A 56,818-nucleotide genomic window follows, 5' to 3' on the forward strand; every position below is an offset into this window, starting at 1 on the left:
CTGCTGGAGGGTCTCGAGAAGCGGTTTGTCGACGAACCCAACCCGACGCTGCGCCGTAAGCAGGCCCGGCAGGCGGCCCGGGCGGTGCTGCCGAACGCCACCGAGACCCGGATCGTGGTCACCGGCAACTACCGCGCGTGGCGGCACTTCATTGGGATGCGGGCCACCGAACACGCCGACGTGGAGATCCGCGACCTGGCGGTGGAGTGCCTGCGGCAGTTGCAGCGGGTGGCGCCGAGCGTCTTCGCCGACTTCGAGATCAGCCAGCTTGCCGACGGCAGCGAGGTTGCCGCGAGCCCGTACACCCGGCAGGGGGAGTAGGCCGCCGGCCCGCACCACCAGCGCTGAGAACGCGGTGCGGCCGTCCGATAGGTTGTCCGTATGACGCAGCACCACCTAGCCGGTCCCGGGGCGGGGACACCGACCCCGTTCGGGCGACTCCTGACCGCCATGGTCACCCCGATGAACGACGACGGCTCGCTCGACCTCGACGGCGCCGCCCGGCTGGCCAGCTACCTGGTCGACGAGCAGGCCAACGACGCCCTGGTGATCAGTGGCACCACCGGCGAGTCGCCGACCACCACCGACGCTGAGAAGGAGCAACTGCTCCGGGTCGTCATCGACGCGGTCGGGGACCGGGCCCGGGTGGTCGCCGGTGTCGGCACCAACGACACCCGGCACACGGTCGAGCTGGCGGTCGCCGCCGAGAAGGTCGGCGCGCACGGGCTGCTGGTGGTCGCGCCCTACTACAACAAGCCGCCGCAGGCCGGGGTGGTCCGGCACTTCACCGAGGTCGCCGACGCGACCGGGCTGCCGATGATGGCGTACGACATCCCGCACCGCACCGGTATCGCGATGAGCAGTGAGACCCTGGCGCGGCTCGGCGAGCACGAGCGGATCGTCGCGGTCAAGGACGCCAAGGGTGACCTGGCCGCCACCTCCTGGGTGACCGGCCGCACCGACCTGGCGTTCTACTGCGGCGACGACGCGCTCACCCTGCCGACGCTGGCGATCGGCGGCGTCGGGCTGGTCGGCACCTCGACCCACCTGACCGGTGCGTTGACCAAGCAGATGATCGAGGCGTACGTCGCTGGCGAGCACGCCGCCGCGCTGGACCTGCACCGCCGGTTGCTGCCGCTGTTCACCGGCATCTTCCGCAGTCCCGGCACGATCCTGGTCAAGGCGGCGCTTGGGGTGCTCGACCTGCCCGCCGGTCCGGTGCGCTCACCACTTGTCGAGGCCACCGACGCCGAGCTGGACCAGCTGCGGGCCGACTGCGCCGACGCCGGACTGGAGCTGCCGTGAGCCAGGCACACGTGGAGTTGGACCTGCCGCCGCAGCTGCCACCGGGCGGGCTGCGGGTGATCCCGCTGGGCGGGCTCGGCGCGATCGGTCGCAACATGACGGTCTTCGAGTTCGACGGCAAGCTGCTGGTGGTGGACTGCGGGGTGCTCTTTCCGGATGTGGAGCAGCCCGGCGTCGACCTGATCCTGCCGGACTTCGCCCCGATCCTGGACCGGCTCGCCGACGTCCAGGCGATCGTGCTGACCCACGGCCACGAGGACCACATCGGCGCGGTGCCGTACCTGCTCGCCCACAAACCGGACATTCCGTTGGTGGGCTCCCAGTTCACCCTGGCGCTGGTCGAGGCGAAGCTGGCCGAGCGGCGAATCGAGCCCTACACGTTGACCGTACGCGAGGGTCAGCGGGAACGGATCGGGCCGTTCGAGTGCGAGTTCCTCGCGGTGAACCACTCGATCCCGGACGCACTCGCGGTGGCGATCCGCACCCCGGCCGGGCTGGTGCTGCACACCGGTGACTTCAAGATGGACCAGCTGCCGCTGGACGGGCGGATCACCGACCTGGCCGGCTTCGCCCGGCTCGGTGCCGAAGGCGTAGACCTGCTGCTGTCCGACTCGACCAACGCCGAGACCCCCGGCTTCGTCACCCCGGAACGCGACATCGGGCCGGTGCTCGACTCGATCTTCGGCAAGGCCACCGGCCGGATTATCGTGGCGAGCTTCGCCTCCCATGTGCACCGGGTGCAGCAGGTGATCGACTCGGCGTACGAGTACGACCGCAAGGTCGCGCTGATCGGCCGGTCGATGGTGCGCAACATGGGCATCGCCCGGGACCTCGGTCTGCTGCGGATCCCGGCCGGCCTGGTGGTCGGGCTGGACGAGGCGACGGCCCTGCCGCCGGACCGGATCGTGCTGATGTCCACCGGGTCGCAGGGCGAGCCGATGAGCGCGTTGGGCCGGATGGCAACCGGTGACCACCGGCACATCACCGTCGCGCCCGGCGACACCGTGGTGCTGGCCAGTTCGCTGGTGCCGGGCAACGAGACCTCGGTCTACCGGGTGATCAACCAGCTGGCCCGGGCCGGGGCGACCGTGATCCACAAGGAGACCGCCAAGGTGCACGTCTCCGGTCACGCGCCGGCGGGGGAGTTGCTCTACCTGCTCAACGTGGTGCGGCCGAGCAACCTGCTGCCGGTGCACGGTGAGTGGCGGCACCTGCGGGCGCACGCCCGGCTCGGCATCGAGTCCGGTCTCGACCCGCAGCGGGTGGTGCTCTGCGAGGACGGCGACGTCGTCGATCTGGTGGACGGGCACGCCACCCTGGTCGGGCACGTCAAGAGCCGGTACGTCTACGTTGACGGTCTCGCGGTCGGCGACGTCGGCGAGTCGCTGCTGACCGAGCGGCGGATCCTCGGCGACGGCGGGTTCATCGCGGCGACCGTGGTGGTCGACTCGGTGACCGGCAAGGTGGTCGGTGGGCCGACCGTGTCGGCGAAGGGCTTTTCCGAGGACCCGGAGGCGTTCAACGCGGTCGTCCCGTTGATCACCGAGGCGTTGGGTCGGGCCGCCGCCGACGGCATCACCGATCCACACCAGCTGCAGCAGGTGGTCCGCCGGGTCGTCGGCCGCTGGGTCAACGACGCGTACCGCCGCCGGCCGATGATCGTACCGACCGTGGTGGAGGTTTGAAGACGTCCTGAGGCCCGCCGGGGCTGACCGGGCGGCCGGCTGGCGGGCATACTGGTCGGACAGTTACCCACTGGTCGTGACGAGAAGGCTGGCGTGCCAGGCGATCCCGGCTCCGGCGAGTCCCCTGCGGCGGCGCGGCGCAGGCTCCGACTCGCACTGCGCCGCGCCCGGGAGTCGGCCGGGCTGACCCAGGGCAAGGTGGCGGAAGCCCTCGACTGGTCGGTCTCCAAGGTCAACCGAATCGAGAAGGGCAGCGTCTCGGTCTCGACCACCGATCTGCGGGCGTTGTTGGAGCTGTACGGCGTGGTGGACGCCGACCGGGCCGAGCGGCTGCTGCGCGACGCCCGTACCTCCCGGTTGCGGGGCTGGTGGGACGAGCCGCGCTACCGGGAGCACCTGACTCCGGCGATGCTGCAGCTGCTGCAGTTGGAGGGCGAGGCCAGCGCCATCCGGGTGTTCCAGCCGACGTTGATCCCGGGGCTGCTGCAGACCCGCGAGTACGGCGAGTTCGTGTTGAACTTCTGGCGTAGCGAGCTGCCGGAGGCCGACCGGGCACTGCGGCTCGAGGCCCGGCTGCGGCGCCGTGACCAGGTGCTGGACCGACCCGATCCGCCGGAGTTCCACCTGGTGCTGGACGAGTCGGTGCTGTGGCGCACGATCGGCGGGCCGCGGGTGATGGCTGGGCAGTTCGCCGCCCTGCTGCGGGTGGCGCGGCGACCGAACGTGCGGGTGCGGATCGTGCCGTTCGCCGACGCGGCGATCATGGCGATGCTGGCGCCGTTCACGCTGCTCGATTTCGGCGACGAGGAGAACGCGCTGCTCTACCGCGAGGGCATCCTGCTGGACGAGATCGTCCACGCTGCGCAGCGGATCGGCCGGCACCGCGACTACTTCGCGCACATCTGGGACTCGGCCCACGACGAGGCGACCTCAGCCCGGTTGATCACCGAGCGGACGGCGGCGTTGACCGCCGATCTGCCGGTCGCGGAGGCCCCGTCCGTCGGTGGGTGAGTTCCGGTCGCGTATCGGCCGGGTTAGCTGCAGCGTTACAACAGGCAAATGCCCAATAATCGGCATGAAGCCTGAATCGGAGAAAAAGCTATGATGCAGACATATCGCGGCTGGTGGCGGAGTAGCCGGTGCGACACCAACGCGTGCCTGGAAGCCACCGTGACCGCCTCCGGCGACGTGGCGCTGCGCGACTCGGCCGAGCCGGACGGGCCCTGGCTGGACGTCGACCGGCAGCAGTGGCGACGGTTCCTGCGCGGGGTCACCCGAGGTGACTTCGCCGGCCGGTAGGAGGCGGGTGGAGGCCGCCTCCCACCGACTCGGCCAAGGGTTCGTACGTGGCGCGGCCCCGGGCGGTTCACCAACCCGGCTGTGACATTCGGCATCCGTACGGGTCGATCCGGCGACCGACGTCCTCCGTACCACCTGCCGGCGGCTGTTCGACGCCAGCCGCAGAGGAGGTACGGATGCGACGCCGACGGATTGTCACCGCCGGACTCACCGCCGCCGCGGTCGGGGTGCTCGCCGCGGTGACCCTGCCGGCCGTTGCCGGCGACGACCCGACCGATGGCGCTAGCCGTGACGCCACCAGCCAGCCGGCCGCCGCGCACGACGACCTCGTCGACGCGCTGCGTCGCGACCTCGGCGGCAGCGCGGCGGACGCCCGGACCCGGCTGGCCACCGAACGCTGGGCCACCCGTACCGTCGACGTCCTGCGCGACGACCTCGACGCTGCTTACGCGGGCGCGTGGATCAGCCAGGACGGCGCCGACCTCGTCGTCGCGGTGACCGACCCCGCACAGCTGGACCGGGTCCGCGCCGCCGGTGCCGAGGCTCGCCTGGTGGCCCGCAGCCAGCAGCAGTTGACCGGCGTGAAGGAGAGCCTGGACCGGGTGGGCGATGCCGCCAGCCCCGACCTGGCCGGCTGGTACGTCGACCTGGCGGACAACACCGTGGTGCTGCTCGCCCGGCCCGGCGCGCAGTCTGCCGCCCGGGACTTCGCCGCCACCGCCGGGGTGCCGGCCGACGCGGTCCGGGTGGACGCCTCCGATGAGGCGCCGGTGCCGCTGTTTGACGTACGCGGCGGCGACCCGTACTTCATCGGTGCCGGTGGACGGTGCTCGGTCGGCTTCTCCGTGGTCGGCGGCTTCGTCACCGCCGGGCACTGCGGCCGGCCCGGCGACACCACCGCCGGGTTCAACCAGCAGGCGCAGGGCGTGTTCCAGACGTCGTCGTTCCCCGGCGACGACTGGGCGTTCGTCGCGGTCGGCGACGACTGGACGCCGCAGCCGGTGGTCAACGACTTCAACGGCAACAACCTGCCGGTCGCCGGTAGCGTGGAAGCGCCGGTAGGTGCCAGCATCTGCCGCTCCGGGTCCACCACTGGAACCCGGTGCGGTGTGATCCGGGCCAAGGACGTCACAGTCAACTATCCGGAGGGTGCGGTCAGCGGGCTGACCCGTACCGACGTCTGCGCCGAACCCGGCGACTCCGGCGGTGCCTGGCTCTCCGGTGACCAGGCGCAGGGCGTCACCTCGGGCGGCTCCGGCAACTGCCGCACCGGGGGCGTCACCTTCTTCCAGCCGCTGGCCGAGATCCTGCAGGTCAACAACCTGACCCTGGTCACCACCGAGGACGGTGCGGCCCCGCCGACCGGCGTACCGACGGTCGCGCCGACCCAGCCGGCGGACCCGCCGCAGAGCCCGTGCGCCGACCACACGGTGCTGCGTGACGGCGAACTGACCCGGGCCGGTGGCCGGCAGATTCAGCCGGACGGACGGTTCTTCCGGGCCGGTGCCGGACGGCACAGCGCCTGCCTGCAGACGCCGGCCGGTGCGGCCTTCCGGCTTACGCTGCAACGCTTCACCGCCGACGGCTGGCGCACGGTCGCCCAAGGCGACCGCGCCGGCACCGCGGTGACCCGGTTGAACTTTTCCGGCCCCGCCGGTGCCTACCGATACCGGGTTGAGGCCGGTCAGGGCGTGGGTGGCTACTTCCTCGGGTTCTCGGTGAACTGACCCGCCACCTGCCGCGCCGTCCCCGGGGACCGCCCTCCCCGGGGACGGCGCACTCCCCGTCGCACCCGCTGAGTACGCCTACCCTGTCGACCGCTACCCGGCGCTCGTAGCCTGACCTACGGGGAGGTCACCATGGGCTACGAGCTGCTGACCGCCGTCATCCTGACGGCACACTTCGGGTTCCTCGCCTACCTGGCGGTCGGCGGGTTCCTGGCCTGGCGGTGGCCGCGGACGGTCTGGCTGCACGTGACCGCGGCGGGCTGGGGAGTGCTGGTGGTGGCGGCCAACCTGAGCTGCCCGCTCACCGTGGCCGAACACTGGTCCCGCCGCCGGGCCGGCCAGGTCGGCTTCGACGAGGGGTTCGTCGAGCGCTACCTGACCGGGGTGATCTACCCCGACCAGTACGCCTGGGCGGCCCGGCTGGTGCTGGCCACGGTCGTCGTGGCCAGCTGGGCCGGGGTGCTCAGGGCAGTTCGGCGACGGCGTCGGCGAACTGCGCCCCGGTGATCACCGCCGCGTTCACCAGCGCGGCGAGCTGCGCCCCGCTGACCCCGTAGGCCAGGTCGGTGCTGACGTCGCCGGCCAGAATCAGCTCGCCGGACCCGGTGTCGTGCACGTAGACCTTCGGCAGCAGCCGGTCGTGGTTCCACGAGTTGCAGAACCGGTACGCCTCGGCCAGTCGGTCTGCCGGCAGCCGCCGGTCGGCCAACACCCGGCTGTGCAGCACCCGCTGCTGCTCGCCGAGCCGCTCAAAGTGGATCACCGCGTGGCCCCACTTGCCGCCGACCACCCCGTTGTCGTCGACGAAGTACCGGTCGCCGCGTTCGTTGAGCGCCGCCGTGATGCCTTCCAGGGTCAACGGCGAAACCACGTCCTGGGTGCCGCCCGCCGGCGGTACCCCGATCTCGCCGCCGGTGGTCGGCTGATCGGCCGGCAGCTCGACGGCGTCGGTCAGCGGCTCGGCGGCCAGCCAGCCGGCGATCCGGCGCGACTGGTGGTCGGTGCCGTTGCGGGTGTCGAACCGGCCCGCCAGCTCGGTGGCGGCGGCGGCCAGCTGCGAACCGAGCGTGGCCACCGGCAGGTCGGCGGCCGGCCGGTCGCCGTACTCCGGCCGGTGGATCGTCTCGTCGCCGTGGCCGGCGGCGGCCGCGAGCCGGCAGACCAGGGCACCGGCGGCGGCGAACTCCATCGCCGAGGCGTCGTCGTACGGCCGGTCGAACCATTCCAGATGCTCGGTGAGGATCGCCAGGCCACGCTGGTGCTGACCGACCGACGCGCAGAACCGCAGGTGTTCGGCCAGGTACGGGAAGGCGTCGCGTTCGTGCCGGTGCCGCCGGTACGCCCGCACGTGCGCCTGCGCCGCGTCGGCGTACCGGCCCAGCCGCAGGTACGGCATGATCACCGTGACCAGTGCCTTCTCCGGCTGCTCGGTGCAGCCGACCGCACCGCTGAGCACCGGTTCGACGATCGCCAGCGCCGCCTCCCACTCACCCCAGCCGGCGAGCAGCTCGGCTTGGCGGGACGGGTCGCAGCCGGCGCAGTCGCTGTTCTCGTCTCGTGGGGCCGTGCGCCACCGGTCCAGCCACTGCCGGGCCTGAGCCTCGTCGCCGACGTGGTCGGCGATCTTGCAGCGCAGGTTGTACACCGCCTGCAGGCTCTGCCCGCTGGCGGTGAACCGGCGTTCCATGTCGTCCAGCGCGGCCCGGGTCTGCGCCAGACCCACCCGGGGCGTGCCGCGCAGCGTGGCGACCGCCCACTTGTGGTACCAGCGCAGCAGTTCGGCGTCCCACGGCTCGAACAGTTCCGGATAACGGTCGAAAGTGCTCAGGCACCAGCCGAACGCCGGCAGCATCCGCCAGCGTTCGGTGTGGTGGTTGTACGTCTCGATCAGCGCCATCCGCGCGTCGAAGCCGATCCGTGCCTGCCCGGCCGCGTCGGCGTGCGCGGCGATCCGTTCCAGCTCGGCGATCTTGCCGTCGCCGTCGGGCAGGTCGGTGGCCTCGTCCAGCGCCTGGACCAGCTCCTTGGCGGTCACGGTGTCTCCTCGGTGGGGGTGCCCGGCCCGGCGGCCGGGTCGGTGAAGGCTTGGTCCAGCAGGGCCAGGAAGGACCGGTTGAGCGCGGCGCTGTCCACCGCCCGCAACGGATGGTGACCGGCGAGCAGCGCCTGACCGTACAGCGCCTCGACGGCGTTGCGTAGCGCCGCTCCCGCCGGTTGCCCGGCGAGCCGGCGGATCAGCGGGTGCCGCCAGTTGAAGACCAGCTCCGGGCGGTGGTCGACGTCGACTTCGGCGAACGCGGACAGCACCTCCGACCACAGTTCGTCGGAGCCGGCCACCGCACGGCGCACACTGTCCTGCTCGCGGGCGGCCTGGCCAAGGACGTACAGGGCCGGCACCGTGACCGGGTCGAACTGCCGCAACTGCGGTACGCAGTCCAGTTCGGCCAGCACCGTGCGGGCGGTGGCCAGGAAGGTCTCCGCCACCGCCAACTGCCCCGGCGAGAGGGTCTCCAACCGGGCGGCCAGCTCACCGGGGTCCAGCCGGCGGGTGCGGATCGCCGGGTCCAGCCGGGGCAGGCGCTGCAGGATCTCCGCGTCGTAGGCGTAGCCGGCGTTGACGATCGGCGTACCGGCGGCGGACGCGATCGCGGCCAGTGACCGGAACTCGTCGACCGTCTCCACGTACCGGACCATCGCCAGATGCTGGCGGAACAGCCGCAGCGGCATCATCCCCCGGCTGGTCTCGAACGGCAGCCACGAGTCGACCAGCCGCAGCATCTCGTCGTCGCGGACGGCGAGCGCCTTGACCCCGAGGTGGTGCACCCGCAGGAACGCGGCGAGCCGTTCCGGCTGGCTGACCGACAGCTCCAGCAGCCAGCTGCGGATCTGCTCGCCGAGCCCGTCGCGGACTGCGCCGAGCAGGTCGTCCTCGTAGAGCGCCTCGCGGCTGGCGGTGGGGCGCAGCACGGAGGTGTCGACCACGCACCGGACGAAGAACGCCCACTCGGGCAGCAGCTTGCTGGCGTCGTCGCTGAGCAGCATCCGTTTCAGGTAGACCCGGTGCCCGCCCTGGCCGACCGTTGACGCCGACGGCAGCACGAAGCCGACACCGACCAGCCCGGCTTCCGGTACCCGCAGGTCGATCACGTCCATCGGTCGGGCACCGAGCAGCGTCGCACCGTAGTCCAGCAGCGCCTCCCGGCGGGCCGCCGGGTCGGTGTGGACCACTTCCCACGGGGCCTGCGGCTCGGTCAGCCGGACCGGCTCGCCTCCGGGCGGGCAGAACAGCACCGGGACGTCCAGCAGCCGGGCGTAGTCGCGGACCAGGTCACGGACCTGGTCGGCGGCCAGCCAGTGCCCGGCGTCGGCGCGGGGACGCAGCGTGACGGTGGTGCCGGCCGGTTCGCATGCGGCGTCGTCGACCTCGGTGGTGTAGCGCCCGTCGGCGTACCCAATCCAGCGCACCGCCGGTCCGCCCCGGGCCGACCGGGTCACCACCTCGACGGTGTCGGCGACCATGAAGCACGACAGCAGGCCGATGCCGAACTGGCCGAGGAAGTCCTGCCGGGCGAAGCCCAGGTCGTCTCGTTTGGAGGTACGCCCGACGCTGGCCAGAAAGGTGTGCACCTGCGGTTCGGTCAGGCCGATGCCATCGTCGTGCACCCGCAGGCCACCGTCGGCGGTGGGCTCGATCCGGACGGTACCGCCGGCCCAGCCGGGCTCGGCCTCGCGCCGGGCGGTGATCGCGTCGGTGGCGTTCTGCACCAGCTCCCGGGCGAACACCCGAGGGCTGGCGTACAGGTGGTGGCTGAGCAGGTCGACGATGCCGCGCAGGTCGACCTGGAAACGGTGTTCCATCCGGATCAGTCCGCCAATTCGGTGACGGCGTCGCTGACCTGGCAACCGGTGGCGATCCCGCAGTCGAGCAGGTGATCGAGCTGCGGGGCGCTGACGCCACGTTCCAACGCGGTGATCAGCTCACCGCAGACCCGGGCGGTGCCGTCGTCGTCGACGTGGACGAAGGTCTTGGGCCACAGCCGGTCGTGGTTCCACTCGTTGCAGAAGGCGTACAGCGCGGGCACGTCGTCCACGGTGAACAGGGTCGACGCGATGGTCCGTACCCGCAGCACCTCGCCGTTGGGCCCGAGCGGAGAGAACACGATCAGGTTGTCGTTCCACCGGCCGACCAGGTCGCCGTCGGAGTCGGCCTGAAAGTGGTAACCACGGGCGGTGAGAGTCTCGGCGATCATCGCGGTGGTCAGCGGCCGCAGCACCTGCATCGCACCACCGCCGGAGGGCGCGTCGGGCAGGTGGTCTGGGTCCGGCGGGGGCATGCGGTGGTCCTTTCGGTACGGCACGTCGGACGGCGGGCCTCGCGCTCCGGTCGGGAGCCGGCGCGCGGACGGCCGGCGATGTCCGGACGGGGGTCCGGCGACGGACGGCGTCGTCGTGGCCCGGGGGACAATAGGGGCCGTTCGGAATGGTGGCACAGCCGCGCCGCCCTGCGCGGTTCGGACACGACCCGGAAAAGCGAGGGTTTGTATGCCGGCGGGGTTACCGTGGGACTCTATGGCCGGCCGAACCTCCCAGGCGAATCGGCGGCGTGGCGGGTCGACCAGCCGCGGCGCCGCGACCGGTCGTGCCCGGACCCCGGCCCGCAAGCGCCCGACGGCCCGGCGGCGCCCGGCCCGCAACTCGCCGGCGGTCCTGGTCGGTCGCGCGGTCGGCGCCACCTGGATGGGGCTGGCACACGGCGTCGGCTGGGCGGTGCGTACCGCCGGCCGTCAGGCGGCCACTGCGCGCGAGTTGAGCCCGGAGCACCGGCGTGACGGTGCCGGGCTGTTCGTACTCGGCCTGGCCATCCTCACCTCGATGGCGATCTGGTTCGGCGCGGCCGGTCCGTTCGGGGTCCGCGTCGCGGACATGATGCGGCTGTTCGTCGGCGCGATCGCGGTCGCCGTGCCGTTGCTGCTGCTGATCGGCGCGGTCCGGCTGATGCGTGACCCACCGGAGGAGCCGGAACCCCGGGGCCGCGGGCTGGTCGGCTGGTCGGCGATGCTGGTCGCCACGGCGGGGCTGCTGCACATCGGCCAACGCCCCGACGACGACCTGCAGCGTGACTACGCCGGCGGGCTGATCGGGCTCGGCGTCGGCACAGTACTGGAGCGCACGGTCAGCTACTGGGTCGGCGTACCGCTGCTGATCCTGCTGCTGATCTTCGGTCTGCTGGTCGTCACCGCCACTCCGATCAACCGGATCCCGGAGCGGCTCGGGCTGCTCGCCGGGGTGGTGACCGGGCGGGGGCCGGAGTCTGGTTCGACCTCGGCCGACGCCGGTGACGACGACACCGCTGGCGGCGACACCGCTGGCGACGAGCGGACCCGCCGCCGACCGCCGCGCCGCCGGCAGGCCAGCCGGACGGCCGACGCCCTGCCGGCACCGTCGGCCGGTGACGACGGTGCCCCGGCAGAGCCGTTCGATCTGCAGGAGACGATGGAGCTGCCGCGCCGGCCGGCGGCGAAGGTGCCGACCACCCGCACCCCGCCGGAGCCGCCGGAGCATTCCCTGACCCCGACCCGCGCCGAGCAGCTGGCAATCACCGGGCTGTCCGGGGATTATCGCCTGCCGCCGGCCAAACTGCTGCGGACCGGGCCACCGGCGAAGACCCGCAGCAAGGCCAACGACGAGGTGATCGCCGCGCTGCAGGGGGTGTTCGAGCAGTTCGACGTCGACGCGGCGGTCACCGGGTTCACCCGTGGCCCGACGGTGACCCGCTACGAGGTGGAGCTCGGCCACGGGGTCAAGGTGGAGCGGATCACCCAGCTCTCCCGCAACATCGCGTACGCGGTGAAGTCACCGGACGTGCGGATCCTCAGCCCGATCCCGGGCAAGAGCGCGGTCGGCGTGGAGATCCCGAACACCGACCGGGAGGACGTGTCGCTCGGTGACGTGCTGCGCTCCCGGGCCGCCAGCGCCGACCACCACCCGATGTTGGTGGCGCTCGGCAAGGACATCGAGGGCGGCTTCGTGGTGGCCAACCTGGCGAAGATGCCGCATATCCTGATCGCCGGGGCGACCGGCGCCGGCAAGTCGTCCTGCCTGAACTCGCTGCTCATCTCGATCCTCAGCCGGGCCACCCCGGACGAGGTACGGCTGCTGCTGATCGACCCCAAACGGGTCGAGATGACCGGGTACGAAGGCATCCCGCACCTGGTCACTCCGATCGTGACCAACCCCAAGAAGGCGGCCGAGTCGCTGGAGTGGGTGGTACGCGAGATGGACATGCGCTACGACGACCTGGCCGCGAACGGCGTCCGGCACATCGACGACTACAACCGCAAGGTACGGGCCGGGGAGATCACCGCTCCCCCCGGCAGCGAGCGGGAGATCCGGCCGTACCCGTACCTGCTGGTGATCGTCGACGAGCTGGCCGACCTGATGATGGTCGCCCCCCGGGACGTGGAGGACTCGGTCGTCCGGATCACCCAGCTCGCCCGGGCCGCCGGCATCCACCTGGTGCTGGCCACCCAGCGGCCGTCGGTGGACGTGGTGACCGGCCTCATCAAGGCGAACGTGCCGTCCCGGCTGGCCTTCGCCACGTCGTCGCTGTCCGACTCGCGGGTCATCCTGGACCAGCCGGGCGCCGAGAAGCTGATTGGCCGGGGCGACGGCCTGTTCCTGCCGATGGGGGCGTCGAAACCGCTGCGCATCCAGGGTGCCTGGGTCAGTGAGAAGGAGATCGACGAGATCGTCGCCTTCTGCAAGAAGCAGCGCGAGCCGGAGTTCCGCCCCGACGTGCTCACCACCGCCCAGGAGAACAAGAAGAAAATTGACGAGGACGTCGGCGACGACCTCGACCTGCTGGTCCAGGCGATCGAGCTGGTGGTGACCTCGCAGTTCGGGTCGACCTCGATGCTGCAGCGCAAACTGCGGGTCGGGTTCGCCAAAGCGGGCCGGTTGATGGATCTGATGGAGACCCGGGGCATCGTCGGGCCGTCCGAGGGTTCCAAGGCCCGCGACGTCCTGGTCAAGCCGGACGAGCTGGAGGACGCGCTGGCGAGTCTGCGGGCCGTCGAGGCGAGCTGACCGCACTGGTACGGTCGGCTGACCGATCTGATCGTCCGGCACCGCGCCGCCCGGCCGCCGTACGTTAATGGCCCGGTACCCTCGTCAGGTGTCTGCTTTTCCCCCGCCTCCCGCCCAACCGCCCGGCCGGCGCGTCGCCCTGCTCACCCTGGGGTGTGCCCGCAACGAGGTCGACTCGGAGGAGTTGGCCGCCCGGCTGGACGCCGACGGCTGGCAGGTGACCACCGACGCCGACGGTGCCGACGTGGTGCTCGTCAACACCTGCGGCTTCGTCGAGAAGGCCAAGCAGGACTCGGTGCAGACGCTGCTCGACGCCGCGGACGGTGGGGCCAAGGTGGTGGCTGCCGGCTGCATGGCCGAACGGTACGGCCGGGAACTCGCCGAGCACCTGCCGGAGGCGCAGGCCGTCCTCGGCTTCGACGACTACCCGGATATCGCCGGCCGGCTGCGGGCGGTGCTGGCCGGCGAGCAGCTGCCCGCACACGCGCCCCGGGACCGCCGCACGATGCTGCCGTTGACCCCGGTTTCCCGGCAACGCTCCGGTGTCGTCGTGCCCGGTCACGCGACGGTCGACGAGCACACCCCCGCGCACCTTCGCGCGGTCCTGCGGCGTCGGCTGGCCAGCGGCCCGGTGGCGTCGCTGAAACTGGCCAGCGGCTGTGACCGCCGGTGCGCCTTCTGCGCCATCCCAGCGTTCCGGGGGGCGTTCGTCTCCCGCATTCCCGAGGAGCTGCTGGCCGAGGCCGAGTGGCTGGCCGGCACCGGCGTTCGGGAACTCGTGCTGGTGAGCGAGAACTCGACCTCGTACGGCAAGGATCTGGGCGATCCGCGGCTGTTGGAGAAGCTGCTGCCACAGCTGGCCGCCGTCGACGGCATCGTCCGGGTGCGGGTCAGCTACCTGCAGCCGGCAGAGACCCGTCCGGGCCTGATCGAGACGATCGCCACCACGGCCGGCGTGGCACCGTACTTCGACCTGTCCTTCCAACACGCCAGTGAGCCGGTACTGCGCCGGATGCGGCGCTTCGGCTCCACCGGGCGGTTCCTCGACCTGCTGGCCTCGGCCCGGTCACTGGCGCCGCAGGCCGGCGCGCGAAGCAACTTCATCGTCGGGTTCCCCGGCGAGACCCGATCGGACGTCGACGAACTGGTCCGGTTCCTGTCGGCGGCCCAGTTGGACGCAATCGGGGTGTTCGACTACAGCGACGAGGACGGCACCGAGGCCGCTGGACTACCCGACAAGGTACGGGCCGCCACGGTGAAGCGGCGCTACGACCGGATCTGTGCGCTGGCCGACGAGTTGTGCGCGCAGCGGGCCGAGGAACGGGTCGGCACGTCGGTGGAGGTGCTGGTCGACAGCGTCGACGACGGGCTGGTGGAGGGTCGGGCCGCGCACCAGGCGCCGGAAGTGGACGGGTCGACGACGCTGGTGGCCGGCGCTGCCGCCGCCACCGGAGCCGGGGTCGACCTCGCCATGCTGCGCCCCGGCGACCTGGTCCGGGCGACGGTGACCGGGACCGAAGGGGTCGACCTGGTGGCAGTGCCGAGTGACGTGCTCTCGTCCGGTACGGCCGACCGGCCGCTCTCCACCGCGGTCAGGTGAGCTGATGACCGAGCCGGGCGCCTCCGCCGGTCCGCGTACCGCCGTCGCCGCAGTGCCGGTGGTCAACGCGGCCAACGCGCTCACCGGGCTACGCATGGTGCTGGTGCCGGTCTTCGTGGTCTTCGTGGTTCTCTCCGGGATGACCCATCCGGGCTGGCGGATCGCCGCCTGCCTGACGTTCGTCGTCGCGTCGGCGACCGACCTGATCGACGGCTGGATCGCCCGCCGGTACGCCTTGGTGACGTCGTTCGGCAAGGTCGCGGACCCGATCGCCGACAAGGCGCTGACCGGCACCGCGCTGGTACTGCTGTCCTGGTACGACCTGGTGCCCTGGTGGGTGACCGGGCTGATCCTGGTGCGTGAGTGGGGGGTCACGCTGATCCGGTTCTGGGTGCTGCGGCACGGGGTGATCGCGGCGAGCCGGGGCGGCAAGGCGAAGACGGCGCTGCAGATCACGGCGATCGTCTGGTACCTGCTACCGCTGCCATCGGTGCTTGCCGCGGTCGCTCCGTGGATCATGGCGGCTGCGCTGCTGGTCACCGTGGCGACCGGGCTGGACTACCTGGTCCGCGCGTTGCGGCTGCGCCGTACCGGGCCGGGCCGGTGACTTCGGCCGAGTCGGACCGGATGCCTCCGGCCGGCGCACCAGCGGGCGGGCGGCCGGCGCCGGACGGCGGCGATCTCGGCCTCGGGCGGTCGGCCAGCGGTAGCCCGGCGGCGGCGGTCGTGCACGCCCTGGCCGAGCGGGGCGAGACGCTGGCGGTCGTCGAGTCGCTCACTGGTGGCTTGCTGGCGTCCGCCCTGGTCGAGGTTGCCGGGGCGAGCCTGGTCTTCCGCGGCGGGCTGGTCGTGTACGCCACCGACCTGAAGCGCACCCTGGCCGGCGTGCCGGAGCGGTTGCTCGCCGACCGCGGACCGGTCGACCCGGACGTCGCGGTCGCCATGGCCCGGGGTGCCCGCATCCGGTGCGCCGCCGAGTGGGCGCTGGCGACCACCGGGGTGGCCGGCCCACAGCCGCAGGGCGGCAAGCCGGTCGGGCGGGTCTACGTCGCCCTGGCCGGTCCGGCTGGCGTGCACCAGGTCCGGCGGTTGGACCTCGGTGGTGGTCGAGATGCGGTACGCAGGTCGAGCGTGACCGCTGCCCTGCGGCTGCTGACGACGCAACTGCACGCCACGCGGCCCTGAGCGGGGGACACCCGGGACGCCGAGCGGATATAACTGACATCTGACTCTGATCGCCCTGTCGGTCCCGATTCGTGCTCTCGGGTGGGGTGTCGATCGGGTGACGAACGGATAAGGTTGCGGGAAGCCTCCGGCACTCGCCGGCCGGTCCCGGACAGGGGGAGGTGCGATGGTCCTGCTACGCCGCGTTATCGGTGACGCGCTGCGTGCCCGCCGGCAGGGTCAGCGCCGGACTCTGCGCGAGGTCTCCACCGCCGCGAACGTCAGCCTCGGCTACCTCTCCGAGGTCGAGCGCGGCCAGAAGGAAGCCTCGAGTGAGCTGCTCGCTGCGATCTGCGACGCGTTGGGTGCTCAGCTGTCCGAGCTGCTGCGTGACGTGAGCCACACCGTCGCCGTCGCCGAGCAGCGGCAGGGCCTGCTGGTTCCGTTTCCCGAGCAGTCCCCGACGTCGCCCGTCGCGTCGCCCGAGCGGGCCCTGGAGGAGCGGCCGAGCCACAGCGAGGTTCTGCGCTCCGCCTCGGACGGCGCTGTCGGGACGGCCGAGCGAGGCGACGCTTCGGTGCACCAGGTCGCCACCGAGGACGGGGTGACCGTCTCGGTCCGCAGCGACTCGCCGCTCAAGACGACGCTGCGGGCCTCCCGGCGGGTGTCGAACACCGGCGGTCGGGACCGTGACGTCGTCTGCGCCGCCTGAGCCGCGGCCGATCGAGCGGCAGGGTGCTGCCGGATCCTGGGCTCGCCACCGCTGGATCCGGGACACTAAGGTTGACCCTCAACCGGCCCACCCTGCCGGATCCCACCGACGGCGGCCTAAGCGGTGGCGACGGCCTGGGACGATGGTAGGGGTGCCGGCGCACCGTACCGCCCGGGTCGGGCCGCCGTGACCGCCTGACCGTTCGCGCCGCTAGTGAGGGGATACCGCAGAGATGGCGAACCCGTTCGTCAAGGGTTGGCGCTACCTGATGGCGCTGTTCGGCGCCAAGATAGATGAGCACGCCGACCCCAAGGTGCAGATCCAGCAGGCGATCGAGGACGCCCAGCGCCAGCACCAGGCACTGGTTCAGCAGGCCGCTGCGGTGATCGGCAACCAGCGACAGCTGGAAATGAAGCTCTCCCGGCAGATGAGCGAGGTCGAGCGACTGCAGGGGATGGCCCGGCAGGCGCTGGTGCTGGCCGACAAGGCCCGTGCCGAGGGCGACGAGGCGGAGGCGAACAAGTACGAGCAGACCGCCCAGACTCTCGCCACCCAGCTGGTCTCCGGCGAGCAGTCGATGGAGGACCTCAAGACCCTGCACGACCAGTCGTTGGCCGCCGCCGCCCAGGCCCGTCAGGCGGTGGAGAACAATCAGATGATTCTGCAGCAGAAGCTGGCCGAGCGGACCAAACTGCTGAGCCAGCTTGAACAGGCCAAGATGCAGGAGACCGTGGCCTCGTCGCTGGAGTCGATGTCGGCGCTCGCCGCGCCGAAGAACACGCCGTCGCTCGATGAGGTGCGGGACAAGATCGAGCAGCGCTACGCCACCGCGATGGGCCGGGCCGAGCTGGCTGGCAACTCTGTCGAGGGGCGGATGCTCGAGGTGCAGAAGTCCACCCTCGACATGGCCGGTTCGTCGCGGCTCGATCAGATCAGGGCCAGCATGGCAGGAGAGAAGCTTGCCGGGGCACCGCCAGGGCCGGCGGTCGAGCAGGCCCCGGCCGGTGTGGACAGTACGGCAGGCGCGGACACCGCCAGTGTCGCCCGCCTCGACCAGCTCCGTGCCTCGATGGCGAAGGACAAGAACACCGGTGACGCCTCCGCCGCCGGCTGACCATCGGGCCGGGCGCCCGGTGACCGACCCGGTTCAGCCGGTGCCGTAGGCAACCCGGGCCGGGGTGGTGGCGTCTCCGGCCGGCTTCGTCCGAGGGGGAGGGAAGGAGCAACGGTGGTGGATCCACGGGCCCGTTACTTCCGCAGGCTGCGTCGCCTGCGTCGGGGCGCCCGCCGGTGGACCGTGCTTGCTGGCGGCTTCGGTGGCGCGGCGGCGGTCCTGCTGCCGTACGCGGGGGTCAGCCCGGTCGACGCGGTGTGGGCGGCGGCGGCCGGTGCCAGCACGGCGTTGGCCTTCTGGCGCTGGTCCGATCTGCGGGCGCTGGCCGGGCAACCGCCGCCCCCCGAGCCGGATCCGGCCATCGCCGCCGAACAGGCCCGGCTAAAGCTGGTCGCCACCGTCGAGCGGATTCCGCTCGGCCGGGCCGCCGTCGGCGAGGTACGCCGACAGCAGGCGCTGCTGGAGTTGCGCGGAACGGCGGCGGCGGGCGTCTGGACCCGGCTGGACCGGGCCGCGCGTACCCTCGCCGGGCTGGTGCCGCGGCTGACCGGGCCGGGCGAGTCCGCCCAGCTCGAAGCCGCAGTGGCCGAGCAGTCCCTGCGCGACCTGGCGTACCGAGTGGCCAGCGTGGAGAAAGCGGTACGGCTGGCTCCGGCCGACGCCGGGTTGGCCAACTCGCACCGGGTGCTCGTCGAGCAGCTGGAAGCCGGCACCATCGCCTACGAAGGCCTGGTCGCGGCCGCCGCCAACTACGTCGCCGAGGACGGTCGGGCGATCGGGCAGCACCCGTCGGTGAGCCGGCTCACCGAGGCCGGTGATCTGCTGCGGGGGGTTGCCGCCGGGCTGGCGGAGCTGCGCCAGCCACCGGACCCGGCTGGCACGTCGGGCACCAGTAGGTGACCCGCCCCGCCGACTCGGTGCGTCGCACCGCCGTACCGCAGCGCCGGCACGGCCGCCGCCAGCGGCCGTACACGTAGGTGGCCTCCCCGGGCAGGCCGGTGATGCTGCGGCTGGCCCGCCCCCGGTTGGCGACCAGCAGCCGGCGTGCCAGGTCGACGACGGCGGCCAGGTCCGGCACCTCGCGGACCGGCGTACCGGGCGCGACACCACGCAGGAACAGCAACTCGCAGGCGTAGACATTGCCTATCCCGGCGAGATTGCGCTGGTCGAGCAGCGCCTCGGCGACAGGCGTATCGGGCCGAGCGGCGAGCCGGCGGACCGCTTCGGTCGCGTCCCAGTCGGCACCGAGCAGATCCGGCCCCAGCCCGGCGGTGAGTTCCGGCTCCCGTTCCGTCGCCATCAGCATCAGCTCGTGCAGGTGGTAGCCGACGGCGACGGATTCACCGGTGCGCAGCACCACACGGATCAGGTGTGCCGGCCGGGCCGCCCAGCGCTGCCCGACCCGGTAGGTCCGCCAACTGCCGTCCATCCGCAGATGAGAGTGCAGGGTGTACCGCCGGTCGTCGGGTGCCGCGAGCCGCAGCAGCAGGTGCTTGCCACGGCTCACGCAGCCCAGCACGGCCCAGCCGGACAGGTCGGTGGTCGCGAGCCGGGGGATCCGGAAGTCGCTGCCGGTGAGAAGCCGGCCGGCCAGCACTTCCCGCAGCCGGTAAGCGGTGTTCCAGACGGTGTCGCCTTCAGGCACGACCACAATCCTGCCGCAGGTCGTGACCGGGCGGGCCGGATCGCGCCGACTGCCCCGGGTCGGATAGTCGGCCGGATAGCCGACTGCCCGGGCCGGATAGTCGGCCCGGGCAGTCGGGTGACGATAACTTCTAGTAGCGTCGTCGGAACACGGCGAAGGTGGCAGCGGTGCCGAGCGCCAGCGCGCCAATCAGCACCACCCAGATCGTCGTCGAGTTGACGCCGTTGCTGAGCTCGGCGTTGGCCTGGACCGCAGCGATGAGGCTGTCGTCAACAGGTGCCGGCACGGCCACCGGGGGGAGCTCGCCGTACCGCACCAGACCGGTGCTCTCCAGCAGCGACATGTGGGTCTGGACGAAGCCGTTGGCGTCCTGCGCGAGCTGGCGGACGACGTCGTTGCGGGTGCTCGCCCGGACCGCACCGATGACTGGGAAGATGTTGCCGTGGGCGGCGCGGAGCCGTTCGACGAAGATCCGGTCGAACCGGGCGCCCTCCGAGATCTTCATCTCGTTGACCCAACCCTGCTGGGTGGGGGTCGGGTCGGTGGGCAGCTCCACGCCCAGCTGGTTCGCCGCCTCGACCACCAGCAGGTCGAGCTCGATATGCTGCTCGGCGATCGCGGCGCCGACCTCGCGGACCCGTTGCGTGCTGCCCTTTTCCGCCGCCAGCTGACCGGCGGGAATCTCCCACAGCCCGGCGAGCCGGACCCCGTTGAGTAGCTGGATGTCGGTGGCGGCGAGCTGGGTCGCCCCTGAGGGCTGGGCGAGCGCGACGCCGGGCAGTGCGAGCAGCCCGGCGACGAGACCCACCAGGACCACTGTCAGCCGGCGTGGGGTGTGTGCCGCAGATCGTGCCCGGGCCATAGTGTCTCAACCTCCGAGTGGGGTCGACAGAGCGGTTGGTGATCGATCAGAACGTTATGTCGAATACCGCCCCCGCGTCAATGCCGCCGGCTTGGAATCCGCAGAAAGAAAGAAACGTTCAATCATTTCCTGTGGCTAATCTGACTCAACTCGCCGGCATCGTCCGTTCGGCTGATGCCGGCGGTTCAACATCGAGGTCACCGGGGGTTTTCACCCAGTGCGAATCTGGCCGCTTGACATACCACGGCAGGAGTGCGGTTTGTGGCGCCGCGGTAACAGAGTGCCGACACCGTAGCAGAGTATCGGCCCATTCCTCACCCGGCGGATCACTGGAATCGCTACGGAGACTCGTCAGGACGCGGGGGCCGGACGATGTCGGCGTACCGCAGATGGCTGGCACCGTAGATTGCGAAGTTGAGCCGGGCATGGGACAGGCTCAAGTCGCCGTTCGGCCCGCCGCGCACCACCTCAGCGTCGTCATCGCCCTGGCCGTCGTCGGTCCAGAAGCAGACGGGGCAGGTGGTGCATCCGGTCCGGTAGCCACAGCAGGGGCATCTGTCGACGGAGTACGGGACCACCCGCTAAGCCTTCCACAGGAACGATTCGGGCATGTGCCTGAGGTACCCCGTCGGCGGTCCGTCGGCAGCGCACCGCCGACGGCGGGGTACATCCGGCGTACCCCGCCCGTGCCGGCGGTGCCCGGCCCGACGTTTACGATCAGCCGCGTAGCCGCAGTCCACGTGGGGTGGCCCGGAAGCCGGCGGCGGCCAGCGCCGTCCGCAGCGGGGAGCTGTGTACCCGCTCCCCGTCGGCGCGTTCGACCGAGATGGTGCCGAGTGCCCCGGAGCTCACCGCGTCGGCTAGCGCCCGGGCCGCCGCCTCGAGCCGTTGTCCGTCCTGAGTGAAGCAGAGCAGACTGCGACCGCCGCGTTCGACGTAGAGCGCCGCCTCCGCGTCGACCAGGACCACCAGCGCCCCGGCCTTGCGCCCGGGTCGGTGCCCCGCCGCCGACTCGTCGGCGCTGTCCACCGGTCGCTCCGGCCAGGGCAGTGCCGCACCGTACGGGTTCGCCGGATCGGCTGCCGCCAGCACCACCGCCTCGGGCTGCCGGCGGTGCGCCGGATCGGAATTGGCGAGTTCCCGCAGCCGGTCCACCGCACCGGGTACGGCGAACTGGGCCGCACCGAGCCCGTCGACGAAGTAGCCCCGGCGGGCCGCGCCGCGTTCCTCCAACGCGGCCAGCACCGGGTACACGGCGGCGAAGCCACCTGGCTGCCCCTCGGCGGCGACCGCCCCCCGGGTCACCACCCCATGCCGTTCGAGCAGCACGTCGGCGGCGAGCGCCGCCCGCCGGGTCGGATCGGGGTCTCGGGGTGGCAGCAGTGACCACCGGCCGGCCAGCTGCGGTGCGGCGGTACGGGCGACGAACTCCTGACCGACCCGCCGGGCCCGACCCCGTGGCCCGGCGGCGGTGCGGACCCGTTGTCTCGAGTGTGGGCCGAGTACGGCCCGCAGTGGAGCCAGTGTGTCGTTGGTCAGCCAGCCGGCCCACACCAGATCCCAGATCGCCGTCTCGATCCGCCCGGCCGGATCGGCGTTGCCGGCGGGCGCGACGCCAGTGGTGTCGGCGAGCGCCGCGTCGACCCGGTCGGCCAGTTGCCGGAAGAACAGCGCCTGCTGGTCGGCGAGGGCGGCGAGCACCGCCTCGTGCACCGGGGTCAGCGTGAGCGCCGGGTCCGGCGGCGGTAGCAGCAGCGGCGCGGTCTCCGTGAACACCAACCGGATCCAGCCGTCACCGGCGCCGACCGCGCCGGCACCGGACCAGGTGACCTCGCCGGAGGCACAGAGCTCGTCCAGCTGCGCGGGGGAGTAGTCGGCCACCCGGGCCGGCAGGATCAGGCGTTCCACCGCTGCGGCCGGCAGGACCGCCCCCTGCAGTTGCTCGACGGCGGCCGCCACGCCGTCCACCCCACGACCCGGGTCGGCGACCTGCTGCCACCGGGGGAGGAACCGGACCAGGGCGGTGGCCGGCACCGGCTCGATCTCGCGGCGCAGCGCCGCGAGCGATCGGCGCCGCAGCAGCCGCAGCACGTCGGCGTCGCACCACTCGGTGCCGGCCCGCTCGGGAGTGAACTCGCCGGCCACGATCCGCCCGGTCGCGGCGATCCGCCGCAGGGTCTGTTCGACGACGAAGGCACCCAACCCAAACCGGGCGGCGCACCCGGCGGTGTCGAACGGCCCCCGGGTACGGGCGTAGCGGGCGACCAGGTCGCCGAGCGGGTCGGCCACCGGGGCGAGGTACGCCGCGGCGACGCCGACCGGCAGCGCGACACCGAGCGCGTCGCGCATCCGGCTGGCGTCCTCCACCGCGATCCACCGCTCCTGCCCGGCGATCCGCACCCGCAGCGCGCGCCGGGCCTGGGACAGCTCGGCCGGCCAGCCCGGGTCGATCTGCCGGGCCCGCAACTCGGCGTCGGACAGGTCGCCGACGACCCGCAGCAGCTCGGCCAGGTCCTCGGCGTCGCGTACCCGGCGGTGTCCGTCCAGCCACTGCAGCTGGCGGTGGGTCTCGTCGAGCACCGCCGGGTCGAGCAGCTCCCGCAGCTCGACCCGGCCGAGCAGCTCGCCGAGCAACGTCGAATCGAGGCTCAGCGCGGCGGCCCGGCGCTCGGCCAGCGGCAGGTCCCCTTCGTAGAGGAACGCTCCGACGTAGCCGAACAACAGGGACCGGGCGAACGGCGACGGTCGGGGTGTCTCGACCTCCACCAGCCGCAGTCGCCGTGCCACCAGGTCACCCATCAGCCCGGCCAATGCCGGCATGTCGAAGACGTCGCGCAGGCATTCCCGCGCCGCCTCCAGGGTGATCGGGAAGTCGGTGAACTCGCGCGCCACGTCGAGCAGTTGGGCGGCGCGTTGCCGCTGCTGCCACAGCGGCTGCCGGCGTCGCGGATCCCGGCGGGGCAGCAGCAGCGCCCGGGCGGCGCATTCCCGGAACCGGGCGGCGAACAGGGCCGACCCGCCGACGGCTGTTTCGACGAGCTGGCTGATCTCGTCGCTGTCGAAGGCGACCAGGTCGGCGCCGGGTGGGGTGTCGGCCATCTCGGGTAGCCGGATGACGATACCGTCGTCGGCGGGCAGCACCTGGGCGTCGACGCCGTACCGCTCGCTGATCCGGTGCCCGATCGCAAGTGCCCACGGGGCGTTGACCTGGGCACCGAAGACGCTGTGCACGACCAGGCGCCAGTCGCCGAGCTCGTCGTGGAACCGTTCGACGACGACCGTCCGGTCGTCCGGCAGGCTCCGGACGGCGGTGCGCTGGTCGTCGAGGTAGCGCAGCAGGTTGTCGGCGGCCCAGTCATCCAGACCGGACGACAACAGCCCGGCGCGGGCGGCGGTCGGGTCCTGTCGGCTGACCTGGCGCAGCCGGGCGCCCAGCGCCCGGCCCAGCTCGACCGGGCGACCAGGTTGGTCGCCTTTCCAGAACGGCATCCGGGCAGCCTGGCCCGGGGCGGGGGTGACCAGCACCCGGTCCGGGGTGATCTCCTCGATCCGCCACGACGTCGCACCGAGAAGGAAGACGTCGCCGGCCCGGGACTCGTAAACCATCTCCTCGTCGAGCTCGCCGACCCGTACCGGCCGTTCGGCCCCGGCCAGGAAGACGCCGAACAGGCCGCGATCCGGGATCGTGCCGCCACTGGTGACGGCCAGCCGCTGCGCGCCCGGCCGCCCGGTGAGCAGGTCGGCGTCGCGGTCCCAGAGCAGCCGGGGCCGCAGCTCGGCGAACGCGGTCGATGGATACCGGCCGGAGAGCATGTCCAGCACCGCGTGCAGCGCCGAGTCGGGCAGCTCGGCGTACGGGGCCGCGCCGCGCACCAGCGTCGCCAACGCGTCGACCGGCCAGGGATCGAGCGACACCATCGCGACGATCTGCTGGGCGAGTACATCGAGCGGGTTGCGCGGGTACCGCAACTGCTCGATCGCGCCGTTGGCCATCCGCTCGCTGACCACCGCACAGGCCAGCAGGTCGCCACGGTGCTTGGGCAGAATCACCCCGTGCGACAGCGCGCCCACCTGGTGCCCGGCCCGGCCGATCCGCTGCAGGCCGGCGGCGACGCTCGGCGGTGCCTCGATCTGTACGACAAGGTCGACCGCACCCATGTCGATGCCGAGCTCCAGGCTGGAGGTGGCGATCACCGCCGGCAGTTGGCCGGACTTCAACGCCTCTTCGATCTGCTGCCGTTCGGAGCGCGACACGCTGCCGTGGTGGGCGCGGGCGATCACGGCCGGGGCGCCGTGTGCGGTGTCCGACTGGGCCATGACCTCCGCCGGCATCCAGGTGCCGGACCGCCGGTCGCTGCCGCTGCTGTCGGCGCGGGGCGGTCCGGACCGCTGGTCCGTGTCGTCCGCCCGGTCTGCGGCGAGTTCGTTGAGCCGGGCGCAGAGCCGTTCCGCCGAGCGCCGGGAGTTGGTGAACACAATGGTCGACCGGTGCCGCCGGATCAGGTCGAAGACGCGTTCCTCGACGGCCGGCCAGATCGACCGGCCGGCCGGCGGCGGACCATCGGGGTCCTCTTGCGCCGTCTCGCGTTCGTCCAGCTGGTCGAGATCCGGCACCGGCACCTGGACGCTGACATCGATGGTCTTGGTCGTGGCCGGGGCGACCATCTGCACGGGCTGACGGCCACCGAGGAACTCGGCGGTCTCCTCGATCGGCCGGACCGTGGCGGACAGGCCGATCCGCTGGGCGGGTGCCGGCAGCAGCGCGTCCAACCGCTCCAGCGACAACGCCAGGTGCGCGCCGCGTTTGGTGCCGGCGACCGCGTGCACCTCGTCGACGATGACCGTACGCACGCCGCGCAGCGACTCCCGGGCGGCCGAGGTGAGCAGCAGGAACAGCGACTCGGGAGTGGTGATGAGGATGTCCGGCGGTTGCCGGAGGAAGGCGCGTCGCTGATCGGCCGGGGTGTCGCCGGTGCGGATACCGACGGTCACCTGCGGCGCCGGGGCACCGATGCGGGCGGCGGCCTGGCCGATGCCGACCAGCGGGGTACGCAGGTTGCGGTCGACGTCGACCGCGAGTGCCTTGAGCGGGCTCAGGTAGAGCACCCGGCACCGCAGCCGCGGATCGTCGGGAGCGGGCGAGCGGGTCAGCTGGTCCAGCGACCAGAGGAACGCGGCGAGGGTCTTGCCGGATCCGGTGGGTGCGACCACCAGGGCGTGCCGGCCGTCGCTGATCGCCTCCCACGCGCCGGTCTGCGCGGCGGTCGGGGCGGCGAAGGCGGCGGAGAACCACTCCCGGGTGGCCGCCCCGAAGCGCTCCAACACCGCGGTCATCGCTGGTCCCTCCATCGGTACATCCGGCTGCCTGCGTGAACCATCCTGCCCGCCGGGTACGACGAAGCTGGGCCGCCCGGGCGACCGGATCCACAAATTCGAGTGGAACCGGCAGGTCTGGCTTGCCCGACTTAGTAGTTATGGAGTAACTTTCCGTCATCGTCCGATCTCTCAAGGAGTACCTCCATGCCCGTTGTCGAGCGCGGCCTCCACCACGACACGGAGGTTCTACTCCGGAAGGTGGACGGCCTGGTGGCCCTGCTGCGGCTGCGGCACCACCGGCTCGACCCGGCGGCGGTGGACCGGTTCGCCGACACCCTGCGGGCCCTGGTCGTCGACAGCGGATCGGCGAGCGCCGCCGACCGGGCGCGGGTCCGCGCCACCGTGCACTACCACATGCTGCTGGTCAGCCGACGAGGTCTGCTGCCGCTCGCCGACGTGCCCGCACCCGCCGGACCCGCGACGCCGGCCAGTCCGGCGATGCCCGCCGCGACGGCGACGGCAACGGCTCCCACCGAACCAGCCGGCACATGACGGTAACCGTACGGTAATCACCGAATCTGCTTTGATCGCTTACCATCCAAGCTCCGGGAACCGGCGACGTCCAGGCCCGGCCACCGCCCGGCGGGCCGGCCAGTCAGGCGGCCGGCACCGGGAGACCGGTAGGCTGGCGGGGATCGACAGCGGAGGGGGGCACGGATGGCACAGCTGCGCCACCTCCCGGCTCCGCGCAGGATCGCCGTCGTTCTACTCGTCCTGCTCACCGTCACCGCCGTGCACGGCGCCGCCTCGGTCGCCGTACCGGCCGTCGCCGTCGCCGCCGGGCCGGCCTCCATCGGAGCCGCGCTGCTGCACCAGACCGTCTCGCCCGGTGGTCGCAACTGCGTCGACGACGCCGACCACCGGCAGCAGCAGAGCGTGTCGGCCCGGCCCGGCCCAGCCGGTGACGACCACGGCACTCCGACCGGTGCCGTCACCACGCCAACCTGGTCCGCCGCGCCATCCGTCACCGGCCAGGCGGCCCGGTCGTCGGCCGCCGGTCCGCTCCTGCGCCGCGGCACCCGGCCCTGCTCCAGCCGGGCACCACCCGACCAGCTGGCGGCGCAGCTGACCACTGCGGCCGCACACCTGCCCATTCTCGACTGAACCGGGCCACCGAACCGGCGGAGTCCGGGGCCGGACGTCCCGAGCCTTCGCCACTTCCACGTCACCCCTCCGCTACGGCCGCGACGCGCCGTCCGGCGTTCCTCTCCCGCTGGGCGGGCAAGCCCGGCAACGGACCCATGCCGACGCGTGGGCCCGCGACGATACCTACCTGGAGCCATCCGTGCTGGTATTGCTCATCGTCCACCTGGTGACGGCGCTCGTGGCGCCGGTGCTGGTCCGCTGGTGGGGTCCGCGTGCCTGCTACCTGCTGGCCGCCGCGCCCGGCGCCGCCGCCGGCTGGGCACTGGCCAACACCGGTGCGGTACGCGACGGTGCCACGCTCGACGAGACGTACCGGTGGGTGCCGCAGCTCGGCCTCGACCTGACGCTTCGGGTCGGCACCTTGTCCTGGCTCATGGTGCTGCTGGTCGGCGGCGTCGGAGCCCTGGTCCTGATCTACTGCGCCCGCTACTTCGCGTCGGGTGAGCCCGGCCTCGGCCGGTTCACCGCGAACTTCGTCGGATTCGCCGGAGCCATGCTCGGTCTGGTCCTCGCCGACGACCTGATCCTGCTCTACGTCTTCTGGGAGCTGACCACCGTCTTCTCCTACCTGTTGATCGGCCACCATACGGAGAAACGGGCCAGCCGCCGGGCCGCCGCCCAGGCGCTGATCGTGACCACCCTGGGCGGCCTGGCGATGCTCGTCGGGTTCATCATGCTCGGTGAGCAGGCCGGCACCTACCGCTGGTCGCAGATCGCGGCCAGCCCACCGCCGGGGGGCGGCTACCTGGCCGTCGCGCTGGTGCTGGTCCTCGTCGGTGCGCTGGCCAAGTCGGCGATCTTCCCGTTCAGCTTCTGGCTGCCCTCGGCGATGGCCGCGCCCACCCCGGTCAGCGCCTACCTGCACGCCGCCGCCATGGTGAAGGCCGGCATCTACCTGGTGGCCCTGCTGTCACCGGCGTACGCGGGCAACCCCTGGTGGTACTGGTTGATCGTCACCACCGGCACCGCCACCATGCTGGCCGGCGGCTGGGCGGCGCTGCGCCAGACCGACCTCAAGCTGCTGCTGGCGTACGGGACCGTGAGCCAGCTCGGTCTGCTGGTGGTGGTGACCGGCACGGGCGAACGCGGCCCGGCGTTGGCCGGGGCGACGATGCTGCTCGCCCACGCCCTGTTCAAGGCGACCCTGTTCCTGGTGGTCGGCATCGTCGACCGGTGCGCCGGCACCCGCGACCTCACCGAGCTGAGCGGGCTGGGCCGCCGGATGCCGGCGGTCGCCGTGGCCGCTACGCTCGCCGCCGCGTCGATGGCCGGGGTGCCTCCGCTGCTCGGCTTCGTCGGCAAGGAGGCGGTCCTGGAGGCGTTCGCACCGGACCCGGTCGTGTTGGCGCTGATCGTCCTCGGCTCGGTGTTCACCACCGCGTACAGTGCCCGGTTCATCTGGGGCGCGTTCGTCGGCAAGCCCGGTCGGGAGCCGACTGCCGCCGTGTCGGTCGGCCCGGTGTTCGTGCTGCCGGTCGGCGTACTGGCGCTGCTCGGTCTGCTGCTCGGGCCGGCGGCCGGCGTCGTCGACACGGTGCTCACCCCGTACGCCGGGCTGTTCGGTCCGGGCGACTACCACCTGGCGCTGTGGCACGGGTTCACCCCCGCGCTGGGGCTGTCCCTGGTCGCGCTCGTCGGCGGTGCCGCGCTGTTCCTGGCCCGGGACCGGGTGGCCGCCGTGCAGCGGCGGCTGCGTGCTCCGACCGACGGGGCGACCAGCTACGCCCAGGCGACCCACCTGCTGGACCGGATCTCGGTGGAGGTCACCGGCGCCACCCAGCGCGGGTCGCTGCCGCAGTACCTCGGCATCATCCTGCTGGTGCTGGTCACCGTGCCCGGTGGAGCGCTGCTGGTGACCCGGCCGTGGACCGGGCAGTGGCGCTGGTACGACACGCCGGTGCAGATCGCGGTGGCAGCGGTCCTGGTGGTCGCCGCGATCGCCACGGTCCGGGCGCAACGCCGACTGAAGGCAGTCATCCTGGCCGGAGTGACCGGTTACTGCACCGCGTTGATGTTCGTCCTGCACGGCGCACCCGACCTGGCGCTCACCCAGTTCCTCGTCGAGACGATCACCATCGTGGTGTTCGTCCTGGTGGTTCGTCGGCTGCCGATCTACTTTTCGGAACGTCCACTGCGTTCCAGCCGGTACGCGCGGATCGCCCTCGGTGTCGTCGTCGGCGTGGTGATGTCCGGCATGGCGATGGCGGCGGTCGGCAACCGGGACGCGGCACCCGTCTCAGCGGCCTACCCCGAACAGGCGGTGGAGTACGGCGGCGGGCGCAACGTGGTGAACGTGACGCTGGTCGACATCCGGGCCTGGGACACCATGGGGGAGATCTCGGTGCTGGTCGTCACGGCGACCGGCGTGGCGAGCCTGGTGTTCCTGCGGCCGCGTACCGGGCCGGGTCCCCGCCGGGTCGGCGCCGCGACCGCAGCCGGCCACGGTAACCGGCCGGGCGGCCCGTCCCCGCCGGCCCGGTCCCGGCGCCAACGGATCTGGCTGCGGGGCGGCGCGACCCAGACCCCGCGGGGCCGGTCGATCATCTTCGAGGTGGTCACCCGGCTGCTGTTCCACGCCATCCTGGTCTACTCGATATTCCTGCTCTTCTCCGGCCACAACGCGCCCGGTGGCGGGTTCGCCGGCGGGCTGGTGGCCGGGCTGGCGCTGGCGGTGCGCTATCTCGCCGGTGGCCGCCACGAACTCAACGAGGCGGCACCGGTGGACGCCGGGCTGGTGCTCGGCGTCGGTCTGTTCCTGGCGATCGGCGCCGGGCTGAGTCCGATCCTGGTCGGCGCCGACGTGCTGCAGAGCGCCATCGTGGACCTGCATTTGCCGGTGATCGGCGACGTCCACCTGGTCACCTCGCTCTTCTTCGACGTGGGCGTCTACCTGATCGTGGTGGGTCTGGTCCTGGACATCCTGCGCAGCCTCGGTGCCGAGGTCGACCGGCAGATCGCGCGGTCCGCCGAGCCGGACGTCGAGGTGGACGACACCCCGCCGGGCGAGCTCGCCGCCGCTGACGCCACCGCACCGGGTGCCGCCGGCGACCGGGTCGCCGGAGGAAGGAGCTGACATGCCGCCCAACATCGTGCTCGTCCTGGTCGTCGGGGTGCTCTTCGCCGCCGGCGTCACCCTGTTGCTGGAACGCAGTCTCACCCGGGTGGTGCTTGGGGTGGTCCTGCTCGGCAACGGGGCCAACCTGCTGATCCTGCTGGGCGGGCGGCCCGGCGGGGCGCCCATCGCCGAGGTGACCGCCGCCGAGGAGATGAGCGACCCGCTGCCACAGGCGCTCATCCTCACCGCGATCGTGATCACGCTCGGGCTCACCGCGTTCCTGCTCGCCATGGCGTACCGCAGCTGGTTGCTCTTCGGCCACGACGAGGTCCAGGACGACCTGGAGGACCGGCTCATTGTGCAGCGCGCCCTCGCCGACCAGGGACCCAACGCCGAGGACGACGCCGAGGACAGCGACGACAACGACACCGACCCGATCGACGCGATCGGTGCCCCCCGTACCGCCCCGGCCCGCGCCGGCGATCTCGATCGGAGCGACCCGTGAGCTTCCTGGTGCCGTTGCCGGTGATCGTGCCGCTGCTCGGCGCGGGTATCACCCTGGTGCTGGCCCGGCATCCGCGCGCCCAGCGGACCACCAGCGTCGCCGCCCTCTCCGTCAGCTTCGGCGTCGCGCTCGCCCTGCTGGTCACCGCCCACATCGAAGGACCCCAGGTGGTACGGGTGGGTGGCTGGCCGGTGCCGCTGGGCATCGTGCTGGTCGCCGACCAGCTCGCCACCCTGATGCTGGTGGTCTCCACCGCGGTGACGCTCTGCGTACTGCTGTACTCGATCGGCGAAGGTCGTGCCGACGGCCGGGAGAGCACACCGGTGGCGATCTACCACCCGACGTACCTGATCCTCACCGCCGGAGTGACCAACGCGTTCCTCTCCGGGGACCTGTTCAACCTGTACGTCGGGTTCGAGATCCTGCTCGGTGCCAGCTACGTGCTGCTCACCCTGGGCGGCACCGAGGTACGGATCCGGGCCGGCACCACGTACGTCGTGGTCAGCATCCTCTCCTCGGTCATCTTCCTCACCGCGATCGGGCTGGTCTACGCCGCCACCGGCACGGTGAACCTGGCGCAGCTGGCCGACCGGCTCGACGGACTTCCCGACGATCTGCGGCTGGTGCTGCAGCTGATGCTGCTCCTCGCGTTCGGCATCAAGGCGGCGGTGTTCCCGCTGTCGGCCTGGCTGCCGGACAGCTACCCGACCGCGCCGGCTCCGGTCACCGCCGTCTTCGCCGGTCTGCTGACCAAGGTCGGCGTCTACGCGATCATCCGTACCGAGACGTTGCTGTTCCCCGGCGGACGCACCCGCGACCTGCTGCTGGTGGTCGCGTTGCTGACCATGGTGGTCGGCATCCTCGGTGCCGTCGCGCAGTCGGACATCAAGCGGCTGCTCTCGTTCACCCTGGTCAGTCACATCGGCTACATGCTGTTCGGGATCGCGCTCGGCACCGCCGCCGGACTGGCGGCGGCGATCTTCTACGTGGTGCACCACATCACCATCCAGACCACGCTGTTCCTGGCGACCGGGCTGGTGGAGCGCCGGGGCGGCAGCACCAACCTGGAACGTCTCGGCGGGTTGGCCCGGGCCGCGCCGCTGCTCGCCGCGCTGTTCTTTCTGCCCGCGTTGAACCTGGCCGGCATACCACCGTTCTCCGGGTTCCTCGGCAAGCTCGGGTTGCTGCAGGCCGGGGCCGCCGACGGCGGACCGCTGGTCTGGGTGGTCGCCGCCGGCGCGGTGGTGACCAGCCTGCTCACCCTGTACGCGGTGACCCGGGTGTGGAATCTCGCCTTCTGGCGCAAGACGGCCCCGCAGGCCGCAGCGGGCGGTCCGGCGCCGGCACCGGCACCTGCTACGGCCCCGCAGCCGGCAACGGTGCCGTCCGTCACCCGGGCGGTGTCCGGTGTCCGGGTGCCGTCCACCGACTCGGCCTCCACCCCGCTCGCCGCCGACGGCCCGGGGTCGGTGGAACCGATGCCGCCCCTGCTGGTCGGCGCGACCACCGCACTGGTGCTGCTCGGCCTGGCGCTGACCGTGCTGGCCGGACCGTTGTACCAGATCGGCACCGAGGCGGCAGCCAACCTGGTGAGTCGGACGCCGTACGTTGACGCGGTGTTCCCGCAGGGAGGAGCCCGATGAGTCCGGTGTCCAGGGCCGCGCGCTGGCGTACCCAGATCGTCGCGGTCGCCGCTCTGGTGGTGCTGTGGAACCTGTTCTACGGGCGGTTCTCCGTCGGCAACCTGCTCGGCGGGACGTTGGTGGCACTGGTGGTGGTCACCGTCTTCCCGCTGCCGCCGGTCGCCTTCGAGGGCCGGATTCGGCCGCTGGCGGTGCTGCGCTTCCTCGTCCGGTTCGTCGTCGACCTGTTCATCGCGAGCGCGCAGGTGGCCTGGACCGCCGTCCGGTTCGGGCACACCCCGCGCAGCGCGGTCCTCGCGGTGCGGCTCCGGGTCCGGACCGACCTGAACCTGACCCTCACCGCGGAGGCGTTGTCGTTGATCCCGGGCAGCCTCATCGTCGAGGCCGACCCGGCCAGCGGCACCCTTTACGTCCACGTGCTCGACGTCGTCGACCACCACGACGTCGAGCGGGCCCGGCGGAAGGTGCTGGCGTTGGAGGAGCGGATCGTCCGGGCCGTCGGCTCGGCGGACGACGTGCGTCACCTCGCCGACCTTCCTCGCCCGGCCGACCATCCATTTCCAGGAAACGATCCCCGCCCAGGGAACGGAGAGAATCGATGACCTTCGTGGCCGTCGTGGTGACCGTCCTGCTGGCCGTGGCGGCCCTGCTGACCGTCGGGCGGATCATCCGTGGTCCGACACTGCTCGACCGGGTGGTGGCCGCCGAGGTGCTGATCGCCATCATCGTCGGTGGGCTCGCCGCCGAGGCGGCGGTCAACCGGCACGCCACCACCCTGCCGGTGCTGGTGGTGCTGTCCCTGCTCGGGTTCGTGGGCTCGGTCAGCATCGTCCGGTTCGTCGCCGCCCGCCCGCCCGCGGTGGCCGCCGCCGAACGGGAGCAACGGTGAACGGGGTGCTGACCGTACTGTCCGGCACGCTGCTGATCGGCGGCGCGTTGCTCAGCCTGGCGGCCAGCATCGGTCTGCTGCGCTTCCCCGACGTCGCCGCCCGGATACACGCGGCGACCAAGCCGCAGGTTCTCGGCCTGCTACTGGTCCTCAGTGGGCTGGCGTTGCGGCTGCAGAGCGGCACCGAACTGGCCACTCTGCTGATGGTGGCGGTCTTCCAGATGGCGACCGCGCCGGTCGCGGCCCACATCATCGGTCGGACCGCCTACCGGGCCAATCTGGTCCGGCGCGACCTGCTGGTCACCGACGAGGCGGACGGAATGGCGGTCGACAGCACCGGCGGCGACGGTACCGGTGGGCAGCGGCGGACCACTATATAATCCGGCCATGACCGATGCTCCTGCCCAGGAGGGCAGCAGTAGCCAGCCGGGTAGCACCCGGCTGCCGACATTCCGGCCGCCGGTCGCCGGAGCGCTGAGCCCCCGGTGCTGATCGTCTTCGGTCTCTTTCTGATCACCGTGTTGACGGTCGCGACCGGGTACTTCGTCGCCCAGGAGTTCGGCTACGTCGCCGTCGACCGGGGTCGGCTGCGGACCCTGGCCGACCGGGGCGACCCGGCCGCCGCCCGGGCGCTGCGGGTGACCAGCCGGCTGTCGTTCATGCTCTCCGGTGCCCAGTTGGGGATCACGGTCACCGCGTTGCTGGTCGGCTACGTCGCCGAGCCGTACCTCGGCGCCGGACTGTCCGAGCTGCTCGGTGGGGTCGGTGTTCCGCCGGCCGCCAGCCTGACCATCTCGGTCGGGCTGGCGCTGATCATCTCGACCGTGGTGCAGATGGTCCTCGGTGAGCTGGCCCCCAAGAACCTCGCCCTCGCCCGGGCCGAGACGTTGGCCCGGGCGCTCAGCCGGTCGACCCTGATCTACCTGGCCGTCGCCGGACCACTGATCCGGATGTTCGACATCGCGGCCAACCGGTTGCTACGGCGGGTCGGCATCGAGCCGATCGAGGAGCTGCCCAGTGGCGCCACCGCCGAGGACCTCGGCCAGATCATCGCCGAGTCCCGCCAGGAGGGGCACCTCGACTCGGCGATGTCCACGCTGCTCGACCGAGGGCTGCACTTCCGGCAGCTGACCGCCGGCGAGGCGATGGTGCCGCGGGTCGACGTGCACACGGTACGGGTCGACGCGCCGCTGACCGGGCTGGTGGAGCTGCTGGACACCGGGCACTCCCGGTTCCCGGTGCACGGCTCGGACGGCGTTGACGACTTGGTCGGCATCGCCAGCATCGCGGACGTGCTCACCGTGCCGCCGTCGCGACGGGCGGTGACGACGGTCGCGGCGGTGATGGTCCCCCCGCTGCTGGTGCCGGAGACTCTGCCGCTGCCGGCGGTGCTGGACCGGCTGCGTAAGGGGCACCGGCAGCTGGCCTGCGTGGTCGACGAGTACGGCGGCTTCGCCGGGGTGATCACCTTGGAGGACATCGCCGAGGAGCTGGTTGGCCCGATCCGGGACGAGGACGACCCGCCGGAGCCGGCCCCGGCCCGCCAGCCGGACGGCTCCTGGCTGGTGCCGGCCCGCTGGCGAATCGACGAGGTCGCCGACACCACCGGTGTCGAGCTGCCGACCGCCCCCGAGTACGACACCCTCTCCGGCCTGGTCATGCGGGAACTAGGCCGGGTGCCCGAGGTCGGCGACCAGATCTCGATCAGCCTGGAGGAGATGACCGCCGGCAACGGCCACCATCCGGCCCGGCGGGCCGTACTGCACGTGATCTCCGTCGACCGGCACGTGCCTGACTCGGTACGGCTGGAGGTGATCGGGTGAGCACCGGGTGGGCGTTGCTGACCTCACTGGTGCTGCTCGCACTGAACGGGTTTTTCGTGGCCGCGGAGTTCGCCCTGGTGGCGAGCAAGCGGTATCGCCTGGAACAGGCCGCGGCGGGCGGCTCGCGGGCGGCCCGGGCAGCGCTGGACGGTTCCCGCGAGCTGTCGCTGATGCTCGCCGGGGCGCAGTTGGGCATCACCGTCTGCACCCTCGGCCTGGGCGCGTTGGCCGAGCCGGCGGTGGAGCGGCTGATGGCGCCGCTGTTGGAACGGGCCGGTCTGCCGTACGCGGCCAGTCACCTGGTCGCGTTCCTGTTCGCCCTCGCCCTGGTGGTCTTCCTGCACCTGGTGGTCGGCGAGATGGCACCGAAGTCGTGGGCGATCACCCACCCGGAGCGGTCGGCGCTGCTGCTGGCGCTGCCGTTCCGGGCGTTCGCCCGGGTGTCCCGGCCGGTCCTGTCCGGGTTGAACGCGATCGCCAATGCCGTGCTGCGGGCGTTCCGGGTCGAACCGCAGGACCAGCTCGCCCAGGTGCACGGCCCGGACGAGCTGCGCATCCTGCTGGAACAGTCGCGGGAGCACGGGCTGCTGCCGCCGGACCAGCACGAGCTGCTGGCCAAGATGCTCCAGCTGGAGCGCACCACTGTCCGGGACGTGATGCAGCCGGTGGACCAGGTTGTCGCGGTGGCCCGGACGGACACCGCCGAGCGGGTGGAGGAGCTGTCCCGGGGCAGCGGCCGGTCCCGCCTGGTGGTCTGCGGGGAGGCCGGCGATCTGATCGGCATCGTGCACGTACGCGACGCGGTACGGGCGAACACCTGTGACGGCGCGCCGACCGCAGAATCGCTGATGAGCCGGCCGTTCCTGCTGCCGGCGACGGCAACCGTCACCGAGGCGGTGGCGGCGATGCGCGCCGACCAGGTCCAGCTAGCGCTGGTCACCAACGGTGCCGGTGCCGACCGGCCGATCGGTTTCGTGGCGTTGGAGGACCTGCTGGAGGAGGTCATCGGCGAGTTCGACGACGAGACGGACACCGTACCGAGGGGACGGCGGATGCGCTGAGCTGCGTGCCGACGGTGGCGGTTGGCCGCTCAGCGGTCAGTCTGTTCCTACGGGTCGGGCTGTTCCGGCGGCCATGCTCCGGCGGTCAGGCTGCTCCGGCGCTGGCGGTGGCGAGCTTGACCCCGAAGCCGAGGAACAGAGCGCCCACCCCGCTGGTGACCGTCGCGGCGAGCCGTCGCCGCTGCCGGAACTGCATCGTCAGTGCGGAGAGCAACGGCGGTGGACAGGACGAACAACGAGTTCGGCCCGGGCAGCAGGACGATCGCCACGGTGCCCAGGACGTACGTCCAGATGTCGGTGGTGCCCAGCATGGGGGCATCCTCACCTGTCCGCCGGTCCGTTGGCGAGAGAAATCTCGCTGGTGGTGAAGTAGGTCGGCACCGCCCGGGTGACTCCGGCGGCGGATTGCGGCGGGTCGGCGACGGTGCGCATTGGCACCACCCCGGCCCAGTACGGCAGCGCGAGGTCGGCCTGTTCGTCGACGGGGTCACCGGCGCGGGCCTTGACCGATACCTCGTCGAGAGCGACGGCGAGCACCGCTGTCTGCGCGAGTTCCCGGCTGGTCGGTGGCCGGCTGTCCGCGGCCCGGCCCGGTGCTGCCTTGTCGATCAGGGCGTCGAGTGCCCGCCGCTTGTCGGCCGGGTCGCTGACCAGCCGGGCGGTGCCGTGCACGACGACTGACCGGTAGTTGGCACTGTGGTGCGCCTGGGCGCGGGCATAGACCAGGCCGTCGAGCAGGGTGACGGCCACACAGACGGCGAGCCCTTGTGGGTCCCGGGCGGCCAGCAGGGGGGGTGCTCGCGGTGGAGCCGTGCAGGTACAGGGTCTCGTCGATGCGTACGTGCAGAGTGGGCAGTGCCCGGGGCGCGTTGTCGGCGACGAACGCCAGGCAGCAGTGGTACGCCTCGTCGAGGATGCGGTGTGCCTCGGTGCGCTGGTAGGTCACCCGGCTGAGGTGTCGCGTGGCGGTGGTGCGGGCGGTGGCGGGGTACACTTGGTCTCCTGAGATTGTGCTAGTACAATATGATATTTGTGTCAGAACAATATCAGCCGACCGGTGCGACCGCGACCGAGATCTCGGCCAGCGTCGAGGCCGGTGTCCGTACGGGTGCGTTGGCACCTGGTGCCCTGCTGCCGGCGGTGCGTACGCTCGCCGACGCACTCGAGGTCAGCCCGGCCACCGTCGCCAAGGCGTACCAGGCGCTGCGCCAACGGGGGATCGTCGACACCGACGGCCGACGCGGCACCCGGGTCCGCGCCCGCCCACCGGTCGCCGTGACCCGGCCCGGTCCGTCCGCGCCGGCCCCGCCGGGCACCCTGGACCTGTCCACCGGCGAGCCGGATCCACGGCTGTTGCCGCCGCTGGCGACACATCTCGCTGCGGTCGCCCGGCAGCTGGCCGACACCTCGTCCGGGCAGGGCTACGCCGACGCCGGCCTGCTGCCCGACCTCGCCGCGCTCGCTGCGGTCCGGTTGGCCGACGACGGCCTACCGGCTGCCGGTCTGACCGTCACCAGTGGCGCGCTGGACGGGATCGAACGCCTGCTCACCAGCAATCTGCGCGCTGGCGACCGGGTCGCGGTGGAGGACCCCGGCTGGGCCAACCTGCTGGATCTGATCGCGGCACTGGGCCTCACCCCGGTGCCGATGACGGTGGACGACCGTGGCCCTACCGAACCGGGCCTGCGGGCGGCGCTGTCCGCCGGTGTGTCCGCCATCGTGGTCACCACCCGGGCGCAGAACCCTACCGGTGCCGCCCTGGACGGCGACCGGGCCGACCGGCTGCGACGGCTGCTGCGCGAGACCGACGACGTGCTGCTCATCGAGGACGACCACGCCGCCGAGCTCTCCGACGGTCCGCCGCACGTGCTGGCCGGCGCGACATCCCGATGGGCGTTCGTCCGCTCCGCCAGCAAGCCGTACGGCCCGGACCTGCGGATCGCCCTGTTGACCGGCGACGAGACCACACTGAGCCGGGTTGCCGGTCGGATGCGTATCGGTTCCGGCTGGGTCTCCACGGTCCTGCAGCGGCTGCTCGGACAGTTGTGGCGCGACCCCTCGGTCACCGCCTCGGTGGCCGGGGCCGGCCGGGTCTACCAGCGCCGTCGGGAGGCGCTGCGGGCCGCGCTCGCCGCCCACGGCGTGGCCAGCCACGGCGGCAGCGGGATCAACGTCTGGGTGCCGGTGACGGACGAGACCCACGTGGTGACCGCGCTGCAGACAGCCGGATTCACCGTCTCCGCCGGAGCCCGCTACCGGCTACGCGGCGCGCCGGGGATCAGGATCACCGTCAGCGGGCTCGACGAGCACCGGGCCGGCGAGCTCGCCGCGGCGGTGCACGACGCGCTGCGCCCAGCAGGACGCACCGGGGTCGGCAGGTGAGGTACGCGGGCCGCGCCCGGACCCGTCAACCCAGGCGCACCGGGCGATCCGCAACCGGGTAGGAAGGACCCGTGACCGTGCACGAATCCACCGTCGGAGCCGATGGGTACGTCCCCGCCGGTGCCCGTAGCCTCGCCGACCTGCGCGCTGCCGCCCCCGGCTGCCTGGGATGCGAACTGCACCAGCCCGCCAGCCAGGTGGTCTTCGGTCGGGGCAACCCCGATGCCCGGGTGGTGATGGTCGGCGAGCAGCCCGGGGACGTCGAGGACCGCCAGGGTCTGCCGTTCGTCGGCCCGGCCGGCCGGCTGCTGCGCCGGGCGGTGGACGACGCCGGGATCCCGGTCGACCAGATCTATCTGACCAACGCGGTGAAGCACTTCCGCTTCGTGTCGCGCGGCGGTCGACGGATCCACCAGACCCCGGACCGGGTGCACATTGTGGCCTGCCGGCCCTGGCTGGTCGCCGAGTTCGCGATGCTGCGCCCGGCCGTCGTCGTGGTGCTCGGCGCGACCGCGGCCCGGGCGCTGCTCGGTCCGGCGTTCCGGGTGACCCGCTCGCGTGGCGTACCGCTGCCGTGGCCGGCCTCGGCCGAGCGGCCCGAGGAGTTCCCGGTGGGCCCGGCTCAGCTGGTGGCCACCATCCATCCCTCGGCGGTGCTGCGCGCCGACGACCAGCAGATTGCCTACCGAGGGCTGGTCACCGACCTCGGCGTCGTCCGCGGACTGCTCGCCGGTCTGGGCAACCCGACCCCGGCGGTACGCCGATGACCGCACTCACCGCACCGCCGTCGGTGACCGATCCGCCGCCACCCGGTGACGTCACCCGCATCCAACGCCGTACGCTGCGGCTGCTCGCCGGTACCCAGATGATCGGCGGCGTAGGCGTCACCATCGGGATCTCGGTCGGTGGCCTGCTCGCCGCCGAGCTTGGCGGGGTGACCGTCTCCGGCCTGGCGCAGAGCGCCGCGGTGGTCGGCGGGGCGCTGCTCGCCGTACCCGTGGTCCGGCTCATGAACGGGCACGGCCGCCGTCCCGGCCTGGTCTTCGCGTACCTGACGGGTGCGACCGGGGCGGTGCTGGTGGTGGCCGCCGCGGCGGTGCGCTGGGTGCCGCTGCTGTTCGTCGGCATGGTCCTGTTCGGCGGTGCGACGACCGCCGGGCTCCAGGCCCGGTACGCGGCGGTCGACCTCGCCGAGCCGCGTCGTCGGGGCCGGCAACTGTCGCTGGTGGTCTGGGCGACCACGGTCGGCGCGGTGACCGCCCCCAACCTGGCCGGGCTGGCCGACCGGTCGGCCAGTGGGGTCGGGCTGCCGCCGCTGGCCGGTCCGTTCGCCGTCAGCACGCTGGCGTTCCTGCTGGCCGCGCTGTTGGTGCTGATGTTGCTGCGACCGGATCCGCTGCTGACCGCCCGGCGGATCGCCGACCCCGCGTCGGCGACCGCCCCGGTGCGGTCCGGTCGGGGTCTGCGGGCCGGGTCCGGCCGAGGCATGCGGGCGGCGTTCGCGGTGGTCATGGCCCGGCCAGCCGCGCGGCTCGGGGTCTGCGCTGTCGCTGTCGGCCACCTGGTGATGGTGGGGGTGATGGCGATGACTCCGGTCCACATCGGGATGGGGCATTCCGGTGGTGACCTGCTGCGCACCGTCGGGCTGGTGCTGAGCCTGCACATTGCCGGGATGTACGCGCTGTCGCCGGTGGTAGGTTGGCTCACCGACCGGTCCGGTCGCCGGCCGGTGATCGTCGGTGGGGCCGGGCTGCTGCTGGCCGCGTGCGCTGTGGCGGGCACCGCCGGTCACGACCCGGTACGCCTGGTGATCGGGCTGGTGCTGCTCGGGCTCGGCTGGTCGGGCACCATGGTCGCGGGCTCGACCCTGCTGTCGGAGTCGGTGCCGGTCGACGTCCGTCCGTCGGTGCAAGGCCTGTCGGACCTGGTGATGGGCCTGGCCGGCGCATCCGCCGGCGCGGTCAGCGGAATCATCGTCGGGCTGTCCGGTTACGGCGTCCTGACGTTGCTGTCGGCGCTGGCCACGGTGCCGTTGCTGGGGTTGGTGCTGCGCCCGGTGTCGGCTCCGTCGAAGCAGTAAGGAGGTAGGGATGCGGTTGACGGACTTCTGGGGCCGGTTGGACGAGGCGTTCGGGCCGGCGTACGCCCGCAGCATCGCCACCGATCAGGTGCTGGCCCAGCTGGGTGGGCGCACCATCGCCCAGGCGCTGGCGGCGGGTGAGGAGACGGCGGTGGTCTGGCGGGCGGTCTGCGCCGCGTACCCCGACCGGGTTCCCGGCCGGTTGCGCTGAACGGCGAGTGCCGGTCGAGCTGGGATTCACGAGTCTCGGGGTATCCGGGAGCCGGCCTGTGTGTGTAGCACGTCGCTTGCCGGCCGGTCGTACCTCTGTCGGCTGGTCGTGCCTTTGCTTGACGGGTAGGTACCTCTGCTTGACGGGCGCGCGTTCGCGTAGCTGCATTCACTCTTTGCGGTCGAATGGCTGCTTTGGGTGGTGAGATTCGTGGGCGTGTCTGGTTTTCCACTCGTACATCTGTTCGGCTATTGTCCACAGCTAGGTGCTCATCCACAGGTTGCGGCCCGTCGGCTGTTTTCTGTCGGACCCAGCGCCTAGCGTGACCCGGGTGACGAGAAGCTCGGCCAGGACGCCTGGGAAGTCGGCGAACGTAGGGGTGGCAGCAATGGCGGCAGTGCCAGATAAGGAAAAGGCGCTCGATCTGGCGCTGGCTCAGATCGACAAACAGTTCGGCAAGGGCTCGGTGATGCGGCTGGGCGAGCGGCCGGTGATCCAGACCGCAGTGATCCCCACCGGCTCCATCGCGCTCGACGTGGCACTCGGCGTCGGCGGCCTGCCCCGGGGTCGGGTGGTCGAGGTCTACGGCCCGGAGAGCAGCGGTAAGACCACGGTCGCCCTGCACGCGGTGGCCAACGCCCAGCGTTCCGGCGGCATCGCGGCGTTCATCGACGCCGAGCACGCGCTCGACCCGGACTACGCCAGGGCGCTCGGCGTGGACACCGACGCCATGCTGGTCTCCCAACCGGACACAGGCGAGCAGGCGCTGGAGATCGCCGACATGCTGATCCGCTCCGGCGCGCTGGACATCATCGTGATCGACTCGGTCGCGGCCCTGGTGCCCCGCGCCGAGATCGAGGGCGAGATGGGGGACAGCCACGTCGGTCTGCAGGCCCGGCTGATGAGCCAGGCGCTGCGCAAGATCACCGGTGTGCTGAACAGCACCGGCACCACCGCGATCTTCATCAACCAGCTGCGGGAGAAGATCGGCGTGATGTTCGGTTCGCCGGAGACCACCACCGGTGGCCGAGCGCTGAAGTTCTACGCCTCGGTGCGGCTCGACGTGCGACGGATCGAGAGCCTCAAGGACGGCACCGACGTGGTCGGCAACCGGACCCGGGTCAAGGTCGTCAAGAACAAGGTCTCCGCACCGTTCAAGCAGGCCGAGTTCGACATCATGTACGGCAAGGGCATCTCCCGGGAGGGGTCGCTGATCGACGTCGGTGTCGAGCAGTCGATCATCCGCAAGTCCGGCGCCTGGTACACCTACGAGGGCGACCAGCTCGGTCAGGGCAAGGAGAAAGCTCGGGAGTTCCTCCGGGAGAACCCGGACGTGGCGGCTGAGATCGAGAAGAAGATCCTGGAGAAGCTCGGCGTCGGTGCGCTCGGTGCCGACGAGGCCGGCGGGCCTGAGTTGCCGCCGGTCGACTTCTGATCCGGATGGCTGGTCGACGACGCGGTGCACGGACGGGCAGGGGCTGGGATGCGGCTCCGCCCCGTCCCCGCGCCTCCCGTGCCGGCCGCTCCGCCGAGGCGGCCGGGTCCGCCGACCATGCCACCGGGTCCACCGCTACCGGCCGGCAGCCGGTGGACGAGGCGCAGCAGGCCCGCGACATCTGTCTGCGGCAGCTCGCCGTCCGCCCCCGGACCCGGGCGGAGCTCGCCGCCGTACTGCGGCGACGCGGCATTTCCGAGGCCACGGCCAGGTCGGTCCTCGACCGGTACGACGAGGTTGGGATGATCGACGACGCGGCGTTCGCCCAAGCCTGGGTGACCAGCCGGCATCACGGTCGAGGGCTGGCCCGGCGCAACCTCGCCGCCGAGTTGCGTCAGCGCGGCGTGGATCCGCAGATTGCCCGGGACGCGCTGGACGGGCTGGACGAGTCGACCGAGCGGGCCACCGCGGCGGAGCTCGTCGAGCGCAAGCTGCGTACCGCCCGGGGTGCTCCGGACGTGGTGTTCCGGCGGTTGGTCGCGATGCTCGCCCGCAAGGGTTACTCGGCGGGGGTGGCTGTGCCGGTGGTCCGGGAGGCGTTGGTCGCCCGGTCCGCCGAGGCGGCCGAGTTCACCGACACGGTGGATGCCGAGGCACTGACCGGCGAGGTTCCCGACCCGGATGCTGAGCAGCCCTGGTCCACCTGACGGGACGCCATCCCCCTGCGGGGTGTGCCAAATTTCCGACTCATCCCGACGCGTCCTGAGCGCGACATGCTGCCTGTGAGCGCGCCGATGCCCTACGTTCCGTTGTCGGTCTGATCATGACTTCTTGACCGAACGGCCCCTCGCGACCTAGCCTCGCGTTACAGACGAACAACCGACCCGTCGCAGGCTAACCGCACAACATAGATCGCATAACAGTACGGCATCACTTCGCAGCAGCAGCTCAGTAGCCAGACATGCCGCAACCGGACAGGCCGGTCCGGCTGCGACAGCACGCACAACGGCCGTTTCGCCGTGGTCGTGCCCGCACCCACGTCGGTGCTGTCTGGTCGTTGGTCAGCCGCCACGGTCGGGCGTTCCCATAGCCGTGGCCGGCCGGAGCGAGAAGCTTCCGGTAAGGCCGACGGCGGACTGGAGGCGGTCGTGGCGCAGCGCAGGAAGCCGGCGGGACACGCGAGTGTCGGTAGGCCCGGAGGGTCGGCATGACCGGGCTGGAGTGGATGCTCTTCGCCGCGGTCGTCGGGCTGGCCGGCCTGGTGCTCGCCGGCCTCGCGCTCGGTGCCCGCGCGCTGCGTCGGCTCACCACACCGGCGGCCGCGCCGCCGGTCGAGGAGGACCCGGCCTTCATCGCCGCCCGCGACCAGCAGGAACGCTCCCTCGCCGCGCTGCGTACCGCGGCCGACGAGGCGTCCTCCGCCGTCGAGCAGGCCAAGGCCGCCGCCGCTGCGGCCCGTACCGACGCCGCCGCCGCCAAGGCCGAAGCGACCGCCGCCCGGGCCGAGGCACGTCGGGTGCTCGACGCCGCCCGGGCCGAGGCGGACACCATCCTGGAGCGGGCCCACCGGCAGGCCGAGACCGAGGCCGAGCAGGTCCGGGCAGCGGCCCGGCGCAGCGGCGAACGGGAGATCGCGATGCTCTCCCGGACGGTCAAGGAGCAGTCCGCCGAGCTGGACCGGCGCGGCCAGCGGATGGACGAACGGGAACGTCAGCACGCCGAGGAAGCCGACCGGGTCGCCGAGCGGGACCGCCGGTTGACCGCCACCGCCGCCGAACTCGCCGAGCGCAAGGCAGCCCTGGCCGCCCGGGAAGCGGACCTGGCGGCCGCCGAGGAGCGATGGCAGCGCGAGCTGGAACGGGTCGCCGGGCTGACCGCCGAGGCGGCCCGCGGCGAGCTGGTCGAAGCGATCGAGAGCCAGGCCAAACGGGAGGCGGCGATCCTGGTCCGCGACATCGAGGCCGACGCCCGCAACACCGCCGACCAGCGGGCCCGGCACATCGTGGTGGACGCCATCCAGCGGGTCGCCAGCGAACAGACCGCCGAAAGCGTGGTCAGCGTCCTGCATCTGCCCGGCGACGAGATGAAGGGCCGGATCATCGGGCGGGAAGGCCGCAACATCCGGGCGTTCGAATCCGTCACCGGGGTCAACCTGATCATCGACGACACACCCGAGGCGGTCCTGCTGTCCTGCTTCGATCCGGTACGCCGGGAGACCGGCCGGCTCACCCTGGAGAAGCTGGTGCTCGACGGCCGGATCCATCCGCACCGGATCGAGGAGGTCTTCGAGACCGCCCGGCAGGAGGTGGAGCAGCTGTGCCACCGGGCTGCCGAGGAGGCGCTCGTCGACGTCGGCATCACCGAGATCCACCCTGAGCTGGCCACCTTGCTGGGCCGGCTGCGCTACCGGACCTCGTACGGCCAGAACGTGCTCAAGCATCTGGTGGAGACCGCGCACATCGCCGGGGTGATGGCCGCCGAGCTGCGTCTGGACGTCCCGTTGATCAAGCGGTGCGCGTTCCTGCACGACATCGGCAAGGCGCTCACCCACGAGGTCGAGGGCAGTCATGCGCTGATCGGCGCCGACCTGGCCCGCAAGTACGGTGAGTCCGAAGAGGTGGTGCACGCCATCGAGGCGCATCACAACGAGGTGCCGCCGCAGACCGTCGAGGCGGTGCTCACCCAGGCCTCCGACGCGTGCTCCGGTGGTCGTCCCGGCGCCCGGCGGGAAAGTCTGGAGGCGTACGTCAAACGGCTGGAACGCATCGAGGAGATCGCCGCCGGCAAGATCGGGGTGGAGAAGGTCTTCGCCATGCAGGCCGGCCGGGAGATCCGGGTGATGGTCAAGCCGGACGACGTGGACGACATCGGTGCCGCGGTGCTGGCCCGTGACGTGGCCAAGCAAATCGAGGAGGAGCTGACCTACCCGGGGCAGATCCGGGTGACCGTGGTCCGCGAGTCCCGGGTCACCGAAATCGCCCGCTGACCGGCCGGACGCCGGTCAACGGGCGGGCCCGTCCGGTCAGCTGCTGTCCGACGTAGCCGTGCCGCCGGTGGCGCTGCCGCCGGTGCCGGCCGCGGTCTGTTGGCCGGCCACCGTCGACGCCGGTGCCGCCGGTGGCTGGGGTGTGGCGCTGGTCCGCCGGCCCTGAGCCAGCCGCCGCTGCACCGACTCGGCGAGCTTGGACAGCGCGTAGTTAACTGCGATGAACAGCACCCCGATCACCAGATACACCTGGATCGGGTTACGCAGGTTCTGGATGATCGTCCGGCCGACCAGCAGCGTCTCCTGGTAGCCGATGATGAAGCCCAACGAGGTGTCCTTGAGCACCACGATCAGCTGGCTGATCAGAGCCGGCAGCATGATCCGGAACGCCTGCGGCAGCAGGATCATCCGGGTGGTCTGGAACGACGTCAGCCCGATCGCGGCGGCCGACTCGCGCTGCCCCGACGGCAGACCCTCCATCCCGGAGCGCAGGATCTCGGCGATCACCACGCCGTTGTAGATGGTCAGACCCAGCACCAGGTACGGCAGCATCTCGTGGCCGAACGGGAGGACGATCTCCAGGCCGAGGTCCGGCAGGCCCCGGGCGACGAAGAAGATGGTGATGACCACCGGCAGGCCGCGGAACACCTCGACGCAGAACCGGGTCACCAGGTTCAGCAGCCAGCTCAACGCCCGCAGCGCCAGCGCGAACGAGGTGGCGAGCCCGGTGAACCGGCGGCGCAGCAGCGCCTTCAGCTGGATCCGTAGCACCGCCAGCGCGGTGCCGAACAGCAACGACAGCACGATCGCCAGGCCGGCGGCGGTCAGCGTGGCGGTGACCCCCTCGCCGAGCAGTGTCCAGACCTGACCGAACACCTCGTTGCCGGGATCGATCAGTGGACCCCACTTCTCCATGGTGAACTGCTCGCGTTCGGCCAGCGGCCGGTAGACCAGGAAGTAGCCGGCGGTGACGGCGGCGACAGCCGACAGCACGCTGACGATCAGCGTGACCCGCCTGGCCCGAGGCCCGGGGGCGTCGTACAGCACGCTCTGCTGCTGGCTCATGGTGCGGTTCCTCCGGTGACGGCTGCAGCGCTAACGGGGATCCGGGCGGTCATCTGGCCACCGCCCGGCGGGCCTCGACCCGGTCGAGCAGCAGCCCGAGCGGCACGGTCATGATCAGGAAGCCGATCGAGATGCCGACGAAGACCGGGATGATCGGCTCGCCGAGGGCGCTGGTCAGGTTCTGCGCCGAGTTGGACAGGTCACCGACCACCCCGAAGAAGCCGGCCAGCGCCGAATTCTTGATCATGGCGATGATGACGCTGCCCAGCGGAACGACCGCGGCCTTCCACGCCTGGGGGAGTACCACGTACCGCAGGTTCTGGGTGAAGGTCAGGCCGATCGCGCGGGCGGCCTCCGCCTGACCAGGTGGCACCGCGTTGATCCCGCTGCGGATCGCCTCACAGACGAACGCGCCGGTGTAGACGCTCAGCGCGATGATCGCGAACCGAAAGTACGGCAGGTCGATGCCGAGCCGGCTGAACACGGTGCTCAGCCCGGGGATCCGCAGGAAGTCGGCGTTCGACCCGAGCGCCGGCAACCCGAAGGCCGAGAAGAACATCACGACGGTCAGCGGCACGTTGCGCAGCACCGTCACGTACGCCCCACCGAGCCAGCGCAGCGGCGGCACCGGTGAGATCCGCAGGATCGCGACGAGCGTGCCGATCAGCAGGGCGCCGGTCGCGGACAGCAGGCACAGCTGCAGCGTGAGCCAGAAACCTCCGACGAAGACGTCGAAGTGGTCGACGAGCACTCTCACACGAAAGACCCTTCTGCGAACCGTCCACCTGGGCTACCGGCCGGCCCGGAGTTGACGCCGCCGGGCCGGCCGGGATCGATCAGGTGCGACCGTCGACGGTCAGTAGCGGTCGACCGCCGGACCGGTCGGGGTGTTGTCGTCGAACTCGCCAGCGGTGGACTCCCACGCCTGCGCGTACGAGCCGTCGCCGTAGATCTTCTCCAGGGTGTCGTTGATGAAGTCGCGGAACGCGTCGTCGCCCTTCTTCACCCCGATGCCGTACGGCTCCTCGGTGAACTGCTCACCGGCCAGCTTGAAGTCGCCCTCGTTGTCGGCGATGAAGCCGAGCAGGATCACGTTGTCGGTGGTGACCGCGTCGACCTGACCGCCGCGCAGCGCGTCCACGCACTTCTCGTAGATGTCGAAGAGCACCAGCTGCTCGCCGACATCCGCCAGGTACTCCTGGATGTTCTCCGCCGGCGTCGAACCCTGCACCGAGCAGATCTTCTTGTCCCCGGACTCGAACGATTCCGGCCCGGTGATCGAGTCGTCATCGGCGCGGACCATGATGTGTTGGCCGGCGACGTAGTACGGGCCGGCGAAGTCGATCCGCTCCTTGCGGGTGGGGTTGATCGTGTAGGTGGCCACCACGATGTCGACCCGGTCCTGCTCCAGCAGCTCCTCGCGGACCGCGGACGGCGCCTCGACGTACTCGATGTCGTCGGCGGCGATGCCCAGCTCGGCCGCGATCAGCTTGGCGATCTCGACGTCGAAGCCGGCCGGCTCACCGTCGAGGCCCAGCTTACCGAAGCCGGGCTGGTCGAACTTGGTGCCGACGGTCATCGTGCCGGCCTCGCTCAGCTCGGCCATCGTGGTGCCGGCCTCGAAGCTCGGCGTCGCCACGTCGGGGTTCTCACCGCCGGTGTCGTCCCCGCCGCTGTCGCCACAGGCCGCCATGGACACCGCTAACGCGGCCGATGCGGCTACCGCCGCGATACGTGACATACGCATTGCTCAGTTTTCTCCTTCACGATGGGAAGCCCGCCGGGTCGCGGCGCCTCCACGTTGGATGCAATCGTCCTCGAGCGGGGATGTCAGTGGGTGAGGATCTTGGACAGGAAGTCCTTCGCCCGGTCGCTACGTGGGTTGGTGAAGAACTCGGTCGGCGGGGCGTCCTCGACCAACTGCCCGTCGGCCATGAAGATGACCCGGTTCGCGGCGTGCCGGGCGAAGCCCATCTCATGGGTGACGACGACCATCGTCATCCCCTCGGCGGCCAGCGAGGTCATCACGTCCAGCACCTCGCCGACCATCTCCGGGTCGAGCGCGCTGGTCGGCTCGTCGAACAGCATCGCCTTGGGCTGCATCGCCAACGCCCGGGCGATCGCCGCCCGCTGCTGCTGACCGCCGGAGAGCTGGGCCGGGAACTTGTCCGCCTGGTTGGCGATGCCAACCCGATCGAGCAGCTGCAGTGCCCGCTCGCGGACCACCGACGCCTTCTCCCGGCGTACCTTCATCGGGCCGAGCGTGACGTTGTCCAGGATCGTCCGGTGCGCGAACAGGTTGAACGACTGGAACACCATGCCGACCTCGCTGCGCAGCCGGGCCAGGGCCCGGCCCTCCGCCGGCAGCGGTCGGCCGTCGAACAGGATGGTCCCGGAGCTGATCGGCTCCAGACGGTTGATCGCGCGGCACAGAGTGGACTTGCCGGAGCCGGACGGCCCGATCACCACCACCACTTCACCACGGTCGACCGAGAGGTCGACGTCCTGGAGCACGTGCAGTGGACCGAACCACTTGTTGACTCCGCTGAGCACGATCAGCGGCTCTCTGGTTGTCACCGTCATGCACCGTCCCTGTCCATGCACCGTCCTCGTCGTCACGATCGGTCGAGGTCACCTCACGTGGTCCCGCCACTTTAGGCGGCGTGATGTGTCGGTGGGCAACTCAAATGGTCACGGAGCGGTAACACAGCCCACGTGCCGGCTGCTGTCCGGGCAACATGATCGTATGGCGATTGCACCGTTCTGCACCACGCTGTGGAACTGGTCCGTCGACGGACCGCTCGCCCCAGGTCAGATCCGAGCCACCCCCGCGGCGATCATCGGTCGTCCGGTGGAGTCGCTGGGTGGGGCTTCGGCGGAGCGGTTCCCCGACGGCGTGGTGCTCTGCGACGTCTGGGACGGGGCCGGGGACTTCCCGGTGAACGTCGACTGCTACGCCGCGCCGGTCGACCCGCCCGAGCACCGGGTGCTCGCCGCGTTCGCCCGCCGGACCGGACGTCGCTGCGTACTCGCTGACGACACGCTCGACGCGACCCGCCACCTGCTGGTGTCCCCGGACGGCACGGTCCGCCCGGTGCACCTGGACATCGAACCGACCAGCGTCGGTGACCGCCGCACCAACCTGCGGCTGTGCAGCCTGACCGACCCCGGCTGCCAGGCCGGGCTGTTCTGCGGCGGCTCGCGGTGGGGGCCCGACTCGGTGGCTCCGACACTCGCCGCGTGATCCCGGCGGCGGGCGGCCAGCTACGCTATCTGATGTCATGACTACCAGCGCAGCACACGCCCGCCACCCACGTACCTACCAGGTGCGCACCTACGGCTGCCAGATGAACGTGCACGACTCCGAACGGATCTCCGGCCTGCTGGAATCGGCCGGCTACGTCCGGGCGGGGGAGTCCGACGATCCGGACGTCGTCGTCTTCAACACCTGCGCGGTGCGGGAGAACGCCGACAACCGGCTGTACGGCAACCTCGGTCACCTGCGACCGGTCAAGGAGAAGCGGCCACAGATGCAGATCGCGGTCGGCGGCTGCCTGGCCCAGAAGGACCGGGGCGAGATTGTCCGCCGGGCCCCCTGGGTCGACGTCGTCTTCGGCACGCACAACATCGGTGCGCTGCCGACCCTGCTGGACCGGGCCCGGCACAACTCTGCCGCCGAGGTGGAGATCCTCGAGTCGCTGGAGGTCTTCCCCTCCACCCTGCCGACCCGGCGGGAGTCGACCTACGCCGGCTGGGTGTCGATCTCCGTCGGCTGCAACAACACCTGCACCTTCTGCATCGTGCCGTCGCTGCGCGGCCGGGAGAAGGACCGCCGGCCCGGCGACGTCCTCGCCGAGGTGCGGGCCCTGGTCGACGAGGGTGTGCTGGAGGTGACCCTGCTCGGCCAGAACGTCAACTCCTACGGCGTCGAGTTCGGCGACCGGTTCGCGTTCGGCAAACTGCTGCGCGCCTGCGGTGGGATCGACGGGCTGGAACGGGTCCGGTTCACCAGCCCGCACCCGAAGGACTTCACCGACGACGTGATCGCCGCGATGGCCGAGACCGACAACGTCTGCCACTCGTTGCACATGCCGCTGCAGTCCGGTTCGGACCCGGTGCTGCGGGCGATGCGCCGTTCCTACCGCGCCGACCGCTATCTCGGCATCATCGACAAGGTACGGGCGGCGATGCCCGATGCGGCGATCACCACCGACATCATCGTCGGCTTCCCCGGTGAGACCGACGCCGACTTCGAGCGCACCCTCGACGTGGTACGGGCCGCCCGGTTCTCCTCGGCGTTCACCTTCCAGTACTCGAAACGCCCCGGTACGCCGGCCGCCGACATGCCCGGTCAGTTGCCGAAGCCGGTGGTGCAGGAGCGCTACGACCGGCTGATCGCCTGTCTGGAGGAGATCACCTGGGCGGAGAACCGTCAGCTGCTCGGTCGGACCGTCGAGGTGCTGGTCGCGGTCGGCGAGGGCCGCAAGGACGGGCGGACCGGGCGGTTGTCCGGCCGGGCCCGGGACGGCCGGTTGGTGCACTTCGACGCCGGTCGGCTCGCCGGGCGCATTCGTCCCGGTGACCTCGTCGAGGTGGTCGTCAGCTACGCGGCACCGCACCACCTCAACGCCGACGGCGAGCCGGTCGCCCACCGTCGGACCCGGGCCGGCGACGTGTACGAGGCGGGGCAGACGGCGCGTACCGGTGCGGTGCTGCTGGGGCTGCCGACGGTGGGTGCGCCACCCTCGGCGCCACTGGCCGCCTCGGCCTGCGACCGCTGAGTCTGTCAGCCGCCGGCTGCGCCGGCGCCCGCCAGCTGCTGATGCCGGCCGCGCCGTCTCCCGGCCGCGCATCGCGGCCGGGAGACGGACGTCATTGGGTCAGAGGCCGATCTTTCCAGCGCCGGCGCCGTTCGTGACGACGGATTTGACCTGGCTGGCGGAGGTCAACGAGTAGGAGTACGGGATGCTCGCGACTCCACCGGCGGTTTCCGGGGTGCCGGAGTTCACGAAGTGGTTGTTGCGGGCGACGAGGGTGCCCGGGTCCGACGCGGCGTAGCCGACGTGCGTCGGGTCGTCGACGTCTTCGAAGTAGTTGCCCTCGACGAGTACCCCAGCGTCCTCGGTGGAGGCGACGCCGTAGTCATTGTCGTAGTAGTAGTTGTTGAACACGTGCACCGGGTTGCCGAACCGGACTCGCGGATGCCGGGATCCGGAGCCATCAAACCAGTTGTGGTGGTAGGTGACCCGCAGGTGACCGCGGTCCTGGCTGCCGTTGTTGTCCGAGTGGCCAAGGAGCATCGACTTGCTGTGGTTGAACACTCGGTTCCACGACACCGTGATGTAGTCGGAACCGCGCTTGATGTCCACGGCGCCGTCGTACCCGTTGGAGAAGCTGTTGTGGTCGACCCAGACGTTTCGGGACTCGGTCTGGACGTTGATGGCGTCATCGTTCCAGTTGCGGAAGTTGATGTTGCGGATGATCACGTTTCGCTGATCGCTGATGTTGAAGCCGCAGCCGGAGATCGTGGCTGAGGAGCCGATGCCGACGATCGTCTTGTTGCTGCCGACCTTCAGCATGCCGGAGCAGGAGATGGTGCCGGACACCCGAACGACGGCCGAGCCGGATCCGCTGATCGCCGAGGACAGCGCCGAGGAGTTGGTGACGGTGGTCGGGGAGGCGTTGCCACCGCCGGTCGTGCCGCCGTTCTGGGTGGCCCAGCCGACCAGGCCGGTCGGCGTCTGGCCGGGTGGCGGTGTGGTCGGGTTCGGTGGCGGTGTCGTCGGGTTCGGTGGCGGTGTGGTCGGGTTGGGCGGCGGTGTGGTCGGGTTGGTGCCACCGGTGCAGGCCACGCCGTTGAGGCTGAAGCTGCTCGGTGCCGGGTTGGACGAGTTGTTCCACGACCCGTTGAAGCCGAACGAGACGCTCGCGTTCGAACCGAGATCGCCGTTGTAGCTCGCATTGCGAGCGGTGACGGAGCTCCCGCTCTGCGAGATCTCGGCGTTCCACGCCTGAACGACCTGTTGGCCGGCGCCAAAGGTCCACTGCAGGGACCAGGACGACATCGCGTCGCCGAGGTTGGTGAGGACGACGTTGCCGGTGAAACCGCCCGGCCACTGGGAGGCGACCGAGTAGCTGACTCGGCAGCCGGTAGCGGCGTGGGCGGTGCTTGCGCTGACGACCGTGGCCCCGGTCAGGGCGACGGCAGCGACCGCAGTGGTGGCCAGCGCCGTGCGGCGCCGTGCTGCGTGCATTGAGATCTCCTTACGGCATGGCGAGGTGCGTCGCCGGTGCGAGGAGCCAGCCCGGGTTGGCTCGCAGGTGCGGGGTGCTGGCGGTGCACCACGCCGCAGGTATGACAGGACGGCTCCCGCTGGACGTGTGGGGAAGCGCTTTCCTTAGCGAAACATAGAAGTGTGGCGATGTCAAAGGGTCGTGTCATGAGGAGACGGTAGGGCGACGTGGCCTCCGCAAGGGCCCGGCTACCGGAATGCGGTCCGGTGCTCCGGCCTTCGGGCCGGGGGTGAAGGCCCGCGCTGGGCGGGCCGCCGGGGCCCAGCAGTGCTCTGACCTGGCCGGTTTTGCTGCTCGATGTACTGCTTCACGATGCCCGGTGGCGGCGGCCGACGGAGCCGGCGAAGTACGAGTCTGACCAGAGCTTGTTGGCCCGGTGGTAGTGGCGCACCAGGTCGGGAGATTCCTGCCGCGGGCGGCGCGAGGAGACGCCCTTGAGCGACCAGTTCGGCCTCGGAGTCGCGGCACACGTCACGCGTGATCTGTTCCATCCGGGTCAGGTGGCGGTCGGCGAACACCGGGTGCCGGAACGTTGTCACGAGAACCAGATGAACATGCGTCGCGGGAACACGGTGCCTACCGGTGCGGATACCGTCGAGTTCTGGCATAGGCAACTTGGTGTCGTGTGTTTCGTGCGGCTCCGGTACCGGTTCCGGGGCTGTCCGGCGCCCGGCCAGCGGGTCGCGCTGGCGAAGGTGTTCGGATGTGCCCGGGTGGTGTTCAACGACGGGCTGCGCGTCCGGCAGACCGCCCGCGGGCAGGGCCTGCCGTACGTGTCGGGACGCCGAGTTGTCGAAGTGGGTCATCACGTGGGCCAGGGCGATTCCGGAGCGGGCGTGGCTGGGCGAGGTGTCGGCGGTGGTGTCGTGGCAGGCCCTCGCGGACCTGAACGCCGCGTACCGCGACTTCTTCCACTCCGTGTCGGGCAGGCGCGAGGGTGCGATGGTGGCGCCGCCGGGGTTCCGGTCCCGTAAGGACGACCGGCAGGCCATCCGTTTCACCCGCGATTCCCGGTTCACGGTGCTGGACGACGGTCGTCTGGGGCTGACGCGTTTCGCGGTCGTGTCGGACGGTACGAAGGGACCGTGGAGCGCGGGTAGGACCGGCGACCCGTCCCGGCACCGCGTGGTGAAATGATGACCTGCCAGAACGCTGCGCGTGTCACGCGCGGCGTGGCTGGAACCGCCGCCGTTTAGGGCGGCGAGGATGTCATTTGGCCTGCTCCGCGAGTGCCAGGAACTGCCGCTTGCCGGCGAGTGCCTTCTCCGCTTCGCGGATCCGCCTGGCGTCACCAGCCGCCCGCGCCCGCTCAAGCCGCTGCTCGGCCTCGGCAACCTGCTCGCGCATCTGGGTCAACAGGGGATTGGCCGACGGCTCGGTACGCCGCCACGCCGAGTCCATCGTTTCCCGTACCCGGTCCTCGACCGCTCGCAGTCGACGGTCCAGCCCCGACGCCGACTCGCGCGGCACCCGGCCGATGTCATGCCACTGGCCCTGCACCTCACGCAGCTTCGCCTGCGCGGTACGCGGATCCGCGTCGATGTCGACGGCCTCCAGTTCGGTCAGCAGCGCCTGCTTGCGCTCCAGATTGGCGCGCTGCTCGGCGTCGCGGGCCGAGAAGACCTCGCTGCGACGGGTGAAGAAGGTGTCCTGCGCCGAACGGAACCGTTCCCACAGCTTCTGCTCCGCCTCCTTCGAGGCGCGTGGGGCGGCCTTCCACTCGGCCATCAGCTCCTTGAGCCGGCTCGCGGTGCTGGCCCAGTCGGTCGACTCGGCCAGCGCCTCGGCCTCGGCGACCAACTCGTTCTTGGCCGACTGGGCCTGCTTGCGCTGCGCGTCGAGGGTGGCGAAGTGCGCGCCCCGTCGGCGGGTGAAGCCGTCCCGGGCGGCAGCGAACCGCTTCCACAGCTCCCCGTCGGCCTTCTTGTCGACGCCGCGGATCGTCTTCCACTCGTCGAGAATCTCCCGGAACCGGTCGCCGGTGCTCTTCCACCCGGTGGACTCGGCCGCGAGCTGCTCGGCCTCGACCACCAGCTCGGTCTTGCGGGCCAGCGCGGCGGCGCGGGCGGCGTCGCGCGCCGCTCTGGCCTGCGCCGCCTTCTCCTCTGCGAGGGTCGCCAGCTTGTCCAGCCGGTCGGCCAGCGAATCGAGATCGCCGACCACATGGGCCTCGGCCAGTGACCCGCGCAGTCGTCGGATCGTGCTGAGCGAATGTGTCGCGTCGGCGGCGCCGGATTGCAACCGGGCCTCCGTCAAGTCGACCTCGGTCACCAGGTCGGCGAACCGGCGGGCGAAGTGTGCCAGGCCTTCCTCCGGCGCTCCAGCCTGCCAGGACCCGACCGCGCGCTCCCCTTCGGCAGTCTTGACGTAGACCGTGCCGTCCGCATCAACCCGTCCGAAGGAAGTCCAGTCGCTCATGTGCCCATCCTCGTTCTCCCGGCGTCGCAGGATCGAGATGTCCCGATGGACGCCGCCACGGCGCAGTTAGGTTGCGGGTAAGTTTCCCCTGCGCATTGTCACAGGTCCAACCCTGCCGGCGTCGAGCGCCTGTCGCCGACCGTGACCATACGGTGTCCTTGTCGGTGGTTGGCCCACGAGTCGGTGTCAAAGGGGCCAAATTTCGACACTGAAGGTGATTGGTCGACTGCGTGGAGCAACAGGACTACGGGTTACCGTGGAAGCCGTGCCCCCGCTGCGCGTCGCCTTCTGCCCACACCCGCCGGTGATCGCTCCCGAACTGGCCGGTGGGGCCGCCGCCGAGCTCGACGAGCTGCGGCGCGCCGCGACCGACGCCGTCCGGTCCCTGGCCGACTGCCCCGCCGAGCGGATCGTGGTCATCGGCACCGACGACCCGGCGACCGATCTCGATTCGGCGGAGCGGGTCTGGCGGCCACCGTTGTCCGCCAGCTTCCGACCCTGGGGGGCGGCGGTCGACGTACCCCTGGGCACGTCCCCGAACCCCGCGGCCGCCGTCGTCGATGCCGTACCCGCCCCCGACGCGACGTCGACCGGTGCCAGCCGCCGCCTGCCGCTGAGCCTGACCGTCGCGGCGTGGCTGCTCGCCCGCGCCGACGTCGACCCCGCCCGCACGGCGGTCGAAATGGTCGCGGTCCCCGCTGGTACGCCACCCGAACAGTGCCGACGGCGCGGGCGGCTGCTCGCCGGGTCCGCAGCGGCGGGACCCCGGAGCGCCGACCGACCGTGGGCGGCCCTGGTGATGGGGGACGGCTCCGCCTGCCGGGGCCTCGCCTCACCCGGCTACCAGGACGACCGGGCAGAACCCTTCGACGACGAGGTCGCCGCCGCCCTCGCCGCCGCCGACCCCCGGAGACTCGCCCGCCTGGACCCGGCCCTGGCCGGTGCGCTGCGGGTCGCCGGCCGGGCCGCCTGGCAGGTGGCCGCCGGTGCGGCGACTGCTGGCGCTGAAGCCGCCGGTGCCCCGAACACCGGCGCGGTGGCCGGCGACATGGCCGACTGGACCGGTCGGCTCACCTACTACGCCGCACCGTACGGCGTGGCGTACTTTGTCGCCTCGTGGGACCGGAACTGACCAAGGGCCGCGGCACCGGGCCGCGCCGACCACCGACGATCCGCCCGGACCGGGTGGTGGCGGTGATCGGCCCGACCGCCGCCGGCAAGTCCGCGCTGAGCATCGCCCTCGCCGAGCAACTCGACGCCGAGGTGGTCAACGCCGACTCGATGCAGCTGTACCAGGGGCTGGACATCGGCACCGCCAAGCTCACTGTCGACGAACGGTCCGGCATTCCGCACCACCTGCTCGACATCTGGCCGGTCACTGCGCCGGCCAGCGTCGCCGAATACCAGCGGTTGGCCCGCACCGCCATCGACGACATCCTGCGCCGGGGACGGCTGCCGCTGCTGGTTGGCGGCTCCGGCCTGTACGTCCGGGCGGTACTGGAGAAGTTCGACTTCCCCGGCACCGACCCGGCACTGCGCGACCGGCTCGAAGCCGAACTCGCCGAAACCGGCCCGGCTGCGCTGCACGCCCGGCTGGCTGCGGCCGACCCGGCGGCCGCAGCCGCGATTCTGCCCGGCAACGGGCGGCGGATTGTCCGGGCGCTGGAGGTGATCGAGCTGACCGGGCGGCCGTTCACCGCCGCTCTGCCGGAACCGGTGCCTTACTACGACGCCGTACAACTCGGTGTGGACCTGCCCACCGGTCCACTCGGCGAGCGGATCGCCCGTCGGGTGGACCGGATGTGGCAGCAGGGCCTGGTCGACGAGGTCCGCGCGTTGCTCGAGCGGGGCCTACGGGACGGCCGTACGGCGAGCCGGGCGCTCGGCTACCAGCAGGTGCTCCGGATGCTCGACGGTGAGTACGACGAGGAACAGGCCCGGGCGGACACGGTACGGGCGACCCGCCGGTTCGTCCGCCGGCAACGTTCCTGGTTCCGCCGCGACGCCCGGGTGTGCTGGCTCGACGGCGCAGACCCCGACCTGGTCCGGGCGGCGCATGCCGCGTTGCGCGCTCCGGGCAGCTGATCGTAGCCGGCTCAGCCAACCCGGTCCGGCCGCCGCCAGCCGCCCAGAGTCAGTTGTCGGCCGCCGCCGACCGTTGCTGGATGGTGGGCATACTGACCGGAGCGGTGGCCAAGGCCGTCTGTGTGGGTGCGGCCACGTCCGTCTGTGCGGCCAGGTCCGGGGCCA

General features: G+C 71.5%; 50 protein-coding genes and 6 pseudogenes (2 of these 56 cut by a window edge). 38 read left to right on the forward strand and 18 right to left on the reverse strand.

Translation table 11 applies throughout. The features are described 5' to 3' along the window. The 7 genes from thyX to ACFHWS_RS11505 all read left to right on the forward strand — a co-directional run. Nucleotides 1-321, forward strand: partial view of an FAD-dependent thymidylate synthase gene (thyX, locus tag ACFHWS_RS11475; protein ID WP_416552880.1) — the end only. Its footprint begins 435 nt before the window's first position; only the last 321 of its 756 coding nucleotides appear in the window; its start codon lies beyond the left edge, outside the window; the stop codon is at nucleotides 319-321. A gap of 60 nt (nucleotides 322-381) precedes the next feature. After that, nucleotides 382-1,305: a 4-hydroxy-tetrahydrodipicolinate synthase gene (dapA, locus tag ACFHWS_RS11480; RefSeq protein ID WP_416552878.1), complete on the forward strand. Its 924-nt coding sequence runs from the start codon at nucleotides 382-384 to the stop codon at nucleotides 1,303-1,305. Continuing rightward, nucleotides 1,302-2,990: a ribonuclease J gene (locus ACFHWS_RS11485; RefSeq protein ID WP_416552876.1), complete on the forward strand. Its 1,689-nt coding sequence runs from the start codon at nucleotides 1,302-1,304 to the stop codon at nucleotides 2,988-2,990. Before dapA ends, ACFHWS_RS11485 begins: the two co-directional genes overlap by 4 nt. A 93-nt stretch (nucleotides 2,991-3,083) precedes the next feature. Further along, the gene (locus ACFHWS_RS11490; RefSeq protein ID WP_416552874.1) at nucleotides 3,084-4,001 is read left to right on the forward strand and encodes a helix-turn-helix domain-containing protein; all 918 of its coding nucleotides are present in this window, start codon (nucleotides 3,084-3,086) and stop codon (nucleotides 3,999-4,001) included. Nucleotides 4,002-4,091: 90 nt separating this feature from the next. Beyond that, nucleotides 4,092-4,289 carry a DUF397 domain-containing protein gene (locus ACFHWS_RS11495; protein ID WP_416552872.1) on the forward strand — a complete coding sequence of 66 codons (198 nt, stop codon included), beginning with the start codon at nucleotides 4,092-4,094 and terminating at the stop codon, nucleotides 4,287-4,289. Nucleotides 4,290-4,465: 176 nt separating this feature from the next. Beyond that, on the forward strand, nucleotides 4,466-6,016 hold the full coding sequence (locus ACFHWS_RS11500; RefSeq protein WP_416568148.1) for a S1 family peptidase: 1,551 nt from the start codon (nucleotides 4,466-4,468) through the stop codon (nucleotides 6,014-6,016). Nucleotides 6,017-6,148: 132 nt separating this feature from the next. Beyond that, nucleotides 6,149-6,523: a DUF2784 domain-containing protein gene (locus ACFHWS_RS11505; RefSeq protein WP_416568149.1), complete on the forward strand. Its 375-nt coding sequence runs from the start codon at nucleotides 6,149-6,151 to the stop codon at nucleotides 6,521-6,523. Here ACFHWS_RS11505 and ACFHWS_RS11510 read toward each other — a convergent pair. From ACFHWS_RS11510 to ACFHWS_RS11520, 3 genes are read right to left on the reverse strand one after another with little or no spacing between them, the layout of a single operon-like run. Further along, a complete protein-coding gene (locus ACFHWS_RS11510; RefSeq protein ID WP_416552866.1) occupies nucleotides 6,480-8,051 on the reverse strand; it encodes a YbjN domain-containing protein in 1,572 nt (523 codons plus the stop codon). The genes ACFHWS_RS11505 and ACFHWS_RS11510 overlap by 44 nt on opposite strands. Further along, nucleotides 8,048-9,874 (reverse strand): HSP90 family protein, encoded by a 1,827-nt coding sequence (locus tag ACFHWS_RS11515; RefSeq protein ID WP_416568150.1) that lies wholly within the window; start codon nucleotides 9,872-9,874, stop codon nucleotides 8,048-8,050. The genes ACFHWS_RS11510 and ACFHWS_RS11515 overlap by 4 nt, the downstream gene beginning before the upstream one ends. Nucleotides 9,875-9,879: 5 nt before the next feature. Continuing rightward, nucleotides 9,880-10,350 (reverse strand): YbjN domain-containing protein, encoded by a 471-nt coding sequence (locus ACFHWS_RS11520; RefSeq protein ID WP_416552862.1) that lies wholly within the window; start codon nucleotides 10,348-10,350, stop codon nucleotides 9,880-9,882. A 235-nt stretch (nucleotides 10,351-10,585) separates the two neighbouring features. Here ACFHWS_RS11520 and ACFHWS_RS11525 point away from each other — a divergent pair. The 8 genes and pseudogenes from ACFHWS_RS11525 to pspM all read left to right on the forward strand — a co-directional run. Further along, nucleotides 10,586-11,314 (forward strand): annotated as a pseudogene (locus ACFHWS_RS11525) (DNA translocase FtsK 4TM domain-containing protein); the annotation flags it as partial. 93 nt (nucleotides 11,315-11,407) lie between these two features. Beyond that, nucleotides 11,408-13,102: pseudogene (locus ACFHWS_RS11530) on the forward strand (DNA translocase FtsK); the annotation flags it as partial. A gap of 67 nt (nucleotides 13,103-13,169) precedes the next feature. After that, entirely contained in the window at nucleotides 13,170-14,702 is a 1,533-nt protein-coding gene (rimO, locus tag ACFHWS_RS11535; protein WP_416552860.1) for a 30S ribosomal protein S12 methylthiotransferase RimO, read from the forward strand. 4 nt (nucleotides 14,703-14,706) lie between these two features. Next, nucleotides 14,707-15,309: a CDP-diacylglycerol--glycerol-3-phosphate 3-phosphatidyltransferase gene (gene pgsA / locus ACFHWS_RS11540; RefSeq protein ID WP_416552858.1), complete on the forward strand. Its 603-nt coding sequence runs from the start codon at nucleotides 14,707-14,709 to the stop codon at nucleotides 15,307-15,309. Between the two features lie 20 nt (nucleotides 15,310-15,329). After that, nucleotides 15,330-15,887 carry a CinA family protein gene (locus ACFHWS_RS11545; RefSeq protein WP_416553150.1) on the forward strand — a complete coding sequence of 186 codons (558 nt, stop codon included), beginning with the start codon at nucleotides 15,330-15,332 and terminating at the stop codon, nucleotides 15,885-15,887. A 166-nt stretch (nucleotides 15,888-16,053) separates the two neighbouring features. Then, a complete protein-coding gene (locus ACFHWS_RS11550; protein WP_416552856.1) occupies nucleotides 16,054-16,578 on the forward strand; it encodes a helix-turn-helix domain-containing protein in 525 nt (174 codons plus the stop codon). A 232-nt stretch (nucleotides 16,579-16,810) separates the two neighbouring features. Continuing rightward, entirely contained in the window at nucleotides 16,811-17,692 is an 882-nt protein-coding gene (locus tag ACFHWS_RS11555) for a PspA/IM30 family protein (protein WP_416552854.1), read from the forward strand. Nucleotides 17,693-17,806: 114 nt separating this feature from the next. Further along, nucleotides 17,807-18,592 carry a phage shock envelope stress response protein PspM gene (gene pspM / locus ACFHWS_RS11560; protein ID WP_416552852.1) on the forward strand — a complete coding sequence of 262 codons (786 nt, stop codon included), beginning with the start codon at nucleotides 17,807-17,809 and terminating at the stop codon, nucleotides 18,590-18,592. On the opposite strand, the gene ACFHWS_RS11565 is transcribed toward pspM, so the two are convergent. From ACFHWS_RS11565 to ACFHWS_RS11580, 4 genes are all read right to left on the reverse strand, one after another. After that, nucleotides 18,495-19,337, reverse strand: a complete 843-nt coding sequence (locus ACFHWS_RS11565; RefSeq protein WP_416552850.1) for a DNA-formamidopyrimidine glycosylase family protein — start codon at nucleotides 19,335-19,337, stop codon at nucleotides 18,495-18,497. The genes pspM and ACFHWS_RS11565 overlap by 98 nt on opposite strands. A 130-nt stretch (nucleotides 19,338-19,467) precedes the next feature. Continuing rightward, nucleotides 19,468-20,145, reverse strand: a complete 678-nt coding sequence (locus ACFHWS_RS11570; protein WP_416552848.1) for a DUF4142 domain-containing protein — start codon at nucleotides 20,143-20,145, stop codon at nucleotides 19,468-19,470. Nucleotides 20,146-20,537: 392 nt separating this feature from the next. Further along, complete coding sequence (locus tag ACFHWS_RS11575) at nucleotides 20,538-20,777, reverse strand: CPCC family cysteine-rich protein (RefSeq protein ID WP_282229947.1); 240 nt, start codon at nucleotides 20,775-20,777, stop codon at nucleotides 20,538-20,540. Nucleotides 20,778-20,916: 139 nt separating this feature from the next. Beyond that, nucleotides 20,917-25,533 (reverse strand): ATP-dependent helicase, encoded by a 4,617-nt coding sequence (locus tag ACFHWS_RS11580; RefSeq protein WP_416552846.1) that lies wholly within the window; start codon nucleotides 25,531-25,533, stop codon nucleotides 20,917-20,919. A gap of 186 nt (nucleotides 25,534-25,719) precedes the next feature. Between ACFHWS_RS11580 and ACFHWS_RS11585 the strand changes: the two genes are divergently transcribed. From ACFHWS_RS11585 to ACFHWS_RS11630, 10 genes are all read left to right on the forward strand, one after another. Further along, nucleotides 25,720-26,067, forward strand: coding sequence for a hypothetical protein (locus ACFHWS_RS11585; protein ID WP_416552844.1), 348 nt, complete (start codon nucleotides 25,720-25,722; stop codon nucleotides 26,065-26,067). Between the two features lie 165 nt (nucleotides 26,068-26,232). Then, nucleotides 26,233-26,679: a hypothetical protein gene (locus ACFHWS_RS11590; RefSeq protein WP_416568151.1), complete on the forward strand. Its 447-nt coding sequence runs from the start codon at nucleotides 26,233-26,235 to the stop codon at nucleotides 26,677-26,679. Nucleotides 26,680-26,860: 181 nt separating this feature from the next. Further along, complete coding sequence (locus ACFHWS_RS11595; protein ID WP_416568152.1) at nucleotides 26,861-29,794, forward strand: Na+/H+ antiporter subunit A; 2,934 nt, start codon at nucleotides 26,861-26,863, stop codon at nucleotides 29,792-29,794. A 1-nt stretch (nucleotide 29,795) separates the two neighbouring features. Further along, nucleotides 29,796-30,281 carry a Na(+)/H(+) antiporter subunit C gene (locus tag ACFHWS_RS11600; protein WP_416552838.1) on the forward strand — a complete coding sequence of 162 codons (486 nt, stop codon included), beginning with the start codon at nucleotides 29,796-29,798 and terminating at the stop codon, nucleotides 30,279-30,281. Beyond that, entirely contained in the window at nucleotides 30,278-31,924 is a 1,647-nt protein-coding gene (locus ACFHWS_RS11605) for a Na+/H+ antiporter subunit D (RefSeq protein ID WP_416552836.1), read from the forward strand. Before ACFHWS_RS11600 ends, ACFHWS_RS11605 begins: the two co-directional genes overlap by 4 nt. Beyond that, complete coding sequence (locus ACFHWS_RS11610; RefSeq protein ID WP_416552834.1) at nucleotides 31,921-32,526, forward strand: Na+/H+ antiporter subunit E; 606 nt, start codon at nucleotides 31,921-31,923, stop codon at nucleotides 32,524-32,526. Before ACFHWS_RS11605 ends, ACFHWS_RS11610 begins: the two co-directional genes overlap by 4 nt. Then, complete coding sequence (locus ACFHWS_RS11615; protein WP_123600656.1) at nucleotides 32,523-32,813, forward strand: monovalent cation/H+ antiporter complex subunit F; 291 nt, start codon at nucleotides 32,523-32,525, stop codon at nucleotides 32,811-32,813. The genes ACFHWS_RS11610 and ACFHWS_RS11615 overlap by 4 nt, the downstream gene beginning before the upstream one ends. Next, nucleotides 32,810-33,193: a monovalent cation/H(+) antiporter subunit G gene (gene mnhG, locus ACFHWS_RS11620; RefSeq protein ID WP_416552831.1), complete on the forward strand. Its 384-nt coding sequence runs from the start codon at nucleotides 32,810-32,812 to the stop codon at nucleotides 33,191-33,193. The genes ACFHWS_RS11615 and mnhG overlap by 4 nt, the downstream gene beginning before the upstream one ends. 105 nt (nucleotides 33,194-33,298) lie before the next feature. After that, entirely contained in the window at nucleotides 33,299-34,636 is a 1,338-nt protein-coding gene (locus tag ACFHWS_RS11625) for a hemolysin family protein (protein ID WP_416552829.1), read from the forward strand. Further along, entirely contained in the window at nucleotides 34,633-35,697 is a 1,065-nt protein-coding gene (locus ACFHWS_RS11630) for a hemolysin family protein (RefSeq protein WP_278168030.1), read from the forward strand. Before ACFHWS_RS11625 ends, ACFHWS_RS11630 begins: the two co-directional genes overlap by 4 nt. A gap of 88 nt (nucleotides 35,698-35,785) precedes the next feature. Here ACFHWS_RS11630 and ACFHWS_RS11635 read toward each other — a convergent pair. The 3 genes and pseudogenes from ACFHWS_RS11635 to ACFHWS_RS11645 all read right to left on the reverse strand — a co-directional run. Then, nucleotides 35,786-36,008, reverse strand: a pseudogene (locus ACFHWS_RS11635) (hypothetical protein); the annotation flags it as partial. A gap of 10 nt (nucleotides 36,009-36,018) precedes the next feature. After that, the gene (locus tag ACFHWS_RS11640) at nucleotides 36,019-36,447 is read right to left on the reverse strand and encodes a pyridoxamine 5'-phosphate oxidase family protein (protein WP_416568153.1); all 429 of its coding nucleotides are present in this window, start codon (nucleotides 36,445-36,447) and stop codon (nucleotides 36,019-36,021) included. A 106-nt stretch (nucleotides 36,448-36,553) separates the two neighbouring features. Beyond that, a pseudogene (locus ACFHWS_RS11645) lies at nucleotides 36,554-36,817 on the reverse strand (hypothetical protein); the annotation flags it as partial. On the opposite strand from ACFHWS_RS11645, the gene ACFHWS_RS11650 reads away from it, so the two are divergent. From ACFHWS_RS11650 to rny, 7 genes are all read left to right on the forward strand, one after another. Continuing rightward, nucleotides 36,730-38,079, forward strand: a complete 1,350-nt coding sequence (locus ACFHWS_RS11650) for an aminotransferase class I/II-fold pyridoxal phosphate-dependent enzyme (RefSeq protein WP_416568154.1) — start codon at nucleotides 36,730-36,732, stop codon at nucleotides 38,077-38,079. The pseudogene ACFHWS_RS11645 and the gene ACFHWS_RS11650 sit on opposite strands and share 88 nt — an antisense overlap. 77 nt (nucleotides 38,080-38,156) lie before the next feature. Next, a complete protein-coding gene (locus ACFHWS_RS11655) occupies nucleotides 38,157-38,846 on the forward strand; it encodes a UdgX family uracil-DNA binding protein (RefSeq protein WP_416568170.1) in 690 nt (229 codons plus the stop codon). After that, nucleotides 38,843-40,159, forward strand: coding sequence for an MFS transporter (locus tag ACFHWS_RS11660; protein ID WP_416568155.1), 1,317 nt, complete (start codon nucleotides 38,843-38,845; stop codon nucleotides 40,157-40,159). The genes ACFHWS_RS11655 and ACFHWS_RS11660 overlap by 4 nt, the downstream gene beginning before the upstream one ends. Before the next feature lie 10 nt (nucleotides 40,160-40,169). Then, nucleotides 40,170-40,370, forward strand: a complete 201-nt coding sequence (locus ACFHWS_RS11665; RefSeq protein ID WP_281554019.1) for a DUF3046 domain-containing protein — start codon at nucleotides 40,170-40,172, stop codon at nucleotides 40,368-40,370. 388 nt (nucleotides 40,371-40,758) lie between these two features. Then, a complete protein-coding gene (gene recA, locus ACFHWS_RS11670) occupies nucleotides 40,759-41,805 on the forward strand; it encodes a recombinase RecA (RefSeq protein ID WP_278168039.1) in 1,047 nt (348 codons plus the stop codon). 5 nt (nucleotides 41,806-41,810) lie between these two features. After that, a complete protein-coding gene (locus ACFHWS_RS11675; RefSeq protein ID WP_416552820.1) occupies nucleotides 41,811-42,512 on the forward strand; it encodes a regulatory protein RecX in 702 nt (233 codons plus the stop codon). 500 nt (nucleotides 42,513-43,012) lie between these two features. Continuing rightward, complete coding sequence (gene rny, locus ACFHWS_RS11680) at nucleotides 43,013-44,791, forward strand: ribonuclease Y (protein WP_416552818.1); 1,779 nt, start codon at nucleotides 43,013-43,015, stop codon at nucleotides 44,789-44,791. 36 nt (nucleotides 44,792-44,827) lie between these two features. On the opposite strand, the gene ACFHWS_RS11685 is transcribed toward rny, so the two are convergent. The 4 genes from ACFHWS_RS11685 to ACFHWS_RS11700 form a co-directional block, all read right to left on the reverse strand. After that, the gene (locus ACFHWS_RS11685) at nucleotides 44,828-45,856 is read right to left on the reverse strand and encodes an amino acid ABC transporter permease (protein WP_416552816.1); all 1,029 of its coding nucleotides are present in this window, start codon (nucleotides 45,854-45,856) and stop codon (nucleotides 44,828-44,830) included. Between the two features lie 49 nt (nucleotides 45,857-45,905). Then, a complete protein-coding gene (locus ACFHWS_RS11690) occupies nucleotides 45,906-46,613 on the reverse strand; it encodes an amino acid ABC transporter permease (protein WP_416552814.1) in 708 nt (235 codons plus the stop codon). A gap of 99 nt (nucleotides 46,614-46,712) precedes the next feature. Then, the gene (locus ACFHWS_RS11695) at nucleotides 46,713-47,603 is read right to left on the reverse strand and encodes a glutamate ABC transporter substrate-binding protein (protein WP_416552812.1); all 891 of its coding nucleotides are present in this window, start codon (nucleotides 47,601-47,603) and stop codon (nucleotides 46,713-46,715) included. An 83-nt stretch (nucleotides 47,604-47,686) separates the two neighbouring features. Then, complete coding sequence (locus ACFHWS_RS11700; protein ID WP_416568171.1) at nucleotides 47,687-48,415, reverse strand: amino acid ABC transporter ATP-binding protein; 729 nt, start codon at nucleotides 48,413-48,415, stop codon at nucleotides 47,687-47,689. A 187-nt stretch (nucleotides 48,416-48,602) separates the two neighbouring features. Between ACFHWS_RS11700 and ACFHWS_RS11705 the strand changes: the two genes are divergently transcribed. Together ACFHWS_RS11705 and miaB are read left to right on the forward strand one after the other, a co-directional pair. Beyond that, complete coding sequence (locus ACFHWS_RS11705; RefSeq protein WP_416568156.1) at nucleotides 48,603-49,100, forward strand: hypothetical protein; 498 nt, start codon at nucleotides 48,603-48,605, stop codon at nucleotides 49,098-49,100. A 37-nt stretch (nucleotides 49,101-49,137) separates the two neighbouring features. Further along, nucleotides 49,138-50,637, forward strand: coding sequence for a tRNA (N6-isopentenyl adenosine(37)-C2)-methylthiotransferase MiaB (miaB, locus tag ACFHWS_RS11710; RefSeq protein ID WP_416552806.1), 1,500 nt, complete (start codon nucleotides 49,138-49,140; stop codon nucleotides 50,635-50,637). Between the two features lie 99 nt (nucleotides 50,638-50,736). On the opposite strand, the gene ACFHWS_RS11715 is transcribed toward miaB, so the two are convergent. After that, a complete protein-coding gene (locus ACFHWS_RS11715; RefSeq protein WP_416552804.1) occupies nucleotides 50,737-52,110 on the reverse strand; it encodes a cellulose binding domain-containing protein in 1,374 nt (457 codons plus the stop codon). A gap of 318 nt (nucleotides 52,111-52,428) precedes the next feature. Beyond that, a pseudogene (locus ACFHWS_RS11720) lies at nucleotides 52,429-52,758 on the reverse strand (transposase); the annotation flags it as partial. Here ACFHWS_RS11720 and ACFHWS_RS11725 point away from each other — a divergent pair. Both ACFHWS_RS11725 and ACFHWS_RS11730 read left to right on the forward strand, forming a co-directional pair. Then, nucleotides 52,705-52,851, forward strand: a pseudogene (locus ACFHWS_RS11725) (hypothetical protein); the annotation flags it as partial. The pseudogenes ACFHWS_RS11720 and ACFHWS_RS11725 overlap by 54 nt on opposite strands. A gap of 88 nt (nucleotides 52,852-52,939) precedes the next feature. Further along, nucleotides 52,940-53,287 carry a hypothetical protein gene (locus tag ACFHWS_RS11730; RefSeq protein WP_416553170.1) on the forward strand — a complete coding sequence of 116 codons (348 nt, stop codon included), beginning with the start codon at nucleotides 52,940-52,942 and terminating at the stop codon, nucleotides 53,285-53,287. A 72-nt stretch (nucleotides 53,288-53,359) separates the two neighbouring features. Here the strand turns inward: ACFHWS_RS11730 and ACFHWS_RS11735 are convergent, their stop codons facing one another. Then, nucleotides 53,360-54,568 carry a DUF349 domain-containing protein gene (locus ACFHWS_RS11735; RefSeq protein WP_416552802.1) on the reverse strand — a complete coding sequence of 403 codons (1,209 nt, stop codon included), beginning with the start codon at nucleotides 54,566-54,568 and terminating at the stop codon, nucleotides 53,360-53,362. Nucleotides 54,569-54,833: 265 nt separating this feature from the next. Between ACFHWS_RS11735 and ACFHWS_RS11740 the strand changes: the two genes are divergently transcribed. Both ACFHWS_RS11740 and miaA read left to right on the forward strand, forming a co-directional pair. Continuing rightward, on the forward strand, nucleotides 54,834-55,700 hold the full coding sequence (locus tag ACFHWS_RS11740; RefSeq protein WP_416552800.1) for a hypothetical protein: 867 nt from the start codon (nucleotides 54,834-54,836) through the stop codon (nucleotides 55,698-55,700). Next, a complete protein-coding gene (miaA, locus tag ACFHWS_RS11745) occupies nucleotides 55,697-56,653 on the forward strand; it encodes a tRNA (adenosine(37)-N6)-dimethylallyltransferase MiaA (RefSeq protein WP_416553146.1) in 957 nt (318 codons plus the stop codon). The genes ACFHWS_RS11740 and miaA overlap by 4 nt, the downstream gene beginning before the upstream one ends. A 49-nt stretch (nucleotides 56,654-56,702) precedes the next feature. Here the strand turns inward: miaA and ACFHWS_RS11750 are convergent, their stop codons facing one another. After that, nucleotides 56,703-56,818, reverse strand: the 3' portion of a protein-coding gene (locus ACFHWS_RS11750) for an NAD-dependent malic enzyme (protein ID WP_416552798.1). It continues 1,384 nt past the right edge of the window; the window shows 116 of its 1,500 coding nt (coding positions 1,385-1,500); its start codon lies off the right edge, out of view — the gene reads right to left on this strand; it ends in the stop codon at nucleotides 56,703-56,705.

The organism is Micromonospora sp. LOL_013 (genome assembly GCF_048060315.1).
GTDB lineage: Bacteria > Actinomycetota > Actinomycetes > Mycobacteriales > Micromonosporaceae > Micromonospora_E.

Bases quoted from the DNA above. Each gene is read 5' to 3' on its own strand.
- ACFHWS_RS11505 (WP_416568149.1), top strand. From the start codon at position 6,149: ATGGGCTACGAGCTGCTGACCGCCGTCATCCTGACGGCACACTTCGGG.
- ACFHWS_RS11715 (WP_416552804.1), bottom strand. From the start codon at position 52,110: ATGCACGCAGCACGGCGCCGCACGGCGCTGGCCACCACTGCGGTCGCT.
- ACFHWS_RS11665 (WP_281554019.1), top strand. From the start codon at position 40,170: ATGCGGTTGACGGACTTCTGGGGCCGGTTGGACGAGGCGTTCGGGCCG.
- ACFHWS_RS11600 (WP_416552838.1), top strand. From the start codon at position 29,796: ATGCCGCCCAACATCGTGCTCGTCCTGGTCGTCGGGGTGCTCTTCGCC.
- ACFHWS_RS11615 (WP_123600656.1), top strand. From the start codon at position 32,523: ATGACCTTCGTGGCCGTCGTGGTGACCGTCCTGCTGGCCGTGGCGGCC.
- ACFHWS_RS11590 (WP_416568151.1), top strand. From the start codon at position 26,233: ATGGCACAGCTGCGCCACCTCCCGGCTCCGCGCAGGATCGCCGTCGTT.
- ACFHWS_RS11500 (WP_416568148.1), top strand. From the start codon at position 4,466: ATGCGACGCCGACGGATTGTCACCGCCGGACTCACCGCCGCCGCGGTC.
- ACFHWS_RS11695 (WP_416552812.1), bottom strand. From the start codon at position 47,603: ATGCGTATGTCACGTATCGCGGCGGTAGCCGCATCGGCCGCGTTAGCG.
- ACFHWS_RS11555 (WP_416552854.1), top strand. From the start codon at position 16,811: ATGGCGAACCCGTTCGTCAAGGGTTGGCGCTACCTGATGGCGCTGTTC.
- ACFHWS_RS11705 (WP_416568156.1), top strand. From the start codon at position 48,603: ATGGCGATTGCACCGTTCTGCACCACGCTGTGGAACTGGTCCGTCGAC.
- rny (WP_416552818.1), top strand. From the start codon at position 43,013: ATGACCGGGCTGGAGTGGATGCTCTTCGCCGCGGTCGTCGGGCTGGCC.
- ACFHWS_RS11495 (WP_416552872.1), top strand. From the start codon at position 4,092: ATGATGCAGACATATCGCGGCTGGTGGCGGAGTAGCCGGTGCGACACC.
- ACFHWS_RS11610 (WP_416552834.1), top strand. From the start codon at position 31,921: ATGAGTCCGGTGTCCAGGGCCGCGCGCTGGCGTACCCAGATCGTCGCG.
- ACFHWS_RS11735 (WP_416552802.1), bottom strand. From the start codon at position 54,568: ATGAGCGACTGGACTTCCTTCGGACGGGTTGATGCGGACGGCACGGTC.
- recA (WP_278168039.1), top strand. From the start codon at position 40,759: ATGGCGGCAGTGCCAGATAAGGAAAAGGCGCTCGATCTGGCGCTGGCT.
- rimO (WP_416552860.1), top strand. From the start codon at position 13,170: ATGGCCCGGTACCCTCGTCAGGTGTCTGCTTTTCCCCCGCCTCCCGCC.
- ACFHWS_RS11545 (WP_416553150.1), top strand. From the start codon at position 15,330: ATGCCTCCGGCCGGCGCACCAGCGGGCGGGCGGCCGGCGCCGGACGGC.
- ACFHWS_RS11685 (WP_416552816.1), bottom strand. From the start codon at position 45,856: ATGAGCCAGCAGCAGAGCGTGCTGTACGACGCCCCCGGGCCTCGGGCC.
- ACFHWS_RS11660 (WP_416568155.1), top strand. From the start codon at position 38,843: ATGACCGCACTCACCGCACCGCCGTCGGTGACCGATCCGCCGCCACCC.
- ACFHWS_RS11520 (WP_416552862.1), bottom strand. From the start codon at position 10,350: ATGCCCCCGCCGGACCCAGACCACCTGCCCGACGCGCCCTCCGGCGGT.
- ACFHWS_RS11585 (WP_416552844.1), top strand. From the start codon at position 25,720: ATGCCCGTTGTCGAGCGCGGCCTCCACCACGACACGGAGGTTCTACTC.
- ACFHWS_RS11515 (WP_416568150.1), bottom strand. From the start codon at position 9,874: ATGGAACACCGTTTCCAGGTCGACCTGCGCGGCATCGTCGACCTGCTC.
- dapA (WP_416552878.1), top strand. From the start codon at position 382: ATGACGCAGCACCACCTAGCCGGTCCCGGGGCGGGGACACCGACCCCG.
- ACFHWS_RS11675 (WP_416552820.1), top strand. From the start codon at position 41,811: ATGGCTGGTCGACGACGCGGTGCACGGACGGGCAGGGGCTGGGATGCG.
- miaB (WP_416552806.1), top strand. From the start codon at position 49,138: ATGACTACCAGCGCAGCACACGCCCGCCACCCACGTACCTACCAGGTG.
- ACFHWS_RS11550 (WP_416552856.1), top strand. From the start codon at position 16,054: ATGGTCCTGCTACGCCGCGTTATCGGTGACGCGCTGCGTGCCCGCCGG.
- pgsA (WP_416552858.1), top strand. From the start codon at position 14,707: ATGACCGAGCCGGGCGCCTCCGCCGGTCCGCGTACCGCCGTCGCCGCA.
- ACFHWS_RS11580 (WP_416552846.1), bottom strand. From the start codon at position 25,533: ATGACCGCGGTGTTGGAGCGCTTCGGGGCGGCCACCCGGGAGTGGTTC.